Here is a 57,671-nt window from a genome sequence, read left to right as displayed (position 1 = left end):
TCCTGGCGCGGACCACGACGCTGATTGCCAGCGTGGACTGCGCGCTGGGGCCGCTGTGGAATCCCGTCCGGCTGGCCGAGGACATCGCGCTTCTCGACAACATGAGCCGCGGTCGACTGCACACCACCGTGGGCCTGGGCTACCGCACGGTCGAATACGACTCGCTCGGGATCGATTTCGGCCGGCGGGGCAAACTGATGGACGCCCTGGTCGAGCGGATGCTCTCCGTGTGGTCCGGCGCCGACCCCGATGCGGGAGTCTGCACCGGGACCTGGACGCGCCCGCACCCGCCGCTGTACGTCGGCGGAGGGTCACGCGCCACCGCGCGGCGCGCGGCGCGTTTCCGGCTGCCGCTCAGCCTCGCCGACCACCTGCCCGAGATCGCCGCCTACTATCGCGCGCTGTGTTCGGAGGCCGGCATCAAACCCCTCATCCTCATGCCCGGGCCGATCAATCGCGGGATGATCTACCTGCACGAGGACCCGGACCGGGCCTGGGCGGAACTCGGCGATCACATCCTCTGGGAGGCGGTCACGTACGGCGGATGGTCGGCCGAGGAGCGTTCGCTCATGCACCTGCCCGGGGTTCAGACGCTGGACGAGGTGAAGGCATCGGGACGGTACCGGTTCCTGACGCCCGACCAGCTCGTCGCCGAAGTGCAAGATTCCGAGCAGTACGGGCCGCTCGTCATGCACCCGCTGGTCGGCGGGATGCCGGTCGACGAAGCGTGGAAGTCGGTCCAGTTGCTCACCGGCAAAGTGCTGCCCGCCCTCGGCTGACACCTGATTGCACCCGCGGATAGCGGGATGAGTCTGAGCGTAGTGGAAGTCAACAACTGGGGGATTCGATGAAATCTGCGACTCGCAGGGCAATCACGCTGTTCGGTGGTGCCGTCGTGGTGAGTGTGGCGGTCGGCTGCGGTGTGGCTGCCGCAGACATTTCGGCGTCCGACGCGCCGGCGGCACCGCCGGCGCCGACGTCATCCAGCCCGGCGCCACCGCCACAGCCCGGGCCGCAGATGCCGTACACCGATGGCCGGTAACTCCACTCCCGGTGGGGGCGGCGCCGGCGGAGGGGGTGCGGGCGGGGGCGGCGGGTAGGCCTCAGTGCCTCAAGGCACTTCCGTCGAGTACAGCCACGCGTCCCAGAGCGGACGCAGCGGCTCGTGGGAGTAGTTGGCGGCCAGGCCGGTGAAATCGGCCGTGACGACGGTGTCATGGCGATACCGGGTCGTCCAATCCTTGAGCAGCGCAAAGAATTTCTCGTCGCCTAACCGTGCGCGCAACGCGTGCAGCGTCAACGCGCCGCGCTTGTACACGCGGTCGTCGAACATGTCGCGGGGTCCCGGATCGGCCAGCAACAGATCCTGCGGCTGCTCCCGCAGCTGCTCATGGTGCTGGCGGGCCAATTTGTCGGCGCTGGGACCGCCGCTGTATTCCGACCATAACCATTCCGCATAGGAGGCAAACCCCTCATGCAGCCAGATGTCACGCCACCACCGGGCGGTCACCGAGTTGCCGAACCACTCGTGCGCCAGTTCGTGGGCGATGAGCCGCTCACTGGCCCGCGTGCCGTCGCAATGGTTGGCGCCGAAGATCGAAACCCCTTGGGCTTCAAGCGGTATTTCCAGCGGGTCATCGGTGACGACGACCGTGTATCCGCTCGCCAGCGGATAGGGGCCGAAGAGCTCGATGAACAGCCGCATCATCTCGGGTTGGCGCGCGAAGTCCCGGTCAAAGTTCCGGCGCAGCCGCGCGGGCAACGTCGCCTGAATGGACACGGGCGTCGTTGCCTGCCGCACCATCTCGTACACGCCGATCTGCAGGGTGACGAGGTAGGTCGAGGTGGGTTCGGGTTGTTCGTAAGTCCACACGATCTGTGACGCCCGGGCTCGCCGCGACACCAGCTTGCCGTTGGCGACCACCCGGTACCGGCTTTCGCAGCTGACTTGGATGCGGAACGCGGCCTTGGCGCCGGGGTGGTCATTGCAGGGGAACCACGACGCGGCGCCGTTGGGTTGCCCAGCAACGAGCACGCCGTCGCTCAATTCCTCGAAACCGACGTCACCCCATAGTGACCGCAGCGGTTTCGGGGAACCGCCGTAGCGCACAACGATTGACAACGCCGCCCCGGTCGCAACCGTGGACGCTAATCGGATGTGCAATTTGCCGCCGCTACAAGAGAAGTGGGCCGCACGTTTGCCGTTCACCCAGACCTTCGACACCGTCAGCGCACCGGATAGGTCGAGCGAGAGCTGCTGCAGTTCCGTAAGCGTCACCGCGGTGATGGTCGCCGACCCCGAGAGCCGGTTGATCGCGACCTGGTAGTCCAGATCCAGCTCGTAGCGCGACACCCGGTAGCCGCAATCGCCATTTTTCGGAAGGTAGTCGTCGAGCACCGCCGGTACCGGCTTATTCGGTGCCTTCTTGGCGGCCTTAGCAGAAGCTTTCACGCTGCGGTGCCCCGGATGCCGGGCTCGGGTGGGTTCTTTCGGCCTCCCTTCTTTTTGGCGAGGTTCCAGGGCCTGATCGGATTGCCCTGCCAGCGCGTCGATCCCGGCACCTCATCACCGCGCACCACCAGAGAAGCGGGCCCCACGGTCGCACCGGCACCCAGCCGGGCCGCGGGCAGTGCGACGCAATGCGGACCGAGGGTCGCGCCGGGTTCCAGCACGACACTGTCCATTCTCATGATCCGGTCGTGGAACAGGTGCGTCTGCACCACGCAGCCCCGGTTGACGGTTGAGGCGTCGCCCAACGTGACGAGATCGGCCTCAGGAAGCCAATAGGTTTCGCACCAAGCCCCGCTCCCAATGCGGGCGCCCAGCGCGCGCAGCCACAGGTTCATGCCCGGCGTCCCGCTGGCGGCCCGGGCGAACCACGGCGCCGCAACGGTTTCGACGAACGTGTCCGCGACCTCGTTGCGCCACACGAACGACGACCACAGCGGAAACTCTCCGGCCCTGATCCGGCCGACCAGAAGCCATTTCGCGACGACCGTGATAACGCCCGCGATCGCACCCGCCGCCAGGAGCACCAGCCCGCCGGACAGTGCCGCATACCAGATGCCGAAAGTCCTTGCCAATGTCTGCAGTGTGCCCAGCACCGCCAGCCCGATCGCGACCGTGACGAAGACGGGTAGCAGCCGACACGTCTCCACCATCGCCCGCATGATCTTCAACCGCAACGGCGGCCGATACGTGGTCGCCTCGTCGGCCTCGGCGGGGCGCCGGCGCAGCCGCATCGGCGGGCTGCCCAACCAGGACGAACCGCGCTTGGCTTTGGGAGGCGTGGCCGATAGCACCGCGACCAGTCCGTCGTCGGGGAGGCGACGCCCCGGCTGCGTGATGCCCGAGTTGCCGAGGAACGCGCGCCTGCCGACCGTCGTCTTCGCCGCGTAGATCCACCCACCGCCGAGCTCGTACGACGCGACCATCGTGTCGTCAGCCAGAAACGCGCCGTCCTCGATCACGGTGAACTTGGGGATCAGCAACACCGTGGAGATCTCCGTGCCGCGGCCGACCTTGGCGCCGAGCAGCCGCAGCCAGACAGGTGTCAGCAGGCTTGCGTACAGCGGGAACAGGTGGTTACGCGCGGCGTCCATCAGCCGCTCGGTCGCCCACAGCTGCCAGCCGGCGAGGCTACGCACCGGGTGGTAGCCCTCGCGCAGCCCTATCGATAACACCCGCACCCCGACCAGCGTCAGCAGCGCGTACGCCGTGAGCGCGGCCAGCGCTGCGACCGGTGTCCACAATAGCGCCGGAAGCGCCGCCTGCGACAAGCTGGGGGCGCGGTGGACGGCCGCTCCAATCACCGCAAGGGCCACCGCCACGGCCACCAGCGGCAAACCGCCCAGCAGTGGGGACGCCAGGCCATACACCGCGACCCATTGGGATCTGCGTGCCGGTCGTTCGTCGGGCCACGGGTGGTGTGCCTTGCCCGACTTCACCGCGGGCGAGCCCTTCCAGTACTGGTTGTTCTTGATCTTGTCGAGGACGCCTGAGCCGGGTGCGACGTCGGCGTTCTTGCCCACCACCGCGCCGGGCAGCAACGTCGTCCGGGCGCCGATCGCCGCGTCGTCGCCGATCGTGATCCTGCCCACCTGAAACTTGTCCCCGTCGATCCAGTGCCCGCACAGGTCCACTTCGGGTTCGACCGCGCTGCGATGCCCAAGCGTCAGCAACCCGGTGACCGGCGGCATCGAGTGCAGGTCGACGCCCTTGCCGACGTCGGCGCCCAGTGCGCGGGCGTAGTACACCAGCCACGGCGCTCCGGCGAGGTTTTCGGCGCCGCTGGCCTCGGCCAGCCGTTCGGCGAACCACACCCGCAGGTGCACCGACCCGCCGCGCGGGTAGGTCCCCGGATTCACGCTCGACAACAACATGCGCGCGAACAGCACCGCGATGCCCATGCGGCCCAGCGGCGTGACGAACAAAACGAACGCCACCGCAACCACCCACCAACTCACCGCCACGGTCCACGGCACCACGTGCAGGGCGCGGAAGACGTCATTGCCTAGCGCAAGCCATGTCACCCATTGCAGCGCCTCCAGCGTCGCCAACGGCACCGAAAGCAGAGTCTGGACAGCTTGGGCCAGTCTGGGGGTGGGTCGCACCACACGCGCGGCGACCTGTGGCGGGGGTTCCAGCTCATCCAGGAACCCGGCGAGCGAGCCGAGCCGTGGGTGGTCGTACAGGTCGGCGACCGTGACTTGCGGATAGTGATGCCGCAGCGCGGCAACTAGTTGCGCGGCGGCCAGCGAGCCACCGCCCAGCGCGAAGAAGTCGGCCTCCGGGCTGTCCACCGCGGCGCCGAGCAGGTCCCGCCACATCCCCGCCAGCTTGCCCGTCGTGCCACCCAGGTTGGCGGCTTCCTCTGTGTCAGCGCCGGGGGGTGGCCACGGCAGCGCGTCGCGGTCGACCTTGCCCGACGTGCGGGTAGGCAACTCCTCGACCCGGACAAGCCGGGGTACCAGCGCGGCGGGGAGCCGCTTTGCGAGCTGCTTGCGTGCCACGCCGAGGTCGAACGACGGATCGGCGCTGACCACATACCCGACCAGCACCGGAGTGCCGGTGGCGGTGCGGCGAACCGCGGCCGCGCCACCGCTGACCCCGGGCAAATGGACCAGCGCAGCGTCGACCTCGCCCAGCTCGATGCGGCGTCCCCCGACCTTCACCTGGTCATCCCTTCGGCCGCAGAAATACAGACCGTCGGGTTCCAGCCGTACCAGGTCACCGCTGCGATACGCGCGCAGCCAGTCCAGCGTCGGCATCGGGGCAAACTTCTCGGCGTCCTTATCCGTGTCCAGGTAGCGGGCCAGACCGACGCCGCCGATCACCAGCTCGCCCACCTCGCCATAGCTGACCGGCCGGCCATCCGCGTCGACGACGGCCAAGTCCCAGCCGGGTAGCGGCAGCCCGATGCTGATCGGCCCGGCACGGTCGAGCCTGGCCGCGCATGCGACCACCGTGGCCTCGGTCGGGCCGTACGTGTTCCACACCTCCCGGCCGTCGACGGCCAGTCGCTCGGCCAGCTCAGGAGGACATGCCTCTCCGCCAAAGATCAACAGTCGCACCGCTTCCAGTGCCTCGGCGGGCCAAAGCGCGGCCAGTGACGGCACCGTGGACACCACGGTCACGTCGCGGGTGACCAGCCATGGGCCGAGGTCCATCCCGCTGCGCACCAGGGACCGAGGCGCGGGAACTAGGCAGGCGCCGTGCCGCCACGCCAGCCACATCTCCTCGCACGAGGCGTCGAAAGCCACCGACAATCCGGCCAGTACCCGGTCGCCCGGCCCAATCGGGTTGTCCCGCAAGAACATCTGGGCCTCGGCATCGACGAACGCGGCGGCGCTGCGGTGCGTGACGGCCACGCCCTTCGGGGTGCCGGTCGATCCGGACGTGAAGATGATCCACGCGTCGTCTCGGGTCAGCGGGGGCGCGGCCCGCCAGCCACGCGACGAGCCGGGGCCTCGTAGCAGGCCCTCTTCGGTGATGACGGCAACGACGTTAGCTTCACCGAACACCAATTCGGCGCGCTCGTCGGGGTCGTCGGCGTCGACCGGCACGTAGGCCGCGCCGGCGGCCAGTGCTGCCAGGATCGTCACATACAGGGCATAGCTGCCCGACGGCATCCGGATGCCGATCCGGTCCGCGCGGCCGATTCCCCGGGCGGCCAGCCAGTCCACACTCGACTCGATGTCGTCGATCAGCTCGGTGTAGGTGAGCTGCACGGTGCCGTCGTCAATCGCTGTCGCATCCGGATAGCGGCCTGCGGTTTCATAGATGATGTCAATCAGGGTGCGCGGGCTCGGCGCTTGGGGTGACAACAAGTATTGCGCTGGAACTTCCACTGGGACCGCGGCCATCGACACCCTACGAAAATACTCAAACCGCGCCGCCGCGGAACCAGTCCGGTCAGGTCGGGCCGACCACCTAGGCGCCGCACGGCCGCGGCGGCCCGACGGCTGGCCGGCGGGGCTTCACCGTGTGGTTCGATCAGCACGAGCGACGGCGAACAACGACGGCAGGGAGAAAAGTGACACGACGATTCGGCGGGATCTTCGCGGTTCCGGTCATCTCGGCGCTGGCAATGCTGCTCGCGCCGTCGGCCTGGGCCGACAGCTACACCGACCAGGTGGTGGACAGGTTCGGCGCGCAGACCCATGTGGTGGCCGACCCGGCGGCCAGACCGCCGCTGCAGAACCCCGACAAACTGAACCAGCAGATCCTCACCAGCCGGTGGGCGTGGAGCCCCGCACCGCCGGTCTGGGTGGCAGCTGTGGCGCCCCCCCAGACCGGCGTGACGACGCCGGACGCCATCCACAACGTCATCGTGGGCCGCGATCCGGGGTTCAGCGGAGTCATCCTGGTAATCGACGCCAAGGGCTATCACGTGCGCGCCTACAACGTGCCGAGGGTGATCGCCGACAGCGTGGACCCGTTCCTGGGACAGTCGGCCAGGGAGCACCCCAATGACCCGTACGGCGCGACCAGTGACTTCGTCAGCAAGCTGTCCGGTGTGGGCGCCTCGCCCGGTGGGCCGGTGACGACCTCTCCTGTCGGGAGCGCCAAGCACAGCAGCTGGGCTCCGCTGTGGACGGCGCTCATCGTCATCGGCGTCGTCCTGGCGGTCGCCGGGCTGATCTGGTACGCCGTGGGCCGAAGCCGTAAGCGCCGCAAGGACTACGAGGCGCGAGAGTGGGTCAAGGGACAGCTGATCGCCGCCGAATCCGAGGTCGCGGATCTCGACAACGCGGTGATCGCCAACGCCGATACTGACGTCAGCGCGGAGTCGCTGAAGGCGAACTCGGGTCTTAACGACGCCCGAAAGGCTTACCAGGCGGGCGATTACACCGCGGCCCGGGCGCACCTCCGCGCCGTGCAGTCCACCGTGAACAAAGCGAACCGCAAGCTGAACCCAGGGCCTAACGTTTCCGCCGTGACATCGGTGCCGGAGGAGGACCGCAAGCAGGCCACCGTGCGGGCGAAGAACCCGGACACCGGGCAATACGTGACGATCAACAACAACAACTACAGCACCACCCCGCAGCCCGGCTACGCGAACTACTACCCCGGCGGCATGTACAACGGGATGTTTTTCTACCCCGGTTACTACCCGTACGCGTTCTGGGGGCCGGGCTGGGGTTGGGCCCTCGCCGATGTCCTGTTGATCGACGCCATGCTGGACGACCACTGGGGCGGCAATTACGACCGGGGCTTCGACGCCGGATGGGATTCGGCAATGGCGAATCAGGGCTTTGACAGCGCCCCGAGCGCCGGGTACGACAGCCAGCAGGGTGATGCCGGATTCGACGGCGGCTACCAGTACTCAGGCGGCGGCGACACCGATTTCGGAGGCGGCAACGACTCGGGCGGCGGCTATGACTCCGGCGGCGGCTTCGACTTCGGCGGGTCGGACTTCGGCGGCGGGTTTGACTCCGGCGGGTCGGACTTCGGCGGCGGGTTCGACTCCGGCGGGGGCAACGACGGCTTCTGAGGGGTCGCCTACTTCCCGACGCCGCCGGTGGCCCAGACCGGGACTTTGTATGCGTCTTTCACGATTTCGGCTTCCTTTTCCAGTGGCTTCCCTTGACCGCTTCGAGGGCTTCGGTGACGTAGAGATCCAGCGGCCGCCGGGCCGTGGATTGGCGCACCCAGCGCTGGAACGCGAAATCGGCTGCTGCGAAAGCGAGTTGGACCAGCAGGCCGGGGCGCATGTCGTCCCCGGGGTTGGCGCCCATGCGTTCGCCGACCAGCTGGGCGGCGCGCTCCTTGTCGGCGGGCGTGTGGATGGTGGCCTTGTCGAGCAGGCCGGGGGCAATCAGCAGGGCCTCTCGCCACTCCTCGACGTCGGCTTGGTCGAACGAGCGGATCCGCGCGACGATGGCGTTGACGAGCGCGACGTCCGGCGACTCCCTGGGCGGCCGCTGCTCGAGCAGGTTGACGATCGCAGCACCGCCGTGGCGAACGGGGGCCAGCAGCAGGTCCTCCTTCGTCGGCACGTGGCGGAAGAAGGTGCGCGGGGAAACACCCGCGGCCGTGGCGATTTCGTCCGTCGTGACGGTGTCGTAGCCGCGCTCGATGAACAGCCGAAACGCCGCGCGCCGGATCTCGGCGCGGATCTGCGCGCGCTGCCGATCTCGCAGGGACCCGGCAATCATCGGAAGCAGCCGATTCCACCGTCGACGTGGATGGTCTGCCCGGTGATGAATGTCGCGTCGGTGCCGAGCAGGAATGCCACCAGCGCTCCGACATCGGTGCGGACGTCCCCGATGCGCTTCATCGGAACGCGTCCCACCGCCTTGGCATAATCGTTGGGCGCGAACTGCTTCCACAGCTTGACGCCGTCGGATTCGGCGAACGGGCAGATGACGTTGACGCGGATGTTGTCGCGCCCCCACTCCAGCGCGGCGACCTTGGACAGCCCGCGGATGGCCTCCTTGGCGGCGGCGTAGCCGCCCCATCTGGGTTCGCCACCGGTGCCCGTCCCCGAGCCGAAGTTGACGATCGATCCGCCGCCGGCCTCGACCATGAGCGGGTACACGGCCTGCATAAGCAGGAAGGTCGCGCGGGGGCCGACGTCATAGCCGAGCGCCAGGTCCTCGGTGGTGACGTCGACGAATGGCTTCGGCTCGTTGGTGGCGATGGCATTGTTGACCAGGCCGTGCACCGCGCCGAAGGCGTCCACCGCGGCCGCCACGATCCGCTGCGCGCAGGCCGGGTCGCGCAGATCGGCGACCAGCTGTTCGACTCGCCCCATTCCCTTGAGCTCGGCGGTGGTCGCGTTGAGGACCTCGGCCTGGATGTCGACCAGCAGCACCTCGGCGCCCCGTTCGAGCAGCGCGGCGGCCACACCCTTTCCGACGCCCTGGGCGGCGCCGGTGACGATCGCGACGTGGCCGCGCATCGAACTGGAATGGGAGTAGGTCATGTGACCGGCCCCATCTGCAGCGGAACCCCGCGGTGCATCTCGTAGGTGCTGCGCGCACCGTCCGGTAGCTCGATGAACTCGACCGGCGTCCCGTCGGGGTCCTTGACGAAAAACATTCGCACCCCGCCGATTTCGAAGGGCGCCTGGTCGGGCGTGTAGCCGGCGACGGTGATGCGGTGGTGGGTGTCATCGAGATCGGGGACCCTGAGCGACATGTTGTGGATGCCGGTGATGCCGCGCCGCGCCGGTTGGTCCGCTGTGGGTGGACCTCCCAGTGAGAGCAACTCGACCATCAGCCCGCCGAGCAGGCCGCCCACCACCCGGCCTTCCTGCTTTCTCTTCGTGTGCAGCGCCGCGTCGAAAGGCTCTCCGGAGATCAGGGTGTCGAACACGACGTCCATGCCCAGCACGCCGCGGTAGAACGCCAGCGCGGGATCCATGTCGGTCACGCCGATGACGAGGTGGCAGAACGACACGTCGCCCAGGACGGTCATGGTGTCGCCACCGCAAGATCGGGGGCCGGGCGACCCGCGAACAACGGCAGGTCCAGATAGGTCTTGATGCCCGGTTCGGCGGCGCAGACATCGGGAATGGCGTTGACGCAGTGGTTGGCCGTGGCGACCACGCCGGGATTCTTCACCAGCCCTTCGGCGATCGTCTCGGGTTGCAGACCCTTGAAGGTGAGGCTCACGGTGGGGTCGCCGGTGATCTCCACTTCGAAGCGTTCGCCGCGCCCACCGAAATTCCAGGCCGGCTCGAGGTTTTCCTCGCCCATCAGCCAGTTGACCGCCGCGGTGATGACCGGTTCGCCGTCGACGAGGGCCTGCCAGCGGAACCTGCGCGCGGCGACGGTTCCGCTGGTGATGGGGAACGGTGCGTAGTCGATGTCGGAGGTCGCCACCGCGACGTCCTGGACGGTCCTGATATTCGGCTCGATGCGAAATCCCATGTGGTCGGCGATCATTCGCACCGACTGCTTGAAGCCCGCCTCGAGCAGGCCGGCCATGGGACCTTGCATGGCGTCCTGGGGGGCGCCGCCGAATCCCATGATGTGGCGCACGACGTCCGGGGCGTTGTAGGTGCGGATGTCGGAGAACTCCTCGGCGCGCAAGTGCGTGACCGCCGACGACAGCGACGACAGCATCAGCGGGAATCGCTCGGTGATGCCGCCGGGGTGGATTCCCGAACCGTGCAGCGTCACCCCGCCCTCGAGTGCCGCATCGGCGACGGCCTTGTGGCGCGGGTTGCCGGGGTCCGGGTACACCCAGCCGACCGGGGTGACCACGTTCTTGCCGGACCGCAAGATCGCGATGACCTCTTCGTCGTTGGGGACCAGCGGGCTGTACACGACGCAGTCCGCGTCGAGGGCCAGCACCTCGTCGGCGTTGGCGGTGGCCGCGACGCCGAGCGGGGAAGCTCCGATGATGTCACCCACGTCGGCGCCGTCCTTGCTCGCGCTGTGCACCCAGCATCCGGCGAGCTCGAGCTGCGGATGATTCAGCACGCATTCGATGGCGGCCTTGCCGACACCTCCTGTCGCCCATTGGATGACACGAATGTTCATCTGGCCTCCCAAGCGCACGCTTTACACACCACCGGCTGAAATGGCACAGTATGACCCGCTGACAGTCACTGTCAACGACGCATAGGAAGGCCTGACGATGGGCGCCCTCGACGGCAAGATCGCGATCGTGACGGGAACCAGCCGCGGTGTGGGCGTCGGCATCGCCCACGAATTGCTGCGCGCGGGCGCCACGGTCATCGGTTGTTCCCGTTCGCCGCTGGACGCCATCCCGGGGGTCGACGGCGACTGGGCCGCGCGCGCCCACCAAAAGGTTTGCGACCAAGGCGATTACCGCTCGATCGACTCGTTCGTCGCCGACGTCGTGGCCGCCCACGGGCGCATCGACATCCTGGTGAACAACGCCGGCGGCACGGTGCCGGCACCACACGCCGAAAGCATTCCCGAACTCGTGCAACGCATTCAGGGTGCGCCGCCGAGTGACGACGACTATGAGCGCACGGCGCTGTTCCACGCGTACGCGGTGCAGATGAACCTCATCAGCCCGCTCTGGTTCGCGATCCGCACGTACCGGCAGATGCGCACGCAGGACGGCGCGGGCTGCGTCATCAACATCTCCAGCGGCGCGGGGCACCCCGCGGGGTCGCCGACGCTGGTCTCCTACGGTGCGGCCAAGAGCGGGCTCAACCAGCTGACCCGGTCGCTGGCCGAGGAGTGGGGGCCGAAGGTGCGGGTCAACTGCATCGCACTGGGCCCGACGATGACCGAGAACTTCCGGTCGTTTGTCCTGCCGAAGGACGATCCGACCGGCGAAAAGTACTTCGCCGCCGTCCCGTTGCGCCGAGCGGGGAAGCCGGCGGAGGTGGGCCGCGTCTGCGTCTTCCTCGCGAGCGGAGACGCCGACTTCATCAACGGCACCACCATCGAACACGACGGCGGGATGCTGCCTGGCGTGCTCTACGACGCTGGCCTCAAGGCCATCACGGACCTGCTGTAGGCGCGCCGCCGCCAGCACGGCGCATGGTCACGTGCGCCCCACGAGTCGCGCCGGTGGGAAGGTGTGCCCTGAGGTTGTCGCGGCAAGGCGGGCACAAGGACTAGTGCTTCCGGACCGAAACTGATGTGGCCGGTGTGACGCCCGCGCCAAGCCGTCCTCGATTGTCAAAAAGCTGTCCTCTGGTGTCAATACTCAGACCCCCGCGCTGCCGCACAGTGGGTGCAGCGGTAAGCCACCGCCTCCGACAGCAGAAGGAAACGGCCATGAACACCAGCAGCATCGAGCACGTCGACGTGTTGATCGTCGGGGCCGGCATCTCGGGCATCGGTGCCGCCTACTACCTGCGGACGATGCAGCCGGGCAAGACGTTCGCGATCCTGGAGGCCCGCGACGAGATCGGCGGGACGTGGGACCTGTTCCGCTACCCGGGAATTCGATCGGACTCGGACCTGCACACCTTCAGCTACGAATTCAAGGCCTGGGAGGACGACAAGGCCATCGCCAGCGCGGGCTCCATCATGGCCTACCTGCGCGAGACGGTGGCCGAGAACGGCATTCGCCAGTCGATCCGGTTCCAGCACAAGGTGATCGGCGCGGCCTGGTCCACCAGGGATGCCCGCTGGCTCGTCGAGGTCGAACGCTTTAATCCTGGGCAAGACACCGGCGAACACGTCACCATGAGCTGCGGGTGGTTCTTCTGCGCCAGTGGCTACTACCGCTACGACGAGGGGTTCACCCCGGAATTTCCGGGGAGGGAGCGGTTCACGGGTCAAATCGTCCACCCGCAGCACTGGCCGGACGACCTGGACTACCGCGGCAAGACGGTGGTCATCATCGGCAGTGGCGCGACCGCCGTCACGCTGGTGCCGGCGATGGCCGAGACGGCCGGGCACGTGACGATGCTGCAGCGCTCGCCGACCTACATCGTGCCGGTGCCGTCGGAGGACCGCATCGCCAACACCCTGCCCAAACTGGTCGGGCGGGACCGCGCGTACGCCATCACCCGGCGGAAGAACGTCGCCAAGCAACGGTTGGTCTGGCGGCTGTGCCAGCAGTACCCGCGTGCCGCCCGGCGGCTGATCCGCCACCTCAACGCCAGGCAACTTCCGGCCGGGTATCCGGTCGACGAGCACTTCAAGCCGGCCTACAACCCGTGGGACCAGCGGCTGTGCGCGGTGCCCGACGCCGACATGTTCAAGGCCATCCGCGACGGCCGGGCCTCGGTTGTCACCGACCGGATCGACACGTTCACCGAGCGGGGGATCCGGCTGCGGTCCGGGCGTGAACTGGAAGCCGACATCATCGTCACCGCGACGGGCCTGAACCTGCTTGCCTTCGGCGGCATCAGCCTCTCGGTGGACGGCGTGCCCGTCGACCTGCCCGAAAAGGTGGCGTTCAAGGGCTTCCTGCTGAGCGACGTCCCCAACTTCGCCTACGTGTTCGGCTACACCAACTCTTCCTGGACGCTCAAGGTCGGGCTGATATGCGAGCACTTCTGCCGGCTGTTGGCCCACATGGACGCGCACGGCCACACCATCTGCTACCCGCGGCTGCCGGGATCCATGCCGACCCGGCCGTTGCTGGAAGTCGCCGCGGGCTACGTCAAGCGATCGGCCGACCAGTTCCCCCGTCAGGGGGCCGAAGGCCCGTGGCGCACCTGCATGGACTACCGCGCCGACTACAAGACGCTGCGCGAGGGTCCTGTCGAAGACGAGAACCTCTTCTTCGCAGCCTCGTCGCCCGCCGACGCGCTCGAGCCCGCTCTGACCGCGTGACTGCCCCAACGGATTACGAAGGACAAGCTCATGGAACTGATGGCACCTTTGGACTCGCTATTCTTGTCCGCCGAGAAGCGCGAGCACCCGCTGCACGTTGGCGCGCTACAGCTGTTCACTCCGCCCGCCGACGCGGGACCCACTTTCGCACGGGACATCCACGAGGCGATGCTGCGGTGCGATGACGTGGCGTCGATATTCCGTAAGCGTCCCAAGGCTTTTCGGGGTGGCCTCGCGAACGTCGCGTGGTCGTCGGGCGACGACGTCGACCTCGGCTACCACGTGCGTCGATCTGCCCTGCCGGCGCCGGGACGGGTCCGCGAGCTGTTGGAGCTGACCTCACGGCTGCACGGCAATCTCCTGGATCGACACCGTCCGCTGTGGGAAACACACGTGATCGAGGGCCTCAAGGACGGACGCTTCGCGGTTTACACCAAGATGCACCACGCGCTCGTCGACGGTGTATCCGGGCTTGCGCTTCTGCAGCAGTCATTGACCACGGACCCCAGCGATGCGAGCTTCCGTGCGCCCTGGTCGCCGGCGCCGGCGGTCGAGGGCCCGGATCGTCCCCGCCGCGGGTTGCTGCAAAGCATGACCGGACTGCTGGGATCCGTTGGGGAAGCGGCCCCGTCGGCCCTACGATTGGCGCGCCTGGCGCTGATGGAACAGCAACTCACGCTGCCGTTCGGGGCGCCGCGCACCATGTTGAACGTGCCGATTGGGGGAGCGCGGAGGTGCGCTGCGCAGTCGTGGCCGCTGGACCGGATCAAGGCGGTCAAGAGCGCGGCCGGGGTGAGCGTCAACGACGTGGTTCTCGCGATGTGCTCTGGGGCGCTGCGCGCGTATCTCGACGATTACGACGCGCTCCCGGACAGGCCCCTGGTCGCGATGGTCCCGGTGAGTTTGCGCAACGACGGCGACTCCGTGGGCGGCAACATGGTTGGAGCGGTGTTGTGCACCCTGGGGACGCACCTCGATGACCCCGCGCAGCGTCTGCAGGCCATTGGATCCTCGATGCGGCAGAACAAAAAGGTGATGTCACAGCTTCCCCGCGCTCAGGCTATGGCGTTGTCGATGCTGCTGCTGAGCCCCGCCGTGGTCAACAGCCTGCCCGGCGTCACGGAGGCCACCCCGCCTCCGTTCAATGTCTGCATCTCGAACGTGCCCGGCGCGCGGGAGCCCTTGTATTGCAACGGTGCCCGGCTGGACGGCAATTACCCGATGTCGATCGCGCTCAACGGGCAGGCGCTCAACATCACCTTGACTAGTGGCGCCGACAGCCTCGACTTCGGTCTCGTCGGATGCCGCCGGAGCGTGCCGCACCTACAGCGGGTGCTCGGGCATCTGGAAACGTCGCTGAAGGATCTGGAGCGGGCGGTCGGTCTATAGGCGGTCGCTCGTGGGCCCTCAGGCCCGCGCCATTGCCGGCGCGCGAGTTCTGTTGCGGTATGCGGCCGGGCCCGTTCCGAACCAGCGTTTGCACGAGCGAGTCAGCACGCTTTGCTCCGCGTAACCCAGTTCCCGGGCCAGGTGGGTGAGGCTGATGGCGGTGCTGCGCAGGTAGCGCTCGGCGGCGTCCCTACGGACTTGATCGACCAAGGCGGCGAACGTGGTGTCCTCCTCGGCGAGCCTGCGCTGCAGTGTTTTCGGGTGCACATTGAACTGACCGGCGACGACGTCGAGTGTCGCCGCCCCGGTGGGTAGCAACTGACGAACGATAATCCGCACCGACTCGACGATCCCGGCGTCGTGCGGGGTGATGCCGTTCAGATAGTCGACGACGGCCTTGTGGGCGACGTCATCGCGGTGCAATGGGCGGCTCAGGTCGGCGGTGCGTACCGTGAAGCCCGCTGCCCGCGCCGCGAACTCGGGCGTGCATCCGAAATACCGCACGTAATCGGCTCTCGGCGTGAGCGGTTCGTGGGGCAGGTGCACCTTCAGCGGGGTGTAGTCGGCGCCCATGAGCAGGCGAAACACCCGTAGCGAAACGCCCAGTGAGAGTTCCGTCGTCTGCGGGTGTGGCGGCGCGCTGTCCAGGAGGAACTCGACGGTCAGGAAGGACAGGCGCGGGTCGGTCAGTGGCGTGACGCGGATAGCGATCACCGGACTGTAGGCCGCCATGTAGGTGCCGAAGATACCCAGGGCGTCCGCCACTGTGGCGGCGGTGCGGGCCGCCACTCCGACCGGACCCAGGATCTCGATGCCCTGCCGTTGTGCCAGGCGTCGCCCGAAGTCCGGCGTGTCCGTGGTCTGGGCGGCCGACTCGATCGCGCGTATCGCCGCAAGGTAGGGAATGAACGCGTCGTAGTTGCCGGCATCCTGCTGCCGGATGCCCGCCGCACGCAGCAGGATCGCGGGGTCGCCGCCCAGCTCGGCGACCAGGCTTGGGTAGTTGGAGAGCGCGGTCCCGCGAACCACGGACATGTGGTTGACCCTTCAGCGGATGGCGACACCATGTCAAGGGCCGGTGGTCGTGTCTTGAAGTGTCAAAAGCCTGTCGCGAAGTGTCAAGACGTCGGGCCGGCCAGTGATGGATCGTTGGAGTCATCGTGAACAACAGCGACTTTGGATAAGGAGAAAGCACATGGCTTTCCGCGTCGCCATCACCGGCGGGGCCCGCGGCATCGGCCGCGCCACCGCCGAGGCCTGCCTGCGCGCGGGCATGGCGGTAGTCATCGGTGACATCGACGGCGCCTTGGTGGCAGCGGTCGCCGACGAGTTGGGTGAGGGGGCCGATGGCCTGCCGCTCGACGTGCGAGACCCGCAGAGCTTCGAAGCGTTCCTTGCTGAGGCGGAACAACGCAGCGGACCCCTTGACGCGCTCGTCAACAACGCCGGCGTCGCCCCGATCGGTCTGTTCATCGATGAAGATCCCCGCGACACTCAACGGATGGTGGAGATCAACATCGGCGGCGTGCTCACCGGAACCCGGTTGGCACTGCGGCGGTTCGTCCCCCGAGGCCACGGCCACATCGTGAATTTGGCGTCGTCGGCAGGGCAGATCGCGACCGCCGGCGGTGCCACGTACGCGGGCACCAAACATGCCGTCGTCGGGTTCACCCGGGCGATTCGGGCCGAGACCCGCGGCACGGGGCTTCGCACCACTATCGTGATGCCCGGCCTGATCCGCACCGACATGATCAGTGGCTTCGGAAAGGCCAGGGGCACAAGGATCGTCGGCCCCGAAGCGGTCGCCGACGCGATCGTCGAGGCCCTCCGCCATGGACGCGAGGAGGTGTTCGTCCCGCGGGAAATCGGGCCGATCGCCCGCCTGGTCGCCGGAAGCCCGCCGGCCATCGCCGACCGGATCAAGCGGGCGCTGCGGGCGGACAACATCATGGCCGAAGCTGACATGGGCACTCGTGACGCCTACCGGCGGCGTATGGACGCCGAGGTAACGGAGATACAGAGGTGACCGGATTCGAGGTGCGACAGGTCGTGGTCAACGGCGTCCGGTCACCGGTGCTGATCGGCGGCACCGGCCGGGCCGAAGAGGCCGTCGTCTTCGTACACGGCAACCCGGACGCCGGCAGTGACTGGGAACCGCTGATGAAGCTCATCGCGGAGTTCGCCCCCGTCGTCGCACCGGATCTGCCCGGGTTCGGCGCGGCGGATAAAGACCCGGACCAGGAATACACCCTCGCCGCTTACGCCGCGCATGTCGGTGGGGTCATCGACCGGCTGGGCCTCGAGAGGGTGCACCTGGTCGCCCACGACTTCGGCGGACCCATCGCGCTGACCTGGGCCGCGGCCCATCCCGAAAAGGTCGCCAGCGTCACCTTGATCAACACCGGGGTGCTGCTCGACTACAAGTGGCACCGGATGGCCCGGGTCTGGCGTACTCCCGTTGCCGGCGAGTTGTTCATGCGCGCCACCTCCCGCCGCGTGGCGCGCCTGGTGATCCGGCACGACAACCCGGGCCTGCCCGCGCAATGGGCGAACCGGATCGTCGAACATCTTCTCCCGGCCGGGACGAAGCGCGCCGTGCTGCGGCTGTACCGCTCCACGCGGCCAGACGACATGAACGCGCTCGTCGCACCCCTACGCGACCTCGACCCCGACACGCTGGTGGTGTTCGGCGCCGCGGACGTCTATATCCCGGTCGAGCAGGCCGAGCGTCAGCGTCGCGTGTTCCCGCGCGCGCAAGTGGAAACGTTGCCCGGTGTCGGTCACTGGGCGTGGCTCGAGCAACCCGACCGGGTTGCCGGGTTCGTCGTCCCGTTCCTGCGCAAGCGGGTGGGCACGGCCGTCCAGAAGTAGCAATTAACAAGGAGATTCACGTGAGCACAACGTTGGGGCCCACCGCGGAACAGTTCGCCGCGCTCACCGCACGCCCGGCGGACACGCCGGTGCTGATGGTCAACCTGCTGAAGTTCAAAACGTCAGGCGGTCTGGAGTCCTACCAGCGGTACGGGCGGGAAGTCGCGCCGCACCTCGAACGCGTCGGCGCCACGGTCCGCTACGCCGGCACCGCGCCCGCCGTCGTGATCGGCGAAGGGGAGCGGCCCTGGTGGGACGCGATTCTCATCGTCGAGTACCCGACCCCGCAGGCTTTCATCGACATGGTGATGACACCCGAGTACGCGCAGGTCCACGAGCATCGCGCCGACGCGCTGGAGCGGGGCGACCTGATCGCGACGTCGACATGGTCGCTCGCGGTGTGATCAGCCGCCAATGGACTCTCGAGGCCGGGACTTTCGACCACTAGGAAGCCCACCGTCAAGGCGGTTAGCGTCTTAAGATCATGCGTGAATTCAGCGTCGCGGCAAGCTTCACCGTCGGAGACCACGACAGCATCGTCAGCAGTGTGTACTCCCATGAACGGGACAACCCCGATCATGTGATCTTTCAGCGCCTCGTCGACGGTATGTGGACCGACGTGACCTGCGCGGAGGCCGCCCAGCAGATCCGTGCCACCGCGCTCGGCCTGATCGCGGAGGGTGTGCAGGCCGGTGACCGGGTCGCGATCCTGTCGGCCACCCGCTACGAGTGGGTCATCCTCGATTACGCGATCCTGTCCGTCGGCGCACTCACCGTCCCGATCTACGACACGTCATCGCCCGAGCAGGTGCGCTGGGTGCTGGAGGACTCCGGCGCTGTCGTGGTGATCACCGAGACCGACGCGCACGGCCAACTGGTCAAGGAACTCAGCGCCGAGCTGCCGAATCTGCGCAGGATCTTGCATCTCGAGTCAAACGGCCCGGCTGCGCTCGACGAGCTGGCCGAGGCGGGCAAGGCGGTGGACGTCGGCCGGCTCGACGAGCGGCTTGCGGGGCTGCGGCCCGCCGATCCCGCCACGCTGATCTACACGTCGGGCACCACCGGCCGTCCGAAGGGCTGCCAACTGACGCACTCCAACCTGCTGTACGAGACGCGCGGCGCCGCAGCGTGCTTCCCGACGCTGTTGCGCGAGGGCGAACGGTTGCTGGTCTTCCTGCCGCTCGCCCATGTGCTGGCGCGTTCGCTGTCGATGTCGGCGTTCGCCAACAAGGTCACGATTGGCTACACGAGTGACATCAAGAACCTGGTGCCCACGCTCGCCGTCTTCAAGCCCACGGTGGTGGTGTCGGTGCCCCGGGTATTCGAAAAGGTGTACAACGCAGCGGAGTTGAGTGCCCGAGATAGTCACCGCGGCCCGATTTTCGAGCTCGCCGCCCGTACGGCCATCGAGTGGAGCACGGCTCTGGACACCGGAGGCCCCGGCCGGCTGCTACAGGTCCGGCATGCCCTGTTCGACGGGCTGGTGTACCGCAAGCTCCGCGCTGCGTTGGGCGGCAACTGCCATGCGGCAGTCTCCGGGGGAGCCCCGCTGGGCCAGCGGCTGTGCCACTTCTACCGGGGCGCCGGACTCACGGTCTACGAAGGCTACGGCCTGACCGAGACGAGCTCCGCGATCACGGTCAACCGCGTCGGTGAGGAGCGGGTCGGCACGGTGGGAAGGCTGTTGCCGGGCAACAGCATGGCGATCGCCAACGACGGCGAGGTGCTGCTGCGCGGCGGTGTGGTGTTCAACGGCTACTGGCATAACGACACCGCCACACAGGAGGCGATCGTCAACGGCTGGTTCCACAGCGGTGACCTCGGATCGGTGGACGACGACGGATTCTTGTCGATCATCGGCCGCAAGAAGGAGATCATCGTGACCGCGGCCGGCAAGAACGTCGCTCCGGCCGGGCTGGAGGATCAGCTGCGCGCCCACCCGCTGATCAGTCAGGCGATGGCGGTCGGAGATAACAGGCCGTTCGTGGGCGCACTGATCGCGATAGACCCCGAAGGCTTCGAGGTGTGGAAGCAGCACCACGGCAAGGAGGCCACCGCCTCCGTCGCGGACCTGATCGACGATCCGGACCTGGTCGCCGAGATCGATCAGGCAGTCAAGCGGGCCAATCAGGCTGTGTCGCATGCGGAATCGATCCGCAAATTCCGCATCCTGCCGGTCGACTTCACCGTGCTCACCGGCGAGTTGACCCCGACGCTGAAGGTGAAGCGCGACGTGGTGGCGTCGCGGTTCGCCAACGACATCGAGGCGATTTATGGCACGCAGTGATCCCGGAGGCCGCCCGTCATAGCTTGTAGCCGATCGCGCGCAGTAGCTCGTGTCGCTGCGCCACGTCGCTGTCGGTCTCCACTCCGAGGGGAGTCTGTCCGTCGATCACCCCGATGATGCCGCGACCGCGCGGAGTCACCGCGACGACGACATCGACCGGATTGGCTGTGGCGCAGTAGATTCCGCAGACTTCGGGAACCGCCTTCACCGGGTTGAGGACGTTGACGGGAAACCCGTCGCGCAGGAAGATCACGAAACTGTGCCCGGCGGCGATGGTCAGCGCGGCGCGAGTCGCGAGTTCGATCAACTCGGTGTCGTTGCCGGTGCGGCGAACCAGTCGCGGCCCGGAGGCCTCACAGAAGGCCAGCCCGAACCGCAGCGACGCGCTCACCCCCACCAGGGCCTCGTGCAGGTCTTCGACCGTTTTGACGAAGTGTGCCTGGCCGATGACGACGTTGACACCCTCCGGCTTGTCCGGCATGGCAATGGACACCACATCCCAGGCCAGCGACGTCGCAGTCACAGACCCATGTTCCCACCACGCAGGCCTTACGCCTATCGGTGTGAGCCGAGGACTAATGGCGGCCATGGCGGGTCAAAAGACCCATCTCAACAACGCCCCTCCATCGATAACGTCAGTCGGGCGACGAGTTCACACCTGGTGGCCCAGGAGAGGGCAGATGAACGACTTGCTCAACCTCATCGAGAAAAGACAATCCCTGCGGGTCCCGTTCGACGGCGGCCGCCCGATCTCCGCACGCGACCTGCTGCAGGTCCTGGAAGCCGCGCGGTGGAGTCCCACTGCTCACAACATGCAGAACTTCGAGATCGTCGTCGTGGACGACCAGAAGGTGCTTGACGAGATCGGCGCGATACCGGTTCAGCTCTCCGAGGAATTCCTGCGCGAGCACCTGCAACTGCTCTCTTTCTCCGAAGAAGAGTTGCGCCGCAAGGAGGTTGGTCTTTTCGCCGGCGCGCTCCCGGCGTGGATGGGTGACCTGGCGCGCATGGGAAAGGGGGGCGAGGCGATCCCCTTGCATCGGTTGATGCCCGATTGCCCGGTCCTGTTGATCGTGCTGTACGACACCACGAGGCGGGCCCCCGCCTCCGAGGGGGACGTGCTGGGGATGATGAGCCTGGGCTGTGTGCTGCAGAACATGTGGCTGATGGCGCAATCGCTCGGACTCGGCTTTCAGGTCCTTTCGGTCCTGAGCAATCCCACGGTCGAAGAGGCGGTCAAACAACTACTCGCCGTTCCCGGCGAGCTGAAGGTCGCCTTTGCCGTCCGGCTCGGTCACCCCGTGGTGTCGCTGCCCTACCTGCGGGTGCGTCGCGACGTTGCGGAGTTCGTTCACCGGAACCACTGGGAAAGCCGGTGACACCGCACAGACCCGACTAGAGAGGTGCAGCGATGACCGTAATGATGACGGGATTCCCCGGCTTTCTCGGCAGCGCGTTACTGCCGGGCATCCTCAAACGAGTTGACAGTTCCGCAATCTGCCTGGTGCAGCCCAAGTTCGCCGCGCTCGCGGAGCGGCGGGTGGCCGAACTGAGCGCCGCCGATCCGTTCCTGGAGGACCGGATCCAGGTCGTCGAGGGGGACATCACCCAACCGGGGCTGGGGCTCGCGGCGGACGCCCTCGCCGGGGTCACCGAGGCGTGGCACCTCGCCGCCGCGTACGACCTGGCCGTTGCCCGTGACGTGGCGGTTCGGGTCAACGTCGACGGCACCCGGAACGTGCTGGACGCGCTTGAGCGCTGCCCCATGCTGACCCGCCTGCACTACTTCAGCACCTGCTATGTCAGCGGCCGCTATCCGGGCACGTTCACCGAGGACGACCTCGAGGTCGGCGCGCCGTTCAACAACTATTACGAGGAGACCAAGAACCTCGCCGAGTCGGAGGTCCGCTGGCGCCTGGCCATGGGCATGCCGACCACGATCTATCGCCCTTCGATCGTCGTCGGCGACAGTCGCACCGGCGAGACACAGAAGTTCGACGGGCCCTACTTCATCATGCAGTGGCTGTTGCGACAGCCCCGGCGTGCGATCCTGCCGGTGGTGGGCGACCCGACGGCGACACGGGTGAACGTGGTCCCGCGCGACTTCATCGTTGAAGCGGTCGGATATCTGAGCGGCCTTCCCGCCTCCACGGGCCGGACCTATCAGTTGGCCGATCCGCACCCGCTCACGGTCGAGGAGATGGCGGAGACCCTCGCCGCGGCGACGGGCCGGCAGCTCATCAAGGTTCCATTGCCGCGCAGGCTGGCCAAGGCGTCCCTGGCGCACGTTCCTGGGCTCTACCGCTTGATGCGGATCCCTCCCGAAGCGGTGGACTACTTCGCGCATCCCACCACCTATGCGACCGACCACTGCCGTGCCGACCTCGCCGGCAGCGGTATCGCGGCACCCCCGTTCCGCAGCTACGTCGATCGGCTCGTGGAGTACATGCGCAGCCATCCCGAAGTCGGCTCGGCGGCGATGTTCTGAGAGCGCTTCGCGTCCTCCCCAGTTCGCGGTCTAATTGGTGGATGGAACTGATGATGCCCACCGATGCGGTCTTCCTACTGGGGGAATCGCGCGAACACCCCATGCACGTCGGGGCCTTGCAGTTGTACGAGCCACCACCGGACGCCGGTCCCGACTTCGTCCGGGAGTTCACCGACGCGCTGGTTGCCTGCGACGACTTCCAGCCCACGTTCCGCAAGCACCCAGCGACGATCCTGGGCGGGATAGCCCCTTTGGCATGGACCTATGACGACGAGGTCGACGTCGACTACCACGTCCGGCGCTCGGCGCTGGCGTCACCGGGCCGGGTCCGCGAACTGCTGGAGCTGACCTCCCGGCTGCACACCAGCCTCCTCGATCGCCACCGGCCGCTGTGGGAGCTGTATGTGGTGGAGGGGCTGAAGGACGGCCGGTTTGCCATGTACTGCAAAATGCATCACGCGCTGATCGACGGCGTTTCCGCGCAGAAGCTGGTGCAGCGCTCGTTGTCCAACGACCCCGACGACCGCGAGATCCGCGCGCTGTGGAGCCTGCCGAAACGCAAGCACAAGTCCAGTCCCACCTCCCGCTTGGGGTCGCTCCTCAGGACGGCGGGATCGGTTGCGGCGCTTGGCCCTTCGACGGTGTCGCTGGCCCGCGCCGCGCTGCTGGAACAGCAGCTGACGCTGCCCTTCGGCGCACCGCGCACCATGTTGAACGTCAAGATCGGCGGCGCCCGCCGGTGCGCCGCCCAGTCCTGGTCGGTGGAGCGCGTCAAGAGCGTCAAGCGGGCCGCCGGGGTGACCCTCAACGACGTTGTCCTGGCCATGTGCTCGGGCGCGCTGCGCTACTACCTGCTCGAGCAGAGCGCACTGCCGGACACGCCCCTGGTCGCGATGGTCCCGGTGAGCCTGCGCAGAGAGGACGAGGCCGACGCCGGCGGCAACCTCGTCGGCGCGATCCTGTGCAACCTGGCCACCGACGCCGACGACCCCGCGGAGCGACTGCAGACTGTCAGCGAGTCGATGCGCAGCAACAAGAAGGTGTTTTCCGAGTTGCCCCGAGTCCAGGCGCTGGCGCTCTCGGCGATGAACATGAGCGCGCTGGCCCTGGCGGCGGTTCCGGGTTGGGTGAATTCCACATCGCCGCCGTTCAACCTGGTCATCTCGAATGTCCCGGGGCCCCAGGAGCAGCTGTATTGCGGGGGCGCGCGGCTCGACGGCAACTACCCGCTGTCCGCCGTCCTGGACGGGCAGGCGCTGAACATCACCCTGATCAGCAACGCCGGCAACCTCGATTTCGGCCTGGTCGGATGCCGTCGCAGCGTTCCGCACCTGCAGCGCCTGCTCGCGCATCTGGAGTCGTCGCTCAAGGATCTGGAACGCGCCGTCGGGGTCTGACAGCCTTGATGACGGCAAAGCCCAAGCTCAGCGCGGGCGTGTTGTTGTACCGAACCGTTGACGGCGTCGCCGAAGTCCTGATCGCGCATCCGGGCGGCCCGTTCTGGGCCCGCAAAGACGATGGCGCATGGTCGATCCCGAAGGGCGAGTACACCGACGGGGAGGACCCCTGGGCGGTCGCGCGGCGCGAGTTCCACGAGGAGCTCGGGTTGCCGGTGCCGGCGGGGCAGCGCATCGAGCTCGGCGCGCTGAAACAACCCAGCGGCAAGATGATCACCGCCTTCGCCGTCGGGGCCGACGTCGACGTCACCGACGCGCACAGCAACACTTTCGAGATGGAGTGGCCGAAGGGATCGGGCCGGATGCGGTCGTTCCCCGAGATCGACCGGGTTGGCTGGTTTACGGTTGCGCGGGCACGCGAGAAGCTGCTCAAGGGCCAGCGCCCATTCCTCGATCGATTGCTGGCCCATCCGGCTGTGGCGGGACTAGACGAAGGGACATGACATGCAAACGCTGCGCACTCCCGACGAGCGATTCGACGACGTACCCGACTTCCCTTATGCGCCAAGGTATTGCGAAATATCGGACGGCGAGGGCGGTGCGCTGCGGGTCGCCTGGGTGCAGGACGGGCCGGAGGATGCCGACCCGGTTCTCATGCTGCACGGCGAGCCGTCCTGGTCGTACCTGTACCGCAAGATGATCCCGATACTGGTTTCCGCCGGGCATCGCGTCATCTGCCCCGACCTGGTCGGGTTCGGTCGCTCCGACAAGCCGACCCGCCGCGAAGATCACAGCTATGCGCGCCAGGTCGAATGGATGCGGACCGTCGCCTTCGATGTCCTCGACCTGCGCGACGTGACCCTGGTGGGCCAGGACTGGGGCGGGCTGATCGGTTTGCGGCTGGCGGCCGAGCATCCCGAGCGGTTCGCCCGGCTGGTCGTCGCCAACACCGGTCTGCCGAACGGCGAGCAGCCGATGCCCGACGTCTGGTGGCGCTTCCGTGAGGCCATTACGACGGCACCGGAACTGAACATCGGCTGGTTCGTGCAGGGCGGTTGTCGCCAGCAGCTCAGCGACGAGGTGCGCGCAGGCTACGACGCGCCGTTCCCGTCTGATGAGTACTGCGCCGGGCCGCGCGCCATGCCCGGGCTGGTGCCGACCTCACCGGACGACCCCGCCGCGGCGGCCAACAAGGCGGCGTGGGCCAAGCTGGCCGTCAGCCCGACGCCCATGCTGGTCGCCTTCAGCGACAGCGACCCCATCACCGGGCCGATGGCCGAGATCTTCCAACGCGAGATGCGCGGCGCGCAGGGCATCGATCACCCGACGATCCGCGGCGCCGGGCACTTCCTGCAGGAGGACGCCGGCGAGGAACTGGCCAACCACATCGCCGAGTTTCTGCGGCGCTGAGCCGGCCGGCGGTGCGGGCAGAATGTGAGCATGACGACCGTCGCCCGAGCCGAATCGCAGGGGTTGCTGCTGCAGCTGCTCGACCCGGCCAACCGCGCCGACCCGTATCGGCTGTTTGCGCAGTGTCGCGACCTCGGACCGCTGCAACTGCCGCAGACGAACCTCACCGTTTTCTCGGCGTACCGAGACTGCGACGAGGTGTTGCGGCACCCGTCGTCGAGCAGCAGCAACATGAACTCGACGGTCGCGAAGCGCCAGCTCGAGGCGGGTTTGTTGCAGCCGCGGCCGTTCCCGCCGGGATTTTTGTTCCTCGATCCACCCGACCACACCCGGCTGCGCAAGCTGGCCGCTAAGGCGTTCTCGCCAAAAGTGGTGAATGCGCTGGAGCCCGAAATCACCGCGCTGGTGGACCGACTGCTTGATCGGATCGCCGAGAAGGGCGAGTTCGACGTCGTCAAGGATTTCGCCTATCCGCTGCCCGTGGCGGTGATCTGCCGGCTGCTGGGTGTGCCGCTCGACGATGAGCCGCAGTTCAGCCAGGCGTCGGCGGTGCTGGCGCAGGCGCTGGACCCATTCTCGACGATCACCGGTGTGCCACCGGACGTTGTGAATGAGCGGACGCAGGCGGTGAGGAGGCTGCGCGGCTACCTCCACCAGTTGATCGAGCGGCGCCGGTCAGAGCCGGGCGAAGACCTGTTGTCGGGCTTGATCGCGGTGGAGGAGTCCGGCGATCAACTGACCGAGGACGAAATCGTCTCCACCTGCAATCTCCTGCTGATCGCCGGGCACGAGACCACGGTCAACCTGATCGGGAACGCCATCCTGGCCATGCTGCGGAACCCCATTCACTGGGCGGCCCTGGGCGCCGACCCGGCTCGGGCACCGGCGATCGTGGAGGAGACCCTGCGTTACGACCCACCCGTGCAATTGGCCGGGCGGGTCGCCGCCGCGGACGTGACGATCGGAGACGTCGACGTGCCGGCGGGCGACATCATGATGGTCCTGCTCGCCGCGGCGCAGCGTGATCCCGCAGAGTTCGACCGGCCCGACACCTTCGACCCGGATCGGGGGACCCTGCGGCACTTGGGGTTTGGCCGCGGAATTCACTATTGCCTGGGCGCGCCGCTGGCGCGCCTGGAAGCCGGTGTCGCCCTGTCGGCGGTGACCGCGCGCTTCCCGGACGCGCGGCTGACCGGTGAACCACATTACAAGGCGAACGTCACGCTGCGCGGTTTGGCGGAGTTGACGGTCGCCGTTTAGCTGGGGCGCGAGCGCGCGTGTCGGTACAACGACACGCAGGGTTTCGCGTACAAGTGCGGACCCTCGCGGGCCACGCACCGGCGCCGGCAAGACCTAGCCGCGCTCCCACGGCGCGCTCTCGTCCATCTTTTCGTAGTACTTCGCCAAGTGGCTTTTGACACGGCCGACTTCGGCCTTGGGCAACTCGATGCCGCCGCGAGCGCCGTCCCTGATCGCGCCGGCAATCATGATTCCCCGCGGCACCGCTTTGAGTTCGCCGCCGACGACGTCGGCGAACAGCAGCTTGTAGGCGGTGAAGTTGTCCTTCTTGCCGCTGTCGTACCAGATGTGGGCATCCCGGTATTTCTGGTTCGGTTTGTCCTGTGCGCCGGCCCATTTGCGAACGCGCTTCTCGGCGGCGTTGCCGTCCCACTTGCGGTCGCGATCGGCCAACGGCAGGTCCTTGAACGCTGTTACTGACATCCTTTTCGCGTGCCCGCTTCCCGCGGGGGGTAAACGCGTGAATGGACTCGCGTTCAACCTTCAACGCTCGTGCTGTCCCCGTCATCGCCGGCCGGACCGGCCGCGGTCAACGCAATCGAAATCGGGATGGGTGTGGACATCTCGATGTGGCCCTGCGCGTCGAAATAGGCGCCGATGGTGTACTCGCCCTCGGCCTCGACCGAGAACGCGAGGTCTTGGGTAAAGCACCGGTACTTGGATGGTCTGTTTTCCTCGTCCGGCCAATGCCAGCTACCTTGAAGGCTCCCGCGCGGGACGCCGTCGGGGTCTTTGCAGACGACATGAAGTTCGGGGTCGTAGTCCCCACCGGCCTTGGCGTGCACGACGAGAACGACGGGGACCCTTGCCATCAAAGGGAATTTGTCGACTTGGAACCACGTCGTGGGTATTTCGGTGGCATAGATTGCGCCGCTGTCGTCGAGCGCGGCGGTGCCCGCCACAAACAGTGCCGCGACATTCAGCATTAGGACAGCTTAATCGTGCGCCGGAGAAGAATCGGTAGCGAAGCGCCGCAAGAATTTCGCAAGTGTCCGACAATAACCTACGGCCGGGCAACAGAAAGGAAATTCCATGGACCGCATCCGCAGCCTGAAATCGATCCTTGCCGGTGCGCTGCTTTCAGGCGGCCTGACTGTGGCCGGAATCGGGCTGGGCGCAGGTACCGCCCACGCCGACGGTCCACACCACTGGTGCCCAGGGAATCCCAAGAACATGCCCTACGTGCCGAACAGCATGATCGACTGGGATTGGAATATCTGCCACACCTGGTACCCCACCAACTACGGGATGGGGAACGTGACCAGCCAAGGCCGACCCATGTCAATTTGGGACGGAGACAATCCACCGCCGGAAGCGATCACGCCTCGAGGGTGCCCACCCATCGCATTCATGTGTCCGTAGTAGCGCCCGCCGCCGCGATGTAGTCCTGAAGTGACGAGCGTCGGGCTTATGGACGAATTCCAGGGGCGGTTTCTATACCTGGAGGCCCGCACTCGGCGTACTGAAGTTGGGACCGGTAGCAACGCGGGCGATGTCGAATTGCACACTAACGCGGCCCACCAGGGCCCCACCACCGGAAAAGGGCAATCGTGAACAACTTTCGATCCATGACGCGACGAATCGCGCGGGCAGCAACGACTGCGTTGGTGGCCGGAGGTGTCGGTGTGGCCGGTTTAGGCCTGACCGTGGGTACCGTCGGGGCCAGTCCCGGCGGCGCGTGGCCCGGCTGCCCGAACGATCACCCGAGCGGCCCCTGCCACTGGTGCCCGAGCGACCCCCCGGTGCAGACCGGCAATCTTCGTACGGACCCGGTGCGTTGGGACGCGAATGTCTGCCACACGTACTGGTACGTGTACCCGGGGCAGGGCAACGTTGCCAGCATGATCTTCGAGGGGGATGCCCCACCACCGCCGCCCCCGCCGGCGCGGCCGGGCCTCATCAACAGGGACAACTGCCAGCAGATCCTCGGGATCTTTTGCCCTCACGCGTGACCCGAGGCCGGCCCGAGGCCGGGCACGATGTCGCCGAGGCTGAAGGTGACCGGCTGCTCGAGTTGGGCGTAGGTGCACGAGCGTGGGTCGCGGTCGGGGCGCCACCGGCTGAACTGAGCGGTGTGGCGGAACCGAGCGCCTTCCATGTGGTCGTAGCGGACCTCGACCACCCGCTCGGGTCGTAGCGGCACGAACGAGAGGTCCTTGCCGGCGTTCCAGCGCGAGAATTCGTTCTTGCGCGGCGTGCGTTCGCCGGCCTCGTGCGCGGCCCAGTTCCACGGGTGGGCCTCGAAACTGGTTACCAGCGGCTGCAATTCGGCGAACAGCCGCCGCCGTTCGGCCATCGGCAAGGCGCCGATCACGCCGACCGACGCGAGCTGCCCGTCATCGGTGTATAGCCCGAGCAGCAGCGAGCCGATCGCGTCACCGCCCGACTTGTGGACCCGATAGCCCGCGACCACGCAGTCGGCGGTCCGCTCGTGCTTGATCTTGAACATGACGCGCCTGTCCGGCTGATAGGTGATGGTCAGCGGCTTGGCGATGACGCCGTCGAGGCCGGCGCCCTCGAACTCCTCGAACCATCGTTGCGCGGTGTCCAGATCGGTGGTCGCCGGGGTGACATGGATCGAGGGCCCGGAGGTTTTCAATGCGCCGACGAGGGCTGCCCGCCGCTCGGAGAACGGGCGCCGGGTGTAGTCGTCGCCCCCGAGGGCGAGCAGGTCGAACGCGATGAAGGAAGCCGGCGTCTTCTCGGCCAGCATCCGCACCCGCGAATCGGCCGGGTGGATCCGCTGCTGCAGCGCCTCGAAGTCCAGGCCGTGCTCGGTGGCGACGACGATCTCGCCGTCGATCACGCAGCGCTGCGGCAGCTCGGCTCGCACCGCCGCGACCAGTTCGGGGAAGTAGCGGGTCATCGGGCGCTCGTTTCGGCTGCCGAGCTCGACCTCGTCGCCGTCGCGGAAGCAGATGGACCTGAACCCGTCCCATTTGGGTTCATACGACGCATCTGGCGGGATCGACCGCACCGGCTTGGCGAGCATCGGCGACACCGGCGGCATGACGGGTAAGTCCATTGATTCATTGTGCTGGAATCAACATGTGGCGGTTGCAGCGGAGGAAATGGACGTCGACGGCATCTCCGTGCGGGTGACCAACCCCGACAAGGTGTATTTCCCCGCGTTGGGGTCACAGGGCACCAAGCGCCGGCTGGTCGAGTACTACCTGGCCGTGGCTCCCGGGCCGATGATGACCGCGCTGCGCGACCGGCCCACCCATCTGCAGCGCTTCCCCGACGGCATCGACGGCGAGGAGATCTACCAGAAGCGGGTGCCGCAACACCGTCCGGACTACCTGGAGACCTGCCGGGTGACGTTTCCGTCGGGACGCACCGCCGACGCGCTGAGGGTGACCCACCCGTCGGCCATCGTGTGGGCGGCGCAGATGGGCACGGTGACGCTGCATCCCTGGCAGGTGCGCTGCCCGGCCACCGACCATCCCGACGAGTTGCGCATCGACCTGGATCCGCAGCCCGGTACCGGTTTTCAGCAGGCGCGCTCGGTGGCCGTGGATGTGCTGCGGCCGCTGCTGGACGAACTCGGGTTGGTCGGCTACCCGAAGACCTCCGGGGGCCGCGGGGTGCACGTTTTCCTGCGCATCGCCGCCGACTTCGACTTCGTCGAGGTGCGCCGGGCCGGCATCGCGCTGGCCCGCGAGGTGGAACGCCGCGCGCCCGACGCGGTGACCACGTCGTGGTGGAAGGAAGAGCGCGGCGAGCGCATCTTCATCGACTTCAACCAGAACGCCCGGGACCGCACCATGGCGTCGGCGTATTCGGTGCGGCGCACGCCGATCGCGACGGTTTCGACGCCGCTGACGTGGGACGAGCTGGCCGGCGCCGATCCCGACGACTACACCATGGCGACCGTGCCCGGGTTGGTGAAGCGCCGGGACGATCCGTGGGCCGGGATGGACGACGTGGCCCAGTCGATCGCGCCGTTGCTGGAGATGGCCGCCGCCGACGAAGCGCGCGGGCTTGGCGACATGCCGTATCCGCCGAACTATCCGAAGATGCCGGGGGAGCCGAAACGCGTTCAGCCGAGCCGGGATACGGATCTGAAGGGGAAGAACAGGTCGAGATAAGCGGTGCGCCGACTAGCACACATAAGGGGGCGGCGAATCCCCCGAATGGACCCTGACGTCGCACCTCCCTGACGGCAGGGAATGAAGTTCAACTTTCACCAGGGAGGCACTCGCCACCAGGATCCCGGGCGTAAACGACGAAGGGGCCCAGTCGCCCTAACTTAACTAGGCCATGTGGTTCACGCTTGGCCCACGCACGCCGGTAGGGCTGTCGACTCTGGCGTGCGGACCAGGAATGAGTAATCGACAGGTAGTCGATTACTCATGCTTCGCCCTGGACCTCCGGCTTATGCTGCACGCGTCAGACAACCCCGGGGGCTTGTTAGTAGGTGGACCAACATGTCCTGTGTGATCGCAGTCCCGCAGATGATGACCTCGGCGGCTTCGGATTTGGCAACCATCGGCTCGAACGTCAGCGCAGCCCACCTGGTGGCAGCGGCCCCGACCCTCGCGGTGATACCCGCAGCCGCCGATGAGGTGTCGGCAAGTATCGCCCACCTGTTTTCCGCGCACGCCCAGGATTATCAGGCCCTGGCCGGGCAGGCTGCGGCGTTTCATCAGCAGTTTGTGCAGAACTTGACCGGCGGCGCTGCGTCGTATGTCAGCGCCGAGTCCGGGATCGCCGCGACGCTTACGCCTACATTCCCCAGCCTCTCCGATTTCTTCCAGGCCGGCCTGAGCGATTTCAATACCTCGACAGGCAATTTCGTCCACTCGTTTGGCTCCTTCCCCAACCTCGCGTGGGACCAGTTGGGCCGTGCCGCGGATGATGCGCTGGTCCTTCTCCTATGGCCGATCACATATCCGATCACCGCTGTCAGCGTGTTCGCCGTCGAGGCCGTGCTCGACGCCATCATCAATGCCTTTGTCGCGTAGCCGACGCGCGTTTTCGCAGCACCGGCAGCCGCATTAGCCTTGCTGATCATCGACCAACACCGGCCGGGTCCGAAGCCGCCGGCGCAACCGCTCGGTGTTGCGATGGCAACCCTGCCTTCGCCCTCCGGCGGCCGAGAGTCCCCCCGCTCTTCGGTTGATGTCGTACTCATCGCGTCCACCCGTCGATCTGGTCGGCGGCCTCGGGGAGCGCCTGGGCAAGAGTGCGGGCACCTGCGCGGCCTTGATCGAGAGACGCTCGGTGGATGTCCCGTCAATCAGCTCGTCGACGAACACGATCGGGTTGTCGAACTCCGCACCGTCGTGCTCGGCACAGCGGTCAACTGCTTGGCACCCCGAAGATGCCAGGGGAGCCGAAACGCGTTCAGCCGAGCCGTGATTCGGATCTGAAGGGAAAGAAGTAACAGCGATATCTGCGCAGCGGGCTCTTGTCGCGTTAGCCGATCAGATGTGAAGGGCACGCCTCGCATTGCGGTGTCAGTCCGCGAATTGTCAGCTCAGCGTGGTTGCGCGCCGCCGAAACGGTTATCCCGGTCATATGGCCAACGAGCGCTGGCCGGGTAATTCGCGGGGAGAACCACATGGGTATCGGAATTTCGGTCGCGGGGCTGAGCAAGTCGTTCGGGCCTTCCCGAGTATGGGAAGACGTCACGATGGACATCCCCCCGGGTGAGGTCAGCGGGTTGATAGGCCCGTCCGGGACCGGCAAGTCGGTGTTTTTGAAGTCCCTGATCGGACTGCTCGAACCGGAGCGCGGCTCCATCGTCATCGACGGCCAGGACATCATCAAGAGCACCGCCAAGGAGCTGTACGACATTCGCAGGCTTTTCGGGGTGATGTTCCAGGACGGCGCGCTGTTCGGCTCGATGAACTTGTACGACAACACCGCGTTCCCCCTGCGCGAGCACACCAAGAAGAAGGAGAGCGAGATCCGTGACATTGTGATGGAGAAGCTCGCGTTGGTGGGCCTGGGCGGTGACGAGCAGAAAATGCCGGGCGAAATCTCGGGGGGTATGAAGAAGCGCGCAGGCCTGGCCCGCTCGCTGGTGCTCGACCCGCAGATCATCCTGTGCGACGAGCCGGACTCCGGCCTGGACCCGGTGCGTACCGCCTATCTGTGTCAGCTGCTCATCGACATCAATGCGCAGACCGACGCCACCATCCTGATCGTGACGCACAACATCAACGTCGCCCGTACCGTGCCGGACAACATCGGCATGCTGTTCCGCCGCAGACTCGTGATGTTCGGCCCGCGCGAAGTGCTGCTGACGAGCGACGAGCCGGTCGTAGGGCAGTTCCTCAACGGGCGGCGCATCGGCCCGATCGGCATGTCGGAGGAGAAGGACGAGACGACGATGGCTGAAGAGCAGGCCATGGTCGACGCCGGTCAGCACGCCGGTGGTGTCGAAGACATCGAGGGAGTGCCGCCGCAGGTCGTCGCCACACCGGGTATGCCGGAGCGTAAGGCTGTGGAGCGCCGGAGAGCGCGAGTGCGCGAGATGCTGCACACACTGCCCCCGAAGGCGCAGAAGGCGATTCGTGACGACCTCGAGGGCGCGCACAGCGACTCCGCCCGTCAATCAGGCGACCCGGACTACGACGATCACGACAGCGACACGGCATCGCTTCCGGCCGCACGGGAACGCTAAGCACGCGGTCCGCGTCAGCGCCGAAACCCGACTTCTTGCGTTCGAACGCAAGTCGGGAAGTAAACAGATTCGCGTCGAGTCGATCTTCGGCGGCAATGTATTCGGCGTGCGCGTTCGGCAAATGTGCGCGTTTGCGCTGATGTTTTATGGCGCGTGGTGGCCGCATGCTGGCTAGCATGAGCGACATTGATCCACGTGTGGACCTGTCGGGGGTGGACTGGAGCGATCTGGGCGTGAGTGGGCTTTTGCCGACGGGCACGGTGACGCTTTTGTTGGCCGACGTGGAGGATTCCACCGGGTTGTGGGAGTCGCGGCCCGAGCAGATGACGGCGGCGTTCGCCTGGCTGGATCGGACGCTGTCGGATCTGCTGGCCGCTCATGGCGGGGTGCGGCCGGTGGAACAGGGTGAGGGCGACAGCTTTGTGGCGGCGTTCGCCCGCGCCTCGGATGCGGTGGCCTGTGCGCTGGAGTTGCAGCGTGCGCCGCTGGCCCCGATCAGCTTGCGAATTGGCGTGCACACCGGTGAGGTGCAGCTGCGCGATGAGGGGAATTACATCGGCCCAACCATTAATCGGACGGCGCGGCTGCGCGATTTGGCCCATGGCGGGCAGACGGTGCTGTCGGGCATCACCGAGGCACTGGTACTCGACACGTTGCCGGCCGACGCGTGGCTGACCGATCTGGGGACTCACGAGCTGCGGGGTGTTCCCCGCCCCGAACGGGTTATGCAGCTGTGTCATCCCGATCTGCGGAACGACTTTCCGCCCTTGCGCACTACGAAAAGTGTTGCGGTGCACAAGCTTCCGCCGCAATTTACCAGCTTTGTCGGCCGTGTCCTGCAGCTGACGGAGGTACGGAAGCTGTTGGCGGAGAACCGAATCGTCACCCTGACCGGTGCCGGTGGGGTGGGGAAGACCCGCTTGGCGGTAGAGCTGGCGGGCCAGTTAGCGAACAATTACTCCGATGGCGTGTGGTATGTGGACCTGGCGCCGATCACCGATCCTGACCTGGTGCCGGTCGCGGCAGCGCGGGCGTTGGGCCTGCCCGACCAGCCCGGCCGATCGATGATGGATACGTTGCTGCGGTTTGTCCGCGATCGGCAGATGTTGGTGGTGTTGGACAACTGCGAGCATCTGCTGTACGTGTGCGCCGAGCTGACCGTCGCCCTGCTGGGTGCGGCCCCCGGGCTGACGCTCTTGGCGACCAGTCGCGAGCCGATCGGCGTGTCCGGTGAGGCGACGTGGCGGGTGCCGTCGCTGTCGGTGGCCGATGAGGCCGTCGAGTTGTTCGCCGACCGCGCCCGGTTGGCCCAGGCCGGTTTCGCCGTGACCGACGAGAACGCCGCCGTGGTGGCCGAGATCTGCCAGCGCCTCGACGGGATGCCGCTGGCGATCGAGTTGGCGGCCGCACGGGTGCGCGCGTTGTCGTTGGTCGAGATCCTCGACAGCCTGCATGACCGGTTCCGCCTGCTAACCGGTGGTTCGCGCACCGCGGTGCGCCGCCAGCAGACTTTGCGCGCCTCGGTGGACTGGTCACACGCCCTGCTTACCGAAAGCGAACGTGTCCTGTTTCGTCGACTGGCGGCATTTCTCGGCGGATTCGACCTCGACGCGGTGCTGGCTGTCGCAGGCGCCGACGGCCTGGAGCGCTACCAAGTCCTCGATCAGCTCAGCCTGCTGGTCGACAAATCATTGGTCTTCGCGGAAAACAGCAGCGGCGCAACGCGTTACCGGTTGCTCGAAACGGTGCGCCAGTATGCGTTGGAGAAACTCGGCGAGTCCGGCGAAGCCGATGCCATCCGCTCGCGTCACCGGGATTACTACGCGGCGCTGGCGGCCCTGCTCGACGCGCCGGCAGGCAGTGATTATGAGCAGCGCCTTGAGCAGGCCGAGATCGAGATCGACAACCTGCGCGCCGCGTTCGGGTGGAGCCGCGAAAGCTCCGACGTCGAGCTGGCGTTGGCGCTGGCGTCGTCGTGGCAGCCGCTGTGGCAGGCGCGGGGACGCGTCCGGGAAGGGCTGGCCTGGTTCGATGCCGTGCTCGCGGACATTGACGCACTGCACATAGAGGTGCCGGCCAGGGTGCGGGCCCGGGCGCTCGCCGACCAGGCCCTGCTCGACACCTGGGTCAACGCCGCCGCCGCCCTGGATCAGGCCCAACAGGCGCTAGCGATTGCGCGCGGCATCGACGACCCGGCCCTACTGGCCCGGGCGCTGGCCGCCTGCTGTTCAATCGCCATCTGGAACAGTCCTGAGGTGGCCCGGTCGTACTTCGCCGAGGCGATCGGCCTGGCCCGGGAGTTGGACGACCGGTGGAGACTCAGCCGGCTTCTCGGCTGGCAGGCACTCGGGGCGGCGGTCGTGGCGGGTACTCCGATACTGGCGCGCACGGCCGCCCAAGAAGGACGCGACCTCGCCGACTCGATCGGCGATGGGTGGACGTCGCGCCAGTGCCGCTTCTGCCTTGGGACGGCGCAGCTGTATCAGGGCGATCCGGCCGCAGCCGTCAAGCAATTCGCCGAACTGGTGTCCGAGGCCGATGCAGCTCACGATGACATCCGGAGGGTGCACAGCGTCGCATATCAGGGCCTCGCACTCGCGTGGCAGGGTGACATCAGCGCGGCCCGTGCCGCCGCCGACGCGGCCTTCGAAGCCGCGTCTGAGCTGGGTGGGGTTACCGCGGGCGCCGCCAACACCGCGTTGGCTGTTGCGGCCCTGGCCGCCGGTGAGGCTGACACGGTGCTCAATGCGACCGCGACGGCTCACCAGCACCCCAGTGGCCTGCCCGCGGTCGCCGCGATAATGCGCGCCTACGGTGCGCAAGCCGCACTGGCGGGCGGGGATCTGCTCGCGGCCCGTCGCTGGGCCGACGACGCCGTCGCGACGACGACCGGCTGGCACCTGATGTGGGCGCTGACCACACGCGCTCGCGTGGCGATCGCGCAGGGTGAGGCGGATCAGGCCGAACACGACGCCCACGACGCGCTCGCGGGCGCCGCCGAAGTGCAGGCCTTCCTGGGCATTTCCGACACCCTGGAGTGCCTCGCCGCTCTGGCCGCCGATGCTGGCAGTCACCGTGAAGCCGCCCGGCTTCTCGGCGCGGCAGACGCCATTCGCAAGCGCATCGGCTCGGTCCGGTTCAAGGTCTACGACGCCGCGTACGAGGCCTCGGTGGCGGCCCTGCGAGACGCCATGGACGAGAAGGACTTTGACGCCGCATGGGCCGAGGGCGCGGCCCTATCCACCGAAGAGGCGATCGCCTACGCGCAGCGCGGCCGCGGTGCACGCAAACGACCCAGCAGCGGCTGGGCCTCGCTCACCCCGGCCGAGCGTGACGTCGTCCGACTCGTCACCGAAGGCCTGGGCAACAACGACATCGCCACACGGCTGTTCGTTTCACCGCGCACCGTGCAGTCCCACCTCACCCACGTCTACGCCAAACTCGGCCTCACCACGCGGGTGCAACTAGCTCAAGAGGCGGCCCGCCAGCCCTGAAACGCCGGGATAAAGGCGAGGGACGAAGCACGTCTATCCGAGAACCGGTGATAATTCGCCCGACAGTAAGCCGCATGGCCGATGCCCGCAGGCTGGATAAATGAAGTTGAGCGTGGCGACCAGCACGGTGACTCCCCCAAGAAGCCGAAGCGGCTGCGGCCGAGCGAGGTCCCGTCAGTTCAATAATGACTCGGGTGATTCCCACCGCACGCCGTCGAATCGTCCGAAATCGCTGTCGTAACTGACTATTCGTGCACGGTGCTCGATCGCCAAAGCGGCCAGGTGGGCGTCGTTGACGAGATTGCCGCCCGCGCCGACCTGCGAAAGCAGCCCGGTCAGCACGTCGCCGTGGCGCGGAGTAGGCGTCACGATGACGGAGGCTGGCGCATTGCACCAGTCGAGTACTTGCGCCATTGCCGCGTCGGTCGTCAGTGGCGAAGGGAAAAGCCCATGCCGAGTCGTCAATCGCACGAATGCGAGCAGCGGCACCCAGGCCAGGCCGACGGTGTCGCCGCCGGACAGCGCACCGTCGAGCCAGCGGCGTGAAGTCTCGTGGTGGTCCGCGGCGGTGTTGACGGCATACAGCAGAACGTTGGCGTCAACGATCCTCATGCGCCGCGGCGCTGACGCCGGATCAGTTCTTCGTCCTCGAGTTCGCCCGCGATCTGCAGGGCTCGGTCCAGGTTCACCGACGGCACACCCAAATCAGCTGTGCGCGTTTCGAAAACCTCGGGAGCCGGCCGCCGTTGCGCACCCTGCCGGATGGCATCATTGAGCGCCTGCTTGAACGATATTTGGCGTTCACGCATCAGGCGCCTGATGACCACGAGCGTGTCGTCATCCAGTGTCACCGTGGTCCGCATACTGACAGCATAGCGTCATTGGTATCGATGCCATGCTGTCAACGAGCGGGGTCCTTGGTAGCGGCAGTTTGAGCTGGGCAAAATCCGCACTGAAAAGCGGCGACAGTACGCGTTTGCGCTGATGTTTTGCTCGTCGCGGGGCCGCATGCTGGCTAGCATGAGCGAGGTTGATCCGCGCGCGGATATGCCGCTGTTGAACTGGAGCGATCTTGGCGTGAGCGGGCTTTTGCCGACTGGCACCGTGACGCTGCTGTTGGCCGATGTGGAGGGCTCGACGCGCCTGTGGGAGACCGACTCCGACGGGATGACCGCCGCATTCGCCCGGCTGGATCGCGAATTATTGGATCTGGTCGCCGCTTGTGGCGGGGTGCGGCCGGTCGAGCAGGGTGAGGGCGACAGCTTTGTGGTGGCGTTCGCGCGGGCCAGCGACGCGGTCGCGTGTGCTCTGGGGCTGCAGCGGGCGCCTTTAGCCCCGATTAGCTTGCGGATCGGTGTGCACACCGGCGAGGTGCAGCTACGCGACGAGGGCAATTACATCGGCCCCACCATCAATCGGACGGCGCGGCTGCGCGATCTGGCCCATGGCGGGCAGACGGTGCTGTCGGGGGTCACCGAGGCATTGGTTTCCGACGCGTTGCCGGCCGATGTGTGGCTGACCGATCTGGGCAGGCACGAGCTGCGTGGTGTTCTCCGCCCGGAACGGGTGGTGCAGCTGTGCCATCCCGATCTACGCAACGACTTTCCGCCCTTGCGTACGCCGAAAAGTGTTGCTGTGCAAAATCTTCCGCCTCGGTTCACCAAATTTGTGGGCCGCGGCCCGCAGATCGCGGAGGTGCGGAAGCTGTTGGCGGAGAATCGGATCGTCACCCTGACCGGAGCGGGCGGGGTAGGAAAAACGCGTCTCGCGGTCGAAGTCGCAAGCCACGTGGCGGCGGAATACGCCGATGGTGTCTGGTATGTGGACTTGGCGCCGATCACCGATCCCGCCGTTATGCCGGTGGTGGTGGCCCGCGCGCTGGGGCTGCCCGACCAGCCCGGCCGCTCCACAATGGACACGCTGCTGCGGTTTGTCCGCGACCGTCAGCTGCTGGTGGTGCTCGACAACTGCGAGCATCTGCTCGACGCGTGCGCTGAGTTGATCGTCGCCCTGCTGGGTTCGGCGCCGGGTTTGACGTTCTTGACGACCAGTCGTGAGCCAATCGGTGTGCCCGGCGAGGTGACGTGGCGGGTGCCGTCTTTATCGGTGTCTGATGAAGCCGTCGAGTTGTTCGCCGATCGGGCCCGGCTGGCTCAGCCCGACTTCACCATCACCCACGACAGCGTCGCGACCGTGGCCGAGATCTGCCGACGCCTGGACGGCATGCCGCTGGCAATCGAGTTGGCGGCCGCGCGGGTGCGGGCGTTGTCGCTGACCGAGATCCTCGACAGCCTGCATGACCGCTTCCGGCTGTTGACCGGCGGGGCGCGTACCGCGGTGCGCCGCCAACAAACGCTGCGCGCCTCGGTGGACTGGTCACACGCCCTGCTCACCGACACCGAACGCCTGCTGTTCCGCCGGCTGGCCGCCTTCTTGGGCGGCTTCGATCTCGACGCGGCCCAGACGGTCGCGGGCGCCGACGGGCTTGAGCGCCACCAGGTCCTCGATCAGCTCACCCTGCTCGTCGACAAATCATTAATCGTCGCTGAAAACCTAAGGGGTCGAACGCGGTATCGGCTGCTGGAGACGGTGCGCCAGTATGCCTTGGAAAAACTCGGGGAGTCCGGGGAGGCCGATGCTGTGCGATCGCGTCACCGCGATTACTACACCGCGCTGGCCGCTTTGCTCGACGCGCCAGCAGGCGGTAATCATGAGCAGCGCCTCGAACAGGCCGAAACCGAGATCGACAATCTGCGCGCCGCGTTCGCCTGGAGCAGGGAGAACAACGACATCGCGTTGGCGTTGGCGCTGGCGTCATCGTTGCAGCCGCTGTGGCTCGCGCGGGGCCGCCTCCTGGAAGGGCTGACCTGGTTCGACACAGCACTCGCCGACGATTATGCGCAGCATCCCGAGGTGGCGGGTGTGGTGCGGGCGCGGGCGCTCGCCGACCGCGCCGTGCTCGGTCTGTGGGCAGGCGCCGCCGACAGCCCGGATCAGGCTCAGCAAGCCCTGGCGATTGCCCGCGAGGCCGATGACCCGGCCCTGCTGGCGCGGGCGCTTACCGCCCGCGGCTATATCGCCAGCTACTTCAACGCAGAGGCGGCCCGAGCGTACTTAAGCGAAGCGATCGGTCTGGCTCGCGAATTGGGCGACCCGTGGCGGCTCAGCCACATCCTCACTTGCCAGGCGGTCCTGGCGTTCGCCGCGGGTGACCCCATCGCCTTGCGTGCAGCCGGTCAAGAAGGGGTCGATCTCGCAGACGCGATCGGCGACCGGTTCAACGCGCGGCGGTGCCGCTGGAGTCTCGGCGTGATACAGGTATTCACGGGTGATCTGGCCGGAGCGGTAGCACGATTCGCCGCGGTGGCCGACGAGGCCGCGGCCGCTCACGATGAGATCTGGCGGACGGATAGCCTCGCATTCCTGAGCATCGCGTCGGCGTTTCAGGGTCACATTCCTGCGGCCCGGGCTGCCGCTGACGCGGCCGTCGAGGCATCTGCCGAGCTTGGCGGAATTAAAGCGGGTGCCGCCTATCATGCGTTGGCTACCGCGGCCCTAGCAGCCGGCGATGCCGCGACGGCGAGGGATGCGGCCGAGGCGGCCTGGGCACGCGTGAGTGCCCTGCCCCTAACGGCGGCGGCGGGGCGCGCTTACAACGCCCAGACCGCGCTTGTGGACGGGGATCTTGTCGCGGCTCGCCGCTGGGCCGACGAAGGTGTTACGACCTCGACAGGCTTCTATTTGGCGATAACGCTGACCACACGCGCCCAAGTCGCGATCGCGCAGGGCGAGCCGGAACAGGCCGAACGCGACGCACACGACGCGCTAGCGATCGCCGCCGGAAGCAACGCGTGCCTGCTCATGCCCGACCTCTTGGAATGCCTCGCCGTTCTGGCCGGTAAGGCGAGCAGTCACCGCGAAGCCGCTCGCCTCTTCGGCGTGGCGCACGCCATGCGGCAGCGCATGGGCTTGGTCCGCTTGAAGGTTTACGACGCCGGCTGCGAACCCTCGGTGGCGACGCTTCGCGACGCCATGGGCGAGAAGGACTTTGACTCCGCATGGGCCGAGGGCGCTTCAATGTCCACCGAGGAGGCGATCGCCTACGCCCAGCGTGGCCGCGGTGAACGCAAACGACCCGCCAGCGGGTGGGCGTCGCTGACCCCCACCGAGCGCGACGTCGTCCGACTGGTAAGCGAGGGGCTCGGCAACAACGACATCGCCACAAGGCTATTCGTCTCGCCGCGCACCGTGCAGTCCCACCTCACTCACGTCTACGCCAAACTCGGCCTCACCTCGCGGGTGCAACTGGCCCAGGAGGCGGCGCGCCAGGCATAACGGCAACTATGCGGGCTGCGGGATGAACTCGGGTTGCGAGATGTTGTTGCGCGAACGCGATACCTGGCCGGCGAGGAGCGCGATGAGCGCGCCCGCCAACCCGCCGACCGTCGCCACCTCCGACGAACCCGACAGCACGAAGTAACCGAAACCGGCACCGCCGATGAGCAAGGCGACGCGCGGGGCTGTCCAGTCGGCGGTTGACGGTAACCGATACGACAGACCGATGCCGATCAGCAGCGCCAGGACATGTCCGACGGCGGTGAAATCCGCGCCAGCGGCGGCCATCAGCGCGATGCCAAGCCACCATCCGACCCAAAGGTGGCGCCGGCGCGCCGGTATGGATGTCGTCAGCGCGCCCAGGACGCACACCGCGCCGTAACTGACTCCCACGTCGCTCGCGCGCGCAACGGAGACCGGTAGCCACCCGGCCTTGAGCGCGACGACCAGCCCGACGGCGACGAGCAGCGTGGCACCGATATGGCCGACCGCGAACGCGATGACCAAACCACCACCGCGCCAGATCAATTCGCCCAAGGCCAGCAGGCACACCAGCCAGGGTAGCCACAGGTAGACATCGCCGCCGTCGTCGACGAACGCGCTGCCGACCAACGTGCTCAGGCGGCCGTGCGCCAGATTGTGCAGGTTGGTGCTCATGCGACTCACCGCAACCTCGCGCGCGTGCGGACCGAGCGTGGTCAACGCGAGCGAGATCGCGGCCAGGAGGACCGCGTAGGCCGCCGTGATGCGTACCGATGCCGCGGCGGACAACGTCCGCGCGGCCCACCGCCCGGCCCTGTCGCGAACAACGCTTGCGGCCATCGTTATTCGCCCCTATCCGCGTGACCCGACCAGCCACGGTCGCGGGCCAGCAGGTCTGCGATGGTCTCGCGGCGCACCAGTTCGCGGGCCTTGCCCCCGGCGACGGCGACCAGCGGTGGGCGGCCCACCAGGCTGCAGCTGGAGCCCATCGAGTAGTGATAGGCGCCGGTGCAGGCCACCGCGAGCAGATCACCGGGATGGATGTCGGCGGGCAATTTGACGTCGCGGGCGATCTCGTCACCGGACTCGCAGTGCCGGCCCACCACCGTGACCGGTGCCGCGACGGCCGGCTCCTGCCGATTGGCCAGTGCCACAGTGTATTTCGCGTCAGCGCCCGCGATACGCGGATTGTCGCTCATGCCGCCGTCCACCGCGACGAAGGTGCGTCCGTCGGATTGGCGTTTGACGGCGACCACCCGGTACAGCGTGATCCCGGCACGGGCCGCGATTGCCCGGCCGGGCTGGATCACGACGCGCGGTCGGGGATAACCGTGTTCGGCGCAAGCGGACCGGACCGCGGCCTCGATGACCGCTCCCAGTGCCCGGGGGTTGAGTTCGGGATCGCCGGACCGATAGGGGACCGCGTGTCCGCCCCCGAGGTTGAGCTCGCTCAGCACGACCCCGTGGCGGTCCCGAACATCGGCCATCAAGGCCATCAGTTGCCGGATCGCCTCGCCGTACAGCCCGACATCGGTGAGCTGCGACCCCAACTGGCAGTGCAAGCCAGTCAGGTCGAGCCACGGCTGACCCAGGACGCGCTTGACCGCACCGGCCGCCTGACCACCCGCCAACGCGAAGCCGAATTTCTGGTCGAGCACCCCGGCGCTCAGCGCGCCGGCGTCGAGGTCGGCGATCACCCGGATCAGCACGCGCTGGCGACGGCGCACCCGCCCGGCCAGCAGCGCGATCTCGTTCGGCGTGTCGATCACGATTCGTCCCACCCCGGCGGCGACCGCGTCGTCCAGTTCGCCCGCGGTCTTGGCGTTGCCGTTGAGGATGATCTTCGACGGCGGCACCTCGCCGGTGAGGGCGGTGGCCAGTTCGCCGCCGGAGCAGACGTCCACGCCCGCGCCTTCGTCGGCGGCCCACCCGGCCACGGCCGCGCTCAGCAGCGCCCGACCGGCGTAAATCACCTCGGCACCGGGAAGCGCCGCCCGATAGCCGCGGAGGCGGCCCCGGAAATCTTCCTCGTCGACGACGTAGGCCGGGGTGCCGAATTCGGCAGCCAGGTCGGTGGCGGCGACCCCGCCGACGCACAACCGGCCCAGCTCGTCGACGAAACTGCTCAGCGGCCAGATCGCCCGGTCGAGGTGCGCATCCACCTCGTGCCGCGGCGATGAAAGCAGCTCGAACAGCGTCATACATCCACGGTGCAGGCGGAAGGCGGGGTCCGCCGCGTTCTTAACGAAGCTTTCACACCCGTGTGATTAATCTTCACAGATTCGGTACGGCGGCCCGCATCGTCCGCATTGCTGCCGCGCAATCTCCGCGTTTTGGCCGATGTTTTGCTACGCGTGGCCGCCGCATGCTGGCTAGCATGAGCGAGATCAATCCACGCGCGGAAACGCCGCTGGTGGACTGGAGCGAAGTTGGCGTGATCGGACTCTTGCCGACGGGCACCGTGACGTTGCTGTTGGCCGACGTCGAGGGCTCGACGCGGCTGTGGGAAACCCAGCCCGCGGAGATGACCGTCGCGATCGCCCGCCTGAATCAGGTCGTGTCCGACACCATCGCCGCGCATCACGGGGTGCGCCCGGTCGAACAGGGTGAGGGTGACAGCTTCGTAGCGGCGTTCGCCCGGGCCTCCGAAGCGGTGGCGGCCGCCCTGGAATTGCAGCGCGCCCCGCTGGCCCCCATCCGGCTGCGCATCGGGGTGCACACACCGGCGAAGTGCAGCTGCGCGACGAGGGCAACTACGCGGGTCCGACGATCAACCGGACGGCGCGGCTGCGCGACCTGGCCCACGGCGGCCAGACCGTCATGTCGGGTGCGACCGAGCCATTGGTCATCGATCAGCTCCCGCCCGACGTCTGGCTGACTGACCTTGGCGCGCACCCGCTGCGCGATTTGCCCCGCCCCGAGCGGGTGGTGCAACTCTGCCACCCGGACCTGCGTAACGACTTCCCGCCCCTGCGCACGCTCAAAAGCACTGCTGCACATAACCTTCCGGCGCAGCTGACCAGCTTTGTGGGCCGCGCAGGACAGATGACCGAGGTGCGCCGGCTGCTGGGCCAGCACCGATTGGTGACGTTGACCGGTGCCGGCGGGGTCGGCAAGACCCGCCTGGCGGTTGAAGTTGCGGCCGAGGCCGCGGCCCGGTTCGCCGACGGTGCGCGGTATGTCGACCTGGCGCCGATTACGAATCCCGACCTGGTGCCGATCGCGGTGGCCCGCGCGTTCGGGCTACCCGATCAACCGGGCCGCTCCACGATGGACACGCTCACCCGGTTCGTCGCCGACCGCCAGATGCTGGTGGTGCTGGACAACTGCGAGCACATGCTTGACGCCAGCGCGGCGCTCGTCGTCGCGCTGCTCGGCGCCGCCCCGGAGGTGACGTTGTTGGCGACCAGCCGCGAGCCGATCGGCGTCGCCGGCGAGCTCAGCTGGCGGGTGCCCTCGCTGTCGCTCGCGGACGACGCGGTCGAGCTGTTCACCGACCGGGCACGCCATGCTCGGCCCGAGTTCGCTGTCACTGACGACAACTCCGCGGTCCTCGCCGAGATCTGCCGGCGCCTCGACGGAATGCCGCTGGCCATCGAGTTGGCCGCGGCCCGCATGCGCGCGTTGTCGCCGGCCGAGATCCTCGACAGCCTGCACGACCGCTTCCGACTGCTGACCGGCGGCGCGCGCACCGCGGTGCGTCGCCAGCAGACGTTGCGCGCCTCGGTGGACTGGTCGCACGCCCTGCTGACCGCGCCCGAACGAATCCTGTTCCGGCGGCTGGCCGTCTTTGTGGGCGGATTCGATCTGGACTCGGCCCAAGCGATCGCGGGAGGCGGCGACGTCGAGCGCTACCAGGTGCTGGATCAACTCACCCTGCTCGTCGACAAATCGCTGGTGGTGGCCGACGACAGTGGCGGTCGAAGCCGGTACCGGCTGCTGGAAACGGTGCGCCAGTACGCGCAGGAAAAGCTCGGCGAGGCCGGGGAAGCCAATGCCGTCCGCGCGCGTCACCGCGATTACTACACGGCGCTGGCCGCTGCGGTCGACGCGCCCGGGACCGACGATTACGAGCGGCTGGTCGAGCGGGCCGAAATGGAGATCGACAACCTTGGCGCGGCGTTTCAGTGGAGCTGCGAAAACTCGGACATCGAGCTGGCGTTGGCGCTGGCGTCGTCGCTGCAGCCGCTGTGGCAAGCGCGTGCCCGCATCCGGGAGGGGCTGACTTGGTTCGACGCCGCCCTGCCGCACGACGAGGCGAAGGATCCCGGGGTTGCGGCCGCGGTACGGGCGCGGGCGCTCGCCGACCGAGCCGTGCTCGCCACCTGGACAGGCGCCTCCGACGGCGTGCATCAGGCGCAGCAGGCCCTGGCCATCGCGCGCGACGCCGATGACCCGGCCCTACTGGTCCGCGCGCTGACCGCCTGCGGCTACACGGCCAACGCCCAAAGAGCCGGGGCGGCGACGTACTTCGCCGAGGCGCTCGCCCTCGCCCGCGCGTTGGGCGACCGCTGGAGGCTCAGTCAGATCCTTGCCCGGCAGGCCCGCGGAGCGGTCTTCACGGGAGACCCGGTCGCGGCTCGGGTGGCCGCCGAGGAAGGATCCGTTCTCGCCGACGCGATCGGTGACCGCTTCGGCGCCCGCCAGTGCCGCTGGTGCCTGGGGATGGCGCAGGCCGCTCAGGGTGATTTGACCGGAGCCGCAGCGCAATTCGACGCGGTGGCCGACGAGGCGCGGCGGGCCCACGACGGCTTTTTTGAGGCGTACGGTCTCGCGTGCCTGGGGGCCATGCGCGCATGGCAGGGGGAAATAGTGGCGGCCCGGGCGGCCGTTGAGGCGGCCATCGAGGCCAGTTCCGAGGTTGGCGGCCTTGCCACCGGTATCGCGTATCTTGGGTCGGCTATCGTCGCGCTGGCCGTCGGCGATCCTGGGGCCGCGTCGGAGGCGACACGGGCTGCGTGGCCACACTTGAGTGTCGTGCCCGCGATGGCGGCGATGCAGCGTGAGCTCGCCTCGCAAGCCGCCCTGGCGGCCGGGGATCTCATCGCGGCCCGCCGCTGGGCCGATGACGCCGTCGCACTGGCGAGCGACTCGAGTGCGCTCACCGGGCGGGCCCTGGTGGCGATCGCGCAGGGTGAGCCGGAGCAAGCCGAACGTGACGCACACGAGGCGCTGACCCGTGTCGTTCTCGTCGAGTCGCATCTGAGGGTCCCGGACATTCTGGAGTGCCTCGGCACCTTGGCCCTCGAGGCAGAGCGGCACCGTGAGGCGGTCCGGTTTCTCGGGGCGGCGCACGCGATCCGGCAGCGCATGAACTTGGTCCGTTTCAAGGTCTGGGACGCCGGCTACGGATCCGTGATAGCGGCGTTGCGAGATACCATGGGCGATAAAGACTTTGACTCGGCGTGGGCCGAAGGCGCTTCGATGTCCACCGAGGAGGCGATCGCCTACGCACAACGCGGCCGAGGCCAACGGAAACGGCCCGCCAGCGGTTGGGGATCACTCACGCCGGCCGAACTTGACGTCGTACGGCTGGTCAGCGAAGGGCTCGGCAACGACGACATCGCCAGCCGCCTGTTCGTGTCCGCGCGCACGGTGCAATCCCACCTCACGCACGTCTACGGCAAGCTCGGCTTGTCCTCGCGCGTGCAGCTGGCTCAGGAGGCAGCCAGGCACGCGTGACGCCTTTGCCTCATCTGCGCTATCCATATCTACCGAATAGACTACGGAATATGTCTACACAGACGACTACGATCAGGGTCCCGATCCAGACGCGCGACCTGCTGGCGACCCAGGCGCGCGCGCGGGGAATCTCTATCGCTGCCCTGCTCGCGGAGCTGGCCGCCCGTGCCGATCACGAGGCGATCTTCCGCGCCGAACGCGACGCCAGCCGCGCCGAGGCGGCGCTGCAAGCTGCACGCGCCGAGAACAGCGACTGGGACGTCACGGTCAGCGACGGTCTTGCCTGAACTCCGACGCGGTGAGCTGTGGCTGGTCGCCCTCGGCGCCGCCCGCCCCGGTGAACCCGGCAAGCACCGGCCCGCCGTCGTCGTCTCCGTCGACGACATACTCGTCGGCATCGACGACGAACTCGTCGTGATGGTACCGGTGTCGAGTTCCCTCTCCGATAGCCCATTGCGGCCGCGCATCTCGCCTGCCGAAGGCGTGGACGCCGAAAGCGTCGCGGTTTGTCGTGGCGTACGCGCCGTCGCTCGCACGCGGCTGCTGGAGCGACTGGGAACTCTGGCACCCGAAACGATGCAGCAGATCGAGCGCGGCCTCGCATTGATTTTGGGCATCCCCACCGTCTGAACCACGAACCGCGTTGAGTGCTTGACTAGCTGCTCTCGATGCTGCTACACATGGCGTGCGCGGGAAATTTGGGCGATCGCCCAAAAATCGGGGAATCGAGGTGGCTATGGCGGGCCGGATGGACGGCAAGGTCGCGTTCGTGACCGGCGCGGCGCGCGGGCAGGGCAGGAGTCACGCGGTCAGGCTCGCGCAGGAGGGCGCCGACATCATCGCCGTCGACATCTGCCGGAAGTTCGAGGCCTCGCCGGCGCCGGGCGCGACACCCGAAGACCTCGACGAGACCGCGGGACTGGTCAAGAACGCCGGCGGCCGCGTCGTCACCGCCGAGGTCGACGTCCGCGATTTCGACGCGCTGCGCGCCGCCGTCGACGGCGGCATCGAACAGCTGGGGCGCCTCGACGTCATCGTCGCCAACGCCGGCATCGGGACGACGGCCGGAATGCTGCACAAGACCGACGAGGCGCTGTGGCAGGAGATGATCGACGTCAACCTCAGCGGCGTATGGAAGACGGTGAAGGCCGGCGTTCCGCACATCCTGGACGGCGGCCGCGGCGGATCGATCGTCCTGACCTCCTCGGTGGCCGGTTTCAAGGCCTATCCACACATGGGCCACTACGTCGCGGCCAAGCACGGCGTGATCGGGCTGATGCGTTCGTTCGCAGTCGAATTGGGGCAGCGGATGATCAGGGTCAACGCCGTCCTCCCGACGCACGTGAACTCGCCGCTGCTGATGAACGAGGCAACCTACCGCGCGTTTCGTCCGGAGCTGGAGAACCCCGGACCCGACGACCTCGCGCCGGTGTGCCAGAGCTTCCACTACCTGCCGATCCCCTGGGTGACCCCCGAAGACATCACCAACGCGGTGCTGTTTCTGGCCTCCGACGAAGCGCGCTACATCACCGGCGTCGCACTGCCCATCGACGCCAGCAGCTGCCTGAAGTAAGGAAAGCATCGATGACCGTCACCAACGACACCGACGTCTACTACGACCCCTACGACACCAGCATCATCGCCGACCCGTACCCGACCTACGCGCGGCTGCGGGAAGAAGCGCCGATCTACTACAACGAAAAGTTCGACTTCTGGGCGATATCAAGGCATTCCGACGTCGAACGCGCCTTGACCAACTGGGAGGTGTTCTCCAACCGCCGCAGCGACATCCTCGAGCTGATCCAGTCGAAATTCGACATGCCCGGCGGCGTCATGATGTTCCAGGATCCGCCCGAGCACACCAGGCTGCGCGGCCTGATGTCGCGGGTGTTCACGCCGCGCCGGATGGCCGAGCTCGAAGACCAGATCCGGCGGTACTGCGTGCGGTGTCTGGATCCGCTCGTCGGGTCCTCAGGCTTCGACATCATCGCCGAACTCGCGTCGATGATGCCGATGCGGGTGATCGGGATGCTGCTGGGAATCCCTGAATCCGAACAGGTTTCGGTCCGCGACGCCAACGACGCGAACCTGCGCACCAAGCCGGGCACCCCGATGAAGGTCGCCGACGCCGACTCCATCGCCGACGGCCGCATCTACGCCGACTACGTCGAATGGCGATCCAAGAACCCGTCGGGCGACCTGATGACGACGCTGCTCAATGTGGAGTTCGACGACGAGCACGGCGTGCACCGCAAGCTGACGCGCAAGGAGGTGCTGCATTACACCCAGGTGGTCGCGGGCGCCGGAAACGAGACCACCGGCCGGCTGATCGGCTGGCTGGCCAAGGTGCTCGCCGAGCACCCCGATCAGCGCCGCGAGGTCTACCGGGACCGGTCACTGTTGACCCGCACCGTCGACGAAACGCTGCGGTTCGAACCCACCGGTCCCCACGTCGCCCGTTGGATGGCAAAGGATTTCGAGTGTTACGGCAGGACGATTCCGGCCGGCAGCGCCATGCTGCTGCTGTTCGGAGCCGCCAACCGCGACCTCCGCCGCTACGCCGATCCGGACACGTTCAACATTCGCCGGGACAACATTTCGCACATCACCTTCGGGAAGGGAGTGCATTACTGCCTCGGGGCGAACCTGGCGCGGTTGGAGGGCCGCGTGGCGCTGGACGAGATGCTCAACCGCTGGCCGGAGTGGGACATCGATTACGACACGGCGCAATTGGCGTCGACCTCGACCGTCCGGGGCTGGGAGCGCCTGCGGGTCGTGCTGCCCTAATTCGGGTCAATCGCGCCGCTGCTTCGGGGTAGGCATCTCGAAGCGGTCCAGGAACCGGTCGACCAGCGCGACGGCCTCCTCGTGGCCGCCCTTGGTGCCCAGCGTCTGCTCGAGGATCAGGGTGCGCCCGATCGCGGCGATGACGACCGCGATGCCCGCGGGCGGGAATTCGTTTGTGTCGAGGCCGTGTTCGCGGACGATGAAGTTCAGCGCGGTGATCTGCATCTCGCGCCACCGCTCCTGCCACGCGGAGATCTCCGCCCGGATCTCCTTGCGGTGGTTGGCAAGCCCCATGAACTCCAGCAGCAACCGGGCGTCCTTGGGTTCGACGAGCGTCTCCCAGAAGGCGTGCAGGGGCCGGTCGGAGGCCAGCGCTTCCCGCTGCCGTTCCAGATAGGCGGCGGCGCCGCGGCGGAACACGTCCAGATACAGCTCGTCCATCGTCGGGAAGTAGTAGTGCACCAACGCCGGTTTGACGCCGGCCTCGGCGGCCACGCGCCGCGACGTGGCGGCGGCGTACCCCTCCTCGACCATGATTCGACTCGTCGCCTCGATCAGCATGTCCCGAGTGGTGGAGTCCCTTGCCATCACCGGACCCTAGATTGGGCGATCGCCAAAAATCAACCGCCTGTCGCGACGGATTCGGCGCCGCTTGACCCCCGTAACACGGCGGTGATAGGCAATGTCAGGCGCCCGTGCTGGGCGGTCGCTCAGGAAGGTGCGTGCGCGTGAAGACTGCGGTGGTGACCGGCGGTGCGTCCGGGATTGGCCGGGCGATCGCGGAGAGATTGCGCAGCGACGGGTTTCGGGTGGCCGTCATCGACCTGTCGCCCACCGACGACGGATTCGGCTACGTCGCGGACGTCACCGATCGCGCACAGGTCGACGCCGCGATTTCCGCGATCCGCGATGCGCTCGGCCCGATCCTGGTGCTGGTCAACGCGGCCGGCGTGGAAGGATTCAAGAAATTCTTGGACATGTCCTTCGAGCAATGGTCCAAGGTGATCGACGTCAACCTGAACGGGGTGTTCCACACGATCCAGGCCGCGCTGCCCGACATGGTCGAGGCGGGATGGGGGCGCATCGTCAACATCTCGTCGTCCAGCACTCACTCCGGGCAGCCGTTCATGGCTCACTATGTCGCTGCCAAGTCCGCGGTGAACGGGCTCACCAAATCGCTGGCCCTCGAATACGGGCCGAGCGGGATCACCGTCAACGCGATTCCGCCGGGGTTCATCGACACGCCGATGTTGCGCAGCGCCGAGCGGCGGCAGTTGCTCGGCGGCACCGTCGAAGACCACATCGCACGCACCCCGGTGCGCCGGGTGGGCAGACCCGAGGACATCGCCGCGGCGTGCGCGTTCTTCGTGTCCGAGGAGGCCGGCTACATCACCGGGCAGATACTGGGCGTCAACGGCGGGCGCAACACCTGACTCCGACAGTGCGCCAACCGGCCTTGGGTGCCCCGGCACCAACGCTTGCTGCCCGGGATCCTTCGGCGCAGTAGCGAATCGGTTTACGCTGATGCGCGTGGACGGCCGCGCCGGCACTGTCGTAGAAATCGGCTGCTGATGGCACGGGGGAAGCTCCGTGTGTACCTGGGAGCTGCTCCCGGGGTCGGCAAGACCTACGAGATGCTGCTCGAGGGCCACCGCCAGTGCGGGCAAGGCGTCGACTGCGTGATCGGGTACATCGAACCGCACGGTCGGCGGGCGACCCAGGCGCTGGTGGAGGGCTTGGAGGTGGTTCCCCGGCGTCAAGTCCGGTATCGGGGCGGGGTGCTTTCGGAGATGGACGTGGACGCGGTTTTGCGCCGCCGTCCACAGCTGGCGCTGATCGACGAACTGGCCCACACCAACGTCCCCGGTTCGCGCAATGCCAAACGCTGGGAGGACGTGGAGGAGCTGCTAGATGCCGGCGTCGACGTGATCACGACGCTCAACATTCAGCACCTCGAGTCGCTGGGCGACGTGGTGACCGACATTACCGGTGTGCGGCAGCGCGAAACGGTGCCCGACGTGGTGGTGCGGGAGGCGGACGAGCTGGAATTGGTGGATCTGTCGACCGAGGCGTTGCGGCGGCGCATGGTTGCCGGGGACATCTATCCGCCGGATCGAATCGATGCGGCTTTGTCTCACTATTTCCGGCCGGGGAATCTGACCGCGTTGCGTGAGCTGGCGTTGCTGTGGATGGCCGGCCGGGTCGATGAGGGCTTGCGGCGTTACCGGAGCGAGCACGGGATCAGCACGGGCTGGGAGGCCCGGGAGCGCATCGTGGTGGGCGTGTCGGGTGGCCCGGAAAGCAAGGCGCTCATCCGGCGGGCGGCGCGGCTGGCGGCGCGCACACCGGGCAGCGACCTGATGGCCGTGCACGTGTCGCGTAGCGACGGGCTGCCCGGGGCGGACGCGGCCACCCTGGCCGGCCTGCGCACCTTGGTCGAGGATTTGGACGGCAGTTGGCACCAGGTGGTCGGCGCCGAAGTGAGCAGCGCGCTGGCACAGTTCGCGCAGCGCGAGAACGCCACCCAGGTGATCATCGGCGAAAGCCGTCCAAGAGCCTGGTGGCGGCTGTTGACCGGGCGGGAGGTGGTGGCCCGTCGGCTGTCTCGGTTGAGCCCGGGCCTTGACGTGCATGTGGTGAGCGATGAGTCGCCGTCACGGTTTGCGGTGCGGCTTCCGCAGCTGCGCGGTGTCAGTGGACGCCGGCGCCTGCAGGCGCTCGTCCTGACAGCGGTATTGATACCGGCCGTGACCGTTGTGTTGGCCCTGCTGCGCACCCGGCTGAGCCTGTCCATTGACCTGCTGGTGTATCTGGCGGTGGTCGTCCTGATCGCCGTGGTGGGAGGGTGGTATCCGGCGCTGATCGCCGCGATCATGTCCGCGGTGACGGCCGACTTCTTCCTGACCCGGCCGCTGTATTCGCTCCGGGTCGCGCTGTTCAACGACGTTGTGGCACTTGTGGTGTATCTGGCGGTGGCGCTGCTGGTGAGCTGGACAGTGGAAGTCAGTGCCCGGCGACGCCGGCTTGCCGCCCGGTCAAGCGCGGAGGCCGCGGTCCTGACATCGATGGCGGAGGCGCAACTGCGCGGGGAGGGTGAGCTTCCACAGCTGCTGGAGGTGATGCGCGAGACCTTCGGGCTGGAGGGGTTGAGCGTTCTGGAACGCCCGACCACGCAGCCGTCGGCTGCTTGGGTGGTCACCGCCAGCAGCGGGGACCGGCCCCCGGAGGGGATCGAGGAGGCGACGGTGCAGGCCGAGCTGGATCCCTCCTCGATGCTGGCCGGCCGGGGCCCGGTGTTGTCGGCGGCCGACATGGAGATCTTCACCGCGTGCGCTGCCCAGATCGCCCAGAACCTGCGCCAGCGCAGGCTCAGCCGACGCGCCGCCGGCGCCGAACGGCAGGCCGAGAGCGAGCTCAGGCGAACGGCGTTGACTGCCGCGGCCGGTCGTGCCCTTACGGAGGGCGTCGACTCCGCCAAGCGGGCTGTCGCGGCGCTGCGTGCCTTACCGGCTGCCGCCCGGGACGGCGAGCCCATCGACACGCTCGAGAGCGCGGTCGACCGGATCGGGGTACTGGCGAGCGAACTGGACGATGTGGCCAAGGCCCGGGCCGGTGCGCTCGATGTGCGCATACGGCAGGTGGATGTCGCCGAGGTGGTGGCCGCCGCGCTCGACGAACTCGGTCCCGGGCATCAAGCGGTGAACGTCGTGTTGCCCGACGACTTGCCTAATGTGCTTTCCGACGCCGCGGTGCTCACGCGGGTGGTAACGGCCTTGACCGCCAACGCAATTCGGCTCAGCTCACCGGGTGGCACACCGACGATCACTGCGACTCTGTGCGGTGACCGGGTCGAAATACGGTTTCAGACAAGCCATTCCGAGCATGGGCCGGCCGATGGTGGCGGTGACCACTTCACCGTCGAGGCCGCGCGCGACCTGCTCGAGGCCGTCGACGGATCGCTCCGCATGGAAACGGGTCCGGACGGCGCCGCAACCGTGGTCGTCAGCGTCCCGGCGGCTGCTGCTGATCGAGTGCAAGGTTGAGTTCGACGACATTGACCACGGTTTCTCCCAGGAAGCCCAGCGCGCGCCCGGTGGTGTGATCGCGTATCAACGCCGCCACGGTTGCGGGCGGCAGGTGCCGAGTGGCGGCAACCCGCGGCGACTGCAGGGCGGCGTTGGCCACCGAGATGTCGGGGTCGAGACCTGACCCCGAGGCGGTCACCGCGTCGATTGGCACCGCCGCGTCGGCGGGCAGGTGGTTGAAGGCGCGGTAGGCGGCGGCCCTGTCGCGGATGGCGTTGAGCAGCCGGGGATCGCTGGGGCCTAGGTTGCTGGCCCCGCTGGCGGTGGCATCGTAGCCGCTGCCCGCGGCCGACGGCCGCGGCTGGAAGTACTGCGGCAGTGGGCTGCCGCCGGCGTCGGTGAACGATTGACCGAGCAGGCTTGAGCCGATGATCTGGTTGCCGCGGCTGATCAGCGAGCCTTCGGCGTGGTGCCGGAAAGCCAATTGCCCAATGCCGTAGGTGGCGAGCGGGTAGGCCACCCCCAGCACGACGCTGGCCAGAATCGTGAGCACGACCGCCGGAACAAGTTGATGGCGCAGCATCAGCGGATTCCCATCGGCGCGACGATGGCGATGTCGATCAGCTTGATGAGTACGAACGGGGTGATCAGTCCGCCGACGCCGTAGATGAGCACGTTGCGGCGCAGCATCGCGGTGGCGCCCATCGCCTTGACGCGAACACCCCGCAATGCCAGCGGGATCATCAGCACGATGATGATCGCGTTGAAGATCACCGCGGACAGGATCGCGGTGTGCGGGTTGTGCAGGTTGAGGATGTCGATCGCCGCCAACTCGGGAAAGACGCCATGGACCATCGCCGGGATCGCGATGAAGTACTTGGCCACGTCGTTGCAGACGGAGAACGTCGTGAGCGAGCCGCGGGTGATCAGTAGCTGTTTGCCTACCCTGACGATCTCCATGAGCTTGGTCGGGTCGCTGTCCAGGTCGACCAGGTTGCCGGCCTCCTTCGCGGCCTGGGTGCCGCTGTTCATGGCCACCCCGACGTCGGCCAGCGCCAGCGCCGGTGCGTCGTTGGTGCCGTCACCGGTCATGGCGACGAGGTCGCCGCCTGCCTGTTCGGCGCGAATCCGGTCCATTTTGTTTTCCGGGGTCGCCTCGGCGATGAATTCGTCGACACCGGCCTCGTCGGCGATGGCAGCGGCGGTAACCGGATTGTCACCGGTCACCATCACGGTGCGGATCCCAAACGGATGCATGGCGGCCAGGCGCTGCGAAATACCGGGTTTCACAGTGTCTTTGAGGTGAATGATGCCCAACAGAGTGTGCTCGTCGGCAACGGCGAGTGGGGTGCCGCCGCTGTTGGCGATGCGTTCCACGACGCCGTCCGTATCCGCTGGCACGGTGCCCCCGTTGGCCAGGACCCAGTCGCTGACCGCCGCCACGGCGCCCTTGCGGATTTTGCGGTCCGGCAGGTCGATGCCGGACATCTTCGTCTTGGCGGTGAACTTGACCAAGTTCGCGCCGGCGATGTCGCGCGGTTGGCAGCCGTAGCGGTGCTGAGCGAACTCGACGATCGAACGGCCCTCCGGAGTTTCGTCGGCCAGCGACGACAGGTGCGCCGCCTCGGCCAGGGTGTGTTCGTCCGTGGCACCGACGGGGATGAATTCGGTGGCCATCCGGTTGCCGAACGTGATGGTGCCGGTCTTGTCCAGCAATAGCGTGGTCACATCGCCGGCGGCTTCCACCGCGCGTCCCGACATGGCCAGCACGTTGTGGCGGATCATGCGGTCCATTCCGGCGATGCCGATGGCCGAAATCAACGCGCCGATGGTGGTCGGCGACAGCAACACCAGCAGGGCGACCAACAACACGATCGGCTGCTTGACTCCCGAAAAGATCGCGACCAACTGGAAGGTACTGACGGCGACCAGAAAGATGAACGTCAGGCTGACCAGCACCACTGTCAGGGCCAGCTCGTTCTGTGTCCGCTGCCGGTTGGCACCCTCAACCAACCCGATCATGCGATCCAGGAAGGATTGCCCGGGCGGGGACGCAATCGATACGACGATGCGGTCGGACAGCACCACCGTGCCGCCTGTGACCGCCGACAGATCACCGCCCGATTCCCGCACCACCGGGGCGGACTCGCCGGTGATGGCCGATTCGTCGACCATCGCCATGCCTTCGACGACCTCACCGTCGCCGGGAATCGCCTGCCCGGCCTCGACGACGCACCGGTCGCCGACTTTCAGCTCCCGCGACGGCGTGTCTTTCGTGCTCCCGTCGGGCTGCAGAACGTGGGCGACGGCTTCCTGCCGCGCCCGGCGCAACGCGTCGGCGTGCGCCTTGCCGCGGCCCTCGGCCATCGCATCGGCGAAGTTGCCGAAAAGCACCGTGAACCACAAGAACAGCACCACCAGGCCGGTGAACAGGTTGTCGTTCGCAGTGGATTTGGGTGCGTCGCGGATAAACAGCAGCGTCGTCCAGATGCTGCCGACATAGACGACGAACATCACCGGCTTGTGCACCATCAGCCGGGGATCGAGTTTGAGCAGCGAATCGATCATGGCTCTGCGGACGATCCGGGGATCGAGGATCGACAACTCGCGCAGTCGTCGCGTTTCGCGGCCCAGGTGCCGACCGGGCGGGGCAGCGGTCTGCGTCGTCATCAGACCCCCTCAGACTCCGAAGTGCCCGGAAAAGTGCTCGGCCATCGGCCCAAGGGCCAGCACCGGGAAATAGGTGAGCCCCACCAAGATCACGACGATCGCGGCGAGCAGCGCGGTGAACAGCGGCGTGTCGGTGCGCAAGGTCCCGGCGGTGACCGTGTAGGTGCGTTTGCGTGCCAGCGAGCCGGCCAGCGCCAGCGCGGGAATGATCTCGAAGAACCGCCCTATCCACATGGCCAGCCCCAGCGTCGAGTTGTACCAGAGGGTGTTGCCTGCCAGCCCGGCGAATGCCGACCCGTTGTTGTGCGCGGCGGAGGTGAACGCGTAAACGGCCTCGGTCACCGCGTGGGGCCCGGTCGTGGAGATTTGGTGGGCCGCCGACGGCAGCAGGAGCGAGACCCCGGCGAAGCTCAACAGCGTGACCGGCAGGACCAGGATGTAGATCGCCGCCAGCGTCATGTCCCCGGCCAGCAAGCGTTTACCGAGGTACATCGGGGTGCGCCCGACCATGAGCCCGGCGATGAACGCCGTGATCAGCACGAAGATCAGCATCCCGTACAGGCCGGTGCCGGTGCCGCCCGGAATGACCTCGCCCAGCATCATGTCCGACAGCGGCAGGCCGCCGCCCAGCGGGGTATAGCTCTCCATGGCCGAGTTCACGCCGCCGGTGGAAGTGGCGGTCATGGTGACGGCGTTCAATGCCGATCCGGTCGCTCCGAGCCGCAAATCCTTGCCCTCCAGGTTGCCGCCCGGATTGGTGCCGGTGGGGTATTGGGCGATGCCGAACTGCGGAACGTGAGAGTTGCCGTGGGCTTCCAGAGCGGCCACCACCACCACCGACGCCGCATACAGGGTGGCCATGGCGACGATGAGCACCGTCGCCTGGCGCATGGATCCAACAAGTCGGCCGTATGCCCACGGGAACGCGAACGGTATCGACGCGGCCAGCCAGATGGTGAGCACGTTGACCCCGGGGTTGGGATTCTCGAACGGGTGGGCCATGTTGGCGCCGAAGTAACCGCCGCCGTTGTCGCCGATCATCTCGATCGGCACCATGCTCGCCACCGGACCACCGGGGATGCTTTGTTGGGCGCCGGAGATCTTCGCGACCACCCGTGTGGCATGGAAGTTGTCGATCACGCCCGCGGCGAGCAGCACGATGGCGAACACGAAGCTCAGCGGCACCAATACCCGCA

General features: G+C 67.3%; 48 protein-coding genes and 1 pseudogene (1 of these 49 running past the window's edge). 30 read left to right on the top strand and 19 right to left on the bottom strand.

What is annotated here, in order from left to right; all coding sequences use genetic code 11:
- Together VMD50_RS00975 and VMD50_RS00970 are read left to right on the top strand one after the other, a co-directional pair.
- Positions 1-779: the 3' portion of an LLM class flavin-dependent oxidoreductase gene (locus tag VMD50_RS00975; RefSeq protein ID WP_325423948.1), read on the top strand. It extends 193 nt beyond the left edge of the window; 779 of the gene's 972 nt are visible here — the last part of the coding sequence; the start codon falls outside the window, past its left edge; it ends in the stop codon at positions 777-779.
- A gap of 68 nt (positions 780-847) precedes the next feature.
- Positions 848-1,042, top strand: coding sequence for a hypothetical protein (locus VMD50_RS00970; RefSeq protein WP_325423946.1), 195 nt, complete (start codon positions 848-850; stop codon positions 1,040-1,042).
- Between the two features lie 69 nt (positions 1,043-1,111).
- Here VMD50_RS00970 and VMD50_RS00965 read toward each other — a convergent pair whose 3' ends face one another.
- A complete protein-coding gene (locus VMD50_RS00965) occupies positions 1,112-2,452 on the bottom strand; it encodes a M1 family metallopeptidase (RefSeq protein WP_325423944.1) in 1,341 nt (446 codons plus the stop codon).
- Positions 2,449-6,366: a Pls/PosA family non-ribosomal peptide synthetase gene (locus tag VMD50_RS00960; protein ID WP_325423942.1), complete on the bottom strand. Its 3,918-nt coding sequence runs from the start codon at positions 6,364-6,366 to the stop codon at positions 2,449-2,451. Before VMD50_RS00960 ends, VMD50_RS00965 begins: the two co-directional genes overlap by 4 nt.
- A gap of 170 nt (positions 6,367-6,536) precedes the next feature.
- On the opposite strand from VMD50_RS00960, the gene VMD50_RS00955 reads away from it, so the two are divergent.
- Positions 6,537-7,997 (top strand): tetratricopeptide repeat protein, encoded by a 1,461-nt coding sequence (locus VMD50_RS00955; RefSeq protein ID WP_325423940.1) that lies wholly within the window; start codon positions 6,537-6,539, stop codon positions 7,995-7,997.
- A gap of 58 nt (positions 7,998-8,055) precedes the next feature.
- On the opposite strand, the gene VMD50_RS00950 is transcribed toward VMD50_RS00955, so the two are convergent.
- Genes VMD50_RS00950 through VMD50_RS00935 form a run of 4 tightly spaced genes read right to left on the bottom strand, consistent with a single transcriptional unit; the run spans position 8,056 to position 10,995 of the window.
- On the bottom strand, positions 8,056-8,661 hold the full coding sequence (locus VMD50_RS00950) for a TetR/AcrR family transcriptional regulator (RefSeq protein WP_325423939.1): 606 nt from the start codon (positions 8,659-8,661) through the stop codon (positions 8,056-8,058).
- Positions 8,658-9,431 carry an SDR family NAD(P)-dependent oxidoreductase gene (locus VMD50_RS00945; protein WP_325423936.1) on the bottom strand — a complete coding sequence of 258 codons (774 nt, stop codon included), beginning with the start codon at positions 9,429-9,431 and terminating at the stop codon, positions 8,658-8,660. Before VMD50_RS00945 ends, VMD50_RS00950 begins: the two co-directional genes overlap by 4 nt.
- Positions 9,428-9,925 carry a VOC family protein gene (locus VMD50_RS00940; protein WP_325423934.1) on the bottom strand — a complete coding sequence of 166 codons (498 nt, stop codon included), beginning with the start codon at positions 9,923-9,925 and terminating at the stop codon, positions 9,428-9,430. The genes VMD50_RS00945 and VMD50_RS00940 overlap by 4 nt, the downstream gene beginning before the upstream one ends.
- Positions 9,922-10,995: an NAD(P)H-dependent amine dehydrogenase family protein gene (locus VMD50_RS00935; protein WP_325423932.1), complete on the bottom strand. Its 1,074-nt coding sequence runs from the start codon at positions 10,993-10,995 to the stop codon at positions 9,922-9,924. Before VMD50_RS00935 ends, VMD50_RS00940 begins: the two co-directional genes overlap by 4 nt.
- Before the next feature lie 97 nt (positions 10,996-11,092).
- Here VMD50_RS00935 and VMD50_RS00930 point away from each other — a divergent pair, with 97 nt between their 5' ends.
- The 3 genes from VMD50_RS00930 (at position 11,093) to VMD50_RS00920 (ending at position 15,114) form a co-directional block, all read left to right on the top strand.
- Complete coding sequence (locus VMD50_RS00930; RefSeq protein ID WP_325423930.1) at positions 11,093-11,950, top strand: SDR family NAD(P)-dependent oxidoreductase; 858 nt, start codon at positions 11,093-11,095, stop codon at positions 11,948-11,950.
- 263 nt (positions 11,951-12,213) lie between these two features.
- Complete coding sequence (locus VMD50_RS00925) at positions 12,214-13,725, top strand: flavin-containing monooxygenase (protein WP_325423928.1); 1,512 nt, start codon at positions 12,214-12,216, stop codon at positions 13,723-13,725.
- Between the two features lie 39 nt (positions 13,726-13,764).
- Positions 13,765-15,114, top strand: coding sequence for a WS/DGAT/MGAT family O-acyltransferase (locus VMD50_RS00920; RefSeq protein ID WP_325423966.1), 1,350 nt, complete (start codon positions 13,765-13,767; stop codon positions 15,112-15,114).
- Positions 15,115-15,132: 18 nt separating this feature from the next.
- Here the strand turns inward: VMD50_RS00920 and VMD50_RS00915 are convergent, their stop codons facing one another.
- Positions 15,133-16,149, bottom strand: coding sequence for an AraC family transcriptional regulator (locus tag VMD50_RS00915; RefSeq protein WP_325423926.1), 1,017 nt, complete (start codon positions 16,147-16,149; stop codon positions 15,133-15,135).
- Positions 16,150-16,309: 160 nt separating this feature from the next.
- On the opposite strand from VMD50_RS00915, the gene VMD50_RS00910 reads away from it, so the two are divergent.
- The 4 genes from VMD50_RS00910 to VMD50_RS00895 all read left to right on the top strand — a co-directional run bounded on the left by VMD50_RS00910 (position 16,310) and on the right by VMD50_RS00895 (position 20,272).
- Entirely contained in the window at positions 16,310-17,140 is an 831-nt protein-coding gene (locus VMD50_RS00910) for an SDR family oxidoreductase (protein WP_325423924.1), read from the top strand.
- Positions 17,137-17,985, top strand: coding sequence for an alpha/beta fold hydrolase (locus tag VMD50_RS00905; RefSeq protein WP_325423922.1), 849 nt, complete (start codon positions 17,137-17,139; stop codon positions 17,983-17,985). The genes VMD50_RS00910 and VMD50_RS00905 overlap by 4 nt, the downstream gene beginning before the upstream one ends.
- A 20-nt stretch (positions 17,986-18,005) precedes the next feature.
- Complete coding sequence (locus VMD50_RS00900; RefSeq protein WP_325423920.1) at positions 18,006-18,389, top strand: DUF1330 domain-containing protein; 384 nt, start codon at positions 18,006-18,008, stop codon at positions 18,387-18,389.
- Between the two features lie 80 nt (positions 18,390-18,469).
- On the top strand, positions 18,470-20,272 hold the full coding sequence (locus tag VMD50_RS00895) for an AMP-dependent synthetase/ligase (protein WP_325423918.1): 1,803 nt from the start codon (positions 18,470-18,472) through the stop codon (positions 20,270-20,272).
- A 16-nt stretch (positions 20,273-20,288) separates the two neighbouring features.
- Here the strand turns inward: VMD50_RS00895 and VMD50_RS00890 are convergent, their stop codons facing one another.
- Positions 20,289-20,753 (bottom strand): adenosine-specific kinase, encoded by a 465-nt coding sequence (locus VMD50_RS00890; RefSeq protein ID WP_325423964.1) that lies wholly within the window; start codon positions 20,751-20,753, stop codon positions 20,289-20,291.
- Between the two features lie 199 nt (positions 20,754-20,952).
- Here VMD50_RS00890 and VMD50_RS00885 point away from each other — a divergent pair, with 199 nt between their 5' ends.
- The 6 genes from VMD50_RS00885 to VMD50_RS00860 are packed head-to-tail and all read left to right on the top strand — an operon-like array spanning position 20,953 to position 26,827.
- Positions 20,953-21,651 (top strand): nitroreductase family protein, encoded by a 699-nt coding sequence (locus VMD50_RS00885; RefSeq protein ID WP_325423916.1) that lies wholly within the window; start codon positions 20,953-20,955, stop codon positions 21,649-21,651.
- A 32-nt stretch (positions 21,652-21,683) separates the two neighbouring features.
- Positions 21,684-22,760: an SDR family oxidoreductase gene (locus tag VMD50_RS00880; RefSeq protein ID WP_325423914.1), complete on the top strand. Its 1,077-nt coding sequence runs from the start codon at positions 21,684-21,686 to the stop codon at positions 22,758-22,760.
- Between the two features lie 41 nt (positions 22,761-22,801).
- Positions 22,802-24,157 carry a WS/DGAT/MGAT family O-acyltransferase gene (locus tag VMD50_RS00875; protein ID WP_325423912.1) on the top strand — a complete coding sequence of 452 codons (1,356 nt, stop codon included), beginning with the start codon at positions 22,802-22,804 and terminating at the stop codon, positions 24,155-24,157.
- 8 nt (positions 24,158-24,165) lie between these two features.
- A complete protein-coding gene (locus VMD50_RS00870; RefSeq protein ID WP_325423910.1) occupies positions 24,166-24,660 on the top strand; it encodes an NUDIX hydrolase in 495 nt (164 codons plus the stop codon).
- A gap of 1 nt (position 24,661) precedes the next feature.
- On the top strand, positions 24,662-25,567 hold the full coding sequence (locus VMD50_RS00865) for a haloalkane dehalogenase (RefSeq protein ID WP_325423909.1): 906 nt from the start codon (positions 24,662-24,664) through the stop codon (positions 25,565-25,567).
- A 30-nt stretch (positions 25,568-25,597) separates the two neighbouring features.
- Positions 25,598-26,827: a cytochrome P450 gene (locus VMD50_RS00860; RefSeq protein WP_325423907.1), complete on the top strand. Its 1,230-nt coding sequence runs from the start codon at positions 25,598-25,600 to the stop codon at positions 26,825-26,827.
- A 93-nt stretch (positions 26,828-26,920) separates the two neighbouring features.
- On the opposite strand, the gene VMD50_RS00855 is transcribed toward VMD50_RS00860, so the two are convergent.
- Both VMD50_RS00855 and VMD50_RS00850 read right to left on the bottom strand, forming a co-directional pair.
- Positions 26,921-27,289: a hypothetical protein gene (locus VMD50_RS00855; protein WP_325423906.1), complete on the bottom strand. Its 369-nt coding sequence runs from the start codon at positions 27,287-27,289 to the stop codon at positions 26,921-26,923.
- A 53-nt stretch (positions 27,290-27,342) separates the two neighbouring features.
- A complete protein-coding gene (locus tag VMD50_RS00850; RefSeq protein ID WP_325423904.1) occupies positions 27,343-27,792 on the bottom strand; it encodes a hypothetical protein in 450 nt (149 codons plus the stop codon).
- Positions 27,793-27,898: 106 nt separating this feature from the next.
- Here VMD50_RS00850 and VMD50_RS00845 point away from each other — a divergent pair, with 106 nt between their 5' ends.
- Positions 27,899-28,228: a hypothetical protein gene (locus VMD50_RS00845; RefSeq protein ID WP_325423902.1), complete on the top strand. Its 330-nt coding sequence runs from the start codon at positions 27,899-27,901 to the stop codon at positions 28,226-28,228.
- A 206-nt stretch (positions 28,229-28,434) separates the two neighbouring features.
- On the top strand, positions 28,435-28,818 hold the full coding sequence (locus VMD50_RS00840) for a hypothetical protein (protein WP_325423900.1): 384 nt from the start codon (positions 28,435-28,437) through the stop codon (positions 28,816-28,818).
- On the opposite strand, the gene VMD50_RS00835 is transcribed toward VMD50_RS00840, so the two are convergent.
- Positions 28,809-29,891, bottom strand: a complete 1,083-nt coding sequence (locus VMD50_RS00835; protein ID WP_325423898.1) for an ATP-dependent DNA ligase — start codon at positions 29,889-29,891, stop codon at positions 28,809-28,811. The two genes, VMD50_RS00840 and VMD50_RS00835, sit on opposite strands and share 10 nt — an antisense overlap.
- A gap of 25 nt (positions 29,892-29,916) precedes the next feature.
- Between VMD50_RS00835 and ligD the strand changes: the two genes are divergently transcribed.
- The 4 genes from ligD to VMD50_RS00815 all read left to right on the top strand — a co-directional run bounded on the left by ligD (position 29,917) and on the right by VMD50_RS00815 (position 36,994).
- The gene (ligD, locus tag VMD50_RS00830) at positions 29,917-30,957 is read left to right on the top strand and encodes a non-homologous end-joining DNA ligase (protein WP_325423896.1); all 1,041 of its coding nucleotides are present in this window, start codon (positions 29,917-29,919) and stop codon (positions 30,955-30,957) included.
- 339 nt (positions 30,958-31,296) lie between these two features.
- Positions 31,297-31,833 carry a PE family protein gene (locus tag VMD50_RS00825; protein WP_325423894.1) on the top strand — a complete coding sequence of 179 codons (537 nt, stop codon included), beginning with the start codon at positions 31,297-31,299 and terminating at the stop codon, positions 31,831-31,833.
- A gap of 599 nt (positions 31,834-32,432) precedes the next feature.
- The gene (locus VMD50_RS00820) at positions 32,433-33,500 is read left to right on the top strand and encodes an ABC transporter ATP-binding protein (RefSeq protein WP_325423962.1); all 1,068 of its coding nucleotides are present in this window, start codon (positions 32,433-32,435) and stop codon (positions 33,498-33,500) included.
- A gap of 233 nt (positions 33,501-33,733) precedes the next feature.
- Positions 33,734-36,994: a helix-turn-helix transcriptional regulator gene (locus VMD50_RS00815; RefSeq protein WP_325423960.1), complete on the top strand. Its 3,261-nt coding sequence runs from the start codon at positions 33,734-33,736 to the stop codon at positions 36,992-36,994.
- Positions 36,995-37,168: 174 nt separating this feature from the next.
- On the opposite strand, the gene VMD50_RS00810 is transcribed toward VMD50_RS00815, so the two are convergent.
- Both VMD50_RS00810 and VMD50_RS00805 read right to left on the bottom strand, forming a co-directional pair.
- A complete protein-coding gene (locus VMD50_RS00810) occupies positions 37,169-37,606 on the bottom strand; it encodes a type II toxin-antitoxin system VapC family toxin (protein ID WP_325423892.1) in 438 nt (145 codons plus the stop codon).
- Complete coding sequence (locus VMD50_RS00805; protein ID WP_325423890.1) at positions 37,603-37,857, bottom strand: antitoxin; 255 nt, start codon at positions 37,855-37,857, stop codon at positions 37,603-37,605. Before VMD50_RS00805 ends, VMD50_RS00810 begins: the two co-directional genes overlap by 4 nt.
- A 214-nt stretch (positions 37,858-38,071) precedes the next feature.
- Here VMD50_RS00805 and VMD50_RS00800 point away from each other — a divergent pair, with 214 nt between their 5' ends.
- Positions 38,072-41,329 carry a helix-turn-helix transcriptional regulator gene (locus VMD50_RS00800; RefSeq protein WP_325423958.1) on the top strand — a complete coding sequence of 1,086 codons (3,258 nt, stop codon included), beginning with the start codon at positions 38,072-38,074 and terminating at the stop codon, positions 41,327-41,329.
- A 6-nt stretch (positions 41,330-41,335) separates the two neighbouring features.
- On the opposite strand, the gene VMD50_RS00795 is transcribed toward VMD50_RS00800, so the two are convergent.
- Both VMD50_RS00795 and lysA read right to left on the bottom strand, forming a co-directional pair.
- Positions 41,336-42,151: a rhomboid-like protein gene (locus VMD50_RS00795; protein ID WP_325423888.1), complete on the bottom strand. Its 816-nt coding sequence runs from the start codon at positions 42,149-42,151 to the stop codon at positions 41,336-41,338.
- Between the two features lie 2 nt (positions 42,152-42,153).
- Positions 42,154-43,512 (bottom strand): diaminopimelate decarboxylase, encoded by a 1,359-nt coding sequence (lysA, locus tag VMD50_RS00790; RefSeq protein WP_325423886.1) that lies wholly within the window; start codon positions 43,510-43,512, stop codon positions 42,154-42,156.
- A 233-nt stretch (positions 43,513-43,745) separates the two neighbouring features.
- Here lysA and VMD50_RS00785 point away from each other — a divergent pair.
- The 5 genes and pseudogenes from VMD50_RS00785 to VMD50_RS00765 all read left to right on the top strand — a co-directional run bounded on the left by VMD50_RS00785 (position 43,746) and on the right by VMD50_RS00765 (position 49,780).
- A pseudogene (locus VMD50_RS00785) lies at positions 43,746-46,993 on the top strand (helix-turn-helix transcriptional regulator).
- Positions 46,994-47,043: 50 nt separating this feature from the next.
- Positions 47,044-47,280 (top strand): antitoxin, encoded by a 237-nt coding sequence (locus VMD50_RS00780; RefSeq protein WP_325423884.1) that lies wholly within the window; start codon positions 47,044-47,046, stop codon positions 47,278-47,280.
- Entirely contained in the window at positions 47,273-47,623 is a 351-nt protein-coding gene (locus VMD50_RS00775) for a type II toxin-antitoxin system PemK/MazF family toxin (RefSeq protein ID WP_325423882.1), read from the top strand. Before VMD50_RS00780 ends, VMD50_RS00775 begins: the two co-directional genes overlap by 8 nt.
- A 106-nt stretch (positions 47,624-47,729) precedes the next feature.
- A complete protein-coding gene (locus VMD50_RS00770; RefSeq protein ID WP_325423880.1) occupies positions 47,730-48,566 on the top strand; it encodes a mycofactocin-coupled SDR family oxidoreductase in 837 nt (278 codons plus the stop codon).
- An 11-nt stretch (positions 48,567-48,577) separates the two neighbouring features.
- Positions 48,578-49,780, top strand: coding sequence for a cytochrome P450 (locus tag VMD50_RS00765; protein ID WP_325423878.1), 1,203 nt, complete (start codon positions 48,578-48,580; stop codon positions 49,778-49,780).
- Positions 49,781-49,786: 6 nt separating this feature from the next.
- Here VMD50_RS00765 and VMD50_RS00760 read toward each other — a convergent pair whose 3' ends face one another.
- On the bottom strand, positions 49,787-50,341 hold the full coding sequence (locus tag VMD50_RS00760) for a TetR/AcrR family transcriptional regulator (protein WP_325423956.1): 555 nt from the start codon (positions 50,339-50,341) through the stop codon (positions 49,787-49,789).
- Positions 50,342-50,508: 167 nt separating this feature from the next.
- Between VMD50_RS00760 and VMD50_RS00755 the strand changes: the two genes are divergently transcribed.
- Both VMD50_RS00755 and VMD50_RS00750 read left to right on the top strand, forming a co-directional pair.
- Complete coding sequence (locus VMD50_RS00755; protein WP_325423877.1) at positions 50,509-51,213, top strand: SDR family NAD(P)-dependent oxidoreductase; 705 nt, start codon at positions 50,509-50,511, stop codon at positions 51,211-51,213.
- Positions 51,214-51,351: 138 nt separating this feature from the next.
- Entirely contained in the window at positions 51,352-53,823 is a 2,472-nt protein-coding gene (locus VMD50_RS00750) for a DUF4118 domain-containing protein (protein ID WP_325423875.1), read from the top strand.
- Here the strand turns inward: VMD50_RS00750 and kdpC are convergent.
- The 3 genes from kdpC to kdpA form a co-directional block, all read right to left on the bottom strand.
- A complete protein-coding gene (gene kdpC, locus VMD50_RS00745; RefSeq protein ID WP_325423873.1) occupies positions 53,783-54,388 on the bottom strand; it encodes a K(+)-transporting ATPase subunit C in 606 nt (201 codons plus the stop codon). The genes VMD50_RS00750 and kdpC overlap by 41 nt on opposite strands.
- Entirely contained in the window at positions 54,388-56,475 is a 2,088-nt protein-coding gene (gene kdpB / locus VMD50_RS00740) for a potassium-transporting ATPase subunit KdpB (protein ID WP_325423871.1), read from the bottom strand. The genes kdpC and kdpB overlap by 1 nt, the downstream gene beginning before the upstream one ends.
- A 9-nt stretch (positions 56,476-56,484) precedes the next feature.
- On the bottom strand, positions 56,485-57,671 hold a 1,187-nt coding region (gene kdpA / locus VMD50_RS00735), incomplete at its 5' end, for a potassium-transporting ATPase subunit KdpA (protein ID WP_325423869.1).

Source organism: Mycobacterium sp. (genome assembly GCF_035506235.1).
In the GTDB taxonomy this organism is placed as follows: domain Bacteria; phylum Actinomycetota; class Actinomycetes; order Mycobacteriales; family Mycobacteriaceae; genus Mycobacterium.
This window is presented reverse-complemented; position numbering and strand designations above follow the sequence as displayed.

Excerpts from the sequence above, each read along its gene's own strand:
- VMD50_RS00875 (WP_325423912.1), top strand. The coding sequence starts at position 22,802 with ATGGAACTGATGATGCCCACCGATGCGGTCTTCCTACTGGGGGAATCG.
- VMD50_RS00855 (WP_325423906.1), bottom strand. The coding sequence starts at position 27,289 with ATGTCAGTAACAGCGTTCAAGGACCTGCCGTTGGCCGATCGCGACCGC.
- VMD50_RS00880 (WP_325423914.1), top strand. The coding sequence starts at position 21,684 with ATGACCGTAATGATGACGGGATTCCCCGGCTTTCTCGGCAGCGCGTTA.
- VMD50_RS00930 (WP_325423930.1), top strand. The coding sequence starts at position 11,093 with ATGGGCGCCCTCGACGGCAAGATCGCGATCGTGACGGGAACCAGCCGC.
- kdpB (WP_325423871.1), bottom strand. The coding sequence starts at position 56,475 with ATGACGACGCAGACCGCTGCCCCGCCCGGTCGGCACCTGGGCCGCGAA.
- VMD50_RS00925 (WP_325423928.1), top strand. The coding sequence starts at position 12,214 with ATGAACACCAGCAGCATCGAGCACGTCGACGTGTTGATCGTCGGGGCC.
- VMD50_RS00765 (WP_325423878.1), top strand. The coding sequence starts at position 48,578 with ATGACCGTCACCAACGACACCGACGTCTACTACGACCCCTACGACACC.
- VMD50_RS00890 (WP_325423964.1), bottom strand. The coding sequence starts at position 20,753 with ATGCCGGACAAGCCGGAGGGTGTCAACGTCGTCATCGGCCAGGCACAC.
- VMD50_RS00945 (WP_325423936.1), bottom strand. The coding sequence starts at position 9,431 with ATGACCTACTCCCATTCCAGTTCGATGCGCGGCCACGTCGCGATCGTC.
- VMD50_RS00795 (WP_325423888.1), bottom strand. The coding sequence starts at position 42,151 with ATGGCCGCAAGCGTTGTTCGCGACAGGGCCGGGCGGTGGGCCGCGCGG.
- VMD50_RS00920 (WP_325423966.1), top strand. The coding sequence starts at position 13,765 with ATGGCACCTTTGGACTCGCTATTCTTGTCCGCCGAGAAGCGCGAGCAC.
- VMD50_RS00805 (WP_325423890.1), bottom strand. The coding sequence starts at position 37,857 with ATGCGGACCACGGTGACACTGGATGACGACACGCTCGTGGTCATCAGG.
- VMD50_RS00850 (WP_325423904.1), bottom strand. The coding sequence starts at position 27,792 with ATGCTGAATGTCGCGGCACTGTTTGTGGCGGGCACCGCCGCGCTCGAC.
- VMD50_RS00810 (WP_325423892.1), bottom strand. The coding sequence starts at position 37,606 with ATGAGGATCGTTGACGCCAACGTTCTGCTGTATGCCGTCAACACCGCC.
- VMD50_RS00970 (WP_325423946.1), top strand. The coding sequence starts at position 848 with ATGAAATCTGCGACTCGCAGGGCAATCACGCTGTTCGGTGGTGCCGTC.
- VMD50_RS00885 (WP_325423916.1), top strand. The coding sequence starts at position 20,953 with ATGAACGACTTGCTCAACCTCATCGAGAAAAGACAATCCCTGCGGGTC.
- kdpC (WP_325423873.1), bottom strand. The coding sequence starts at position 54,388 with ATGCTGCGCCATCAACTTGTTCCGGCGGTCGTGCTCACGATTCTGGCC.
- VMD50_RS00935 (WP_325423932.1), bottom strand. The coding sequence starts at position 10,995 with ATGAACATTCGTGTCATCCAATGGGCGACAGGAGGTGTCGGCAAGGCC.
- VMD50_RS00845 (WP_325423902.1), top strand. The coding sequence starts at position 27,899 with ATGGACCGCATCCGCAGCCTGAAATCGATCCTTGCCGGTGCGCTGCTT.
- VMD50_RS00840 (WP_325423900.1), top strand. The coding sequence starts at position 28,435 with ATGACGCGACGAATCGCGCGGGCAGCAACGACTGCGTTGGTGGCCGGA.
- VMD50_RS00910 (WP_325423924.1), top strand. The coding sequence starts at position 16,310 with ATGGCTTTCCGCGTCGCCATCACCGGCGGGGCCCGCGGCATCGGCCGC.
- VMD50_RS00915 (WP_325423926.1), bottom strand. The coding sequence starts at position 16,149 with ATGTCCGTGGTTCGCGGGACCGCGCTCTCCAACTACCCAAGCCTGGTC.
- VMD50_RS00760 (WP_325423956.1), bottom strand. The coding sequence starts at position 50,341 with ATGCTGATCGAGGCGACGAGTCGAATCATGGTCGAGGAGGGGTACGCC.
- VMD50_RS00820 (WP_325423962.1), top strand. The coding sequence starts at position 32,433 with ATGGGTATCGGAATTTCGGTCGCGGGGCTGAGCAAGTCGTTCGGGCCT.
- VMD50_RS00950 (WP_325423939.1), bottom strand. The coding sequence starts at position 8,661 with ATGATTGCCGGGTCCCTGCGAGATCGGCAGCGCGCGCAGATCCGCGCC.
- VMD50_RS00780 (WP_325423884.1), top strand. The coding sequence starts at position 47,044 with ATGTCTACACAGACGACTACGATCAGGGTCCCGATCCAGACGCGCGAC.
- lysA (WP_325423886.1), bottom strand. The coding sequence starts at position 43,512 with ATGACGCTGTTCGAGCTGCTTTCATCGCCGCGGCACGAGGTGGATGCG.
- VMD50_RS00960 (WP_325423942.1), bottom strand. The coding sequence starts at position 6,366 with ATGGCCGCGGTCCCAGTGGAAGTTCCAGCGCAATACTTGTTGTCACCC.
- VMD50_RS00825 (WP_325423894.1), top strand. The coding sequence starts at position 31,297 with ATGTCCTGTGTGATCGCAGTCCCGCAGATGATGACCTCGGCGGCTTCG.
- VMD50_RS00860 (WP_325423907.1), top strand. The coding sequence starts at position 25,598 with ATGACGACCGTCGCCCGAGCCGAATCGCAGGGGTTGCTGCTGCAGCTG.
- VMD50_RS00940 (WP_325423934.1), bottom strand. The coding sequence starts at position 9,925 with ATGACCGTCCTGGGCGACGTGTCGTTCTGCCACCTCGTCATCGGCGTG.
- VMD50_RS00870 (WP_325423910.1), top strand. The coding sequence starts at position 24,166 with ATGACGGCAAAGCCCAAGCTCAGCGCGGGCGTGTTGTTGTACCGAACC.
- VMD50_RS00770 (WP_325423880.1), top strand. The coding sequence starts at position 47,730 with ATGGCGGGCCGGATGGACGGCAAGGTCGCGTTCGTGACCGGCGCGGCG.
- VMD50_RS00750 (WP_325423875.1), top strand. The coding sequence starts at position 51,352 with ATGGCACGGGGGAAGCTCCGTGTGTACCTGGGAGCTGCTCCCGGGGTC.
- VMD50_RS00895 (WP_325423918.1), top strand. The coding sequence starts at position 18,470 with ATGCGTGAATTCAGCGTCGCGGCAAGCTTCACCGTCGGAGACCACGAC.
- VMD50_RS00835 (WP_325423898.1), bottom strand. The coding sequence starts at position 29,891 with ATGGACTTACCCGTCATGCCGCCGGTGTCGCCGATGCTCGCCAAGCCG.
- VMD50_RS00865 (WP_325423909.1), top strand. The coding sequence starts at position 24,662 with ATGCAAACGCTGCGCACTCCCGACGAGCGATTCGACGACGTACCCGAC.